Here is a 57,143-nt window from a genome sequence, read left to right as displayed (position 1 = left end):
AGAGTGGTGGGCGATACCGGGCTCGAACCAGTGACCCCCTCCTTGTAAGGGAGGTGCTCTCCCAACTGAGCTAATCGCCCTCCGATGTTTTACATCTTCAAAGGAGAAGATGGTGGGTCGTGCAGGATTCGAACCTGCGACCAATTGATTAAAAGTCAACTGCTCTACCAACTGAGCTAACGACCCATGGCGTCCCGTAGGGGAGTCGAACCCCTGTTACCGCCGTGAAAGGGCGGTGTCCTAGGCCTCTAGACGAACGGGACCAAGTGTTTCTTGCCAACGTTGTTGGGCAACGTTAGCGCTCTCTTACATTTTAACCAGGCAATCTGTGTGGACACTGCATCAAACAAGCAGTCTATCGTTAAGGAGGTGATCCAGCCCCAGGTTCCCCTAGGGCTACCTTGTTACGACTTCACCCCAGTCATGAACCACACCGTGGTAAACGCCCTCCCGAAGGTTAAGCTATCTACTTCTGGTGCAGCCCACTCCCATGGTGTGACGGGCGGTGTGTACAAGGCCCGGGAACGTATTCACCGTRGCATTCTGATCTACGATTACTAGCGATTCCGACTTCATGGAGTCGAGTTGCAGACTCCAATCCGGACTACGACGTACTTTGTGGGATTCGCTCACCATCGCTGGTTGGCAGCCCTCTGTATACGCCATTGTAGCACGTGTGTAGCCCTACTCGTAAGGGCCATGATGACTTGACGTCGTCCCCACCTTCCTCCGGTTTATCACCGGCAGTCTCCCTGGAGTTCCCRCCATKACGYGCTGGCAAACAAGGATAGGGGTTGCGCTCGTTGCGGGACTTAACCCAACATTTCACAACACGAGCTGACGACAGCCATGCAGCACCTGTCTCAGAGTTCCCGAAGGCACYMMTCYATCTCTAAAGGATTCTCTGGATGTCAAGAGTAGGTAAGGTTCTTCGCGTTGCATCGAATTAAACCACATGCTCCACCGCTTGTGCGGGCCCCCGTCAATTCATTTGAGTTTTAATCTTGCGACCGTACTCCCCAGGCGGTCTACTTAACGCGTTAGCTCCGAAAGCCACGGCTCAAGGCCACAACCTCCAAGTAGACATCGTTTACGGCGTGGACTACCAGGGTATCTAATCCTGTTTGCTCCCCACGCTTTCGCATCTGAGCGTCAGTCTTTGTCCAGGGGGCCGCCTTCGCCACCGGTATTCCTTCAGATCTCTACGCATTTCACCGCTACACCTGAAATTCTACCCCCCTCTACAAGACTCTAGTCTGCCAGTTCAAAATGCTGTTCCGAGGTTGAGCCCCGGGCTTTCACATCTTGCTTAACAGACCGCCTGCATGCGCTTTACGCCCAGTAATTCCGATTAACGCTCGCACCCTCCGTATTACCGCGGCTGCTGGCACGGAGTTAGCCGGTGCTTCTTCTGTCGCTAACGTCAAAATRKACAGCTATTAACTGCACACCCTTCCTCACGACTGAAAGTGCTTTACAACCCGAAGGCCTTCTTCACACACGCGGCATGGCTGCATCAGGGTTTCCCCCATTGTGCAATATTCCCCACTGCTGCCTCCCGTAGGAGTCTGGACCGTGTCTCAGTTCCAGTGTGGCTGATCATCCTCTCAGACCAGCTAGGGATCGTCGCCTTGGTGAGCCGTTACCCCACCAACTAGCTAATCCCACCTGGGCTAATCCTGACGCGAGAGGCCCGAAGGTCCCCCTCTTTGCTCCGAAGAGATTATGCGGTATTAGCCATCGTTTCCAATGGTTATCCCCCACATCAGGGCATATTCCCAGGCATTACTCACCCGTCCGCCGCTCGCCGCCCATAACGTCCCCCGAAGGTTCAGTCATGTCGCTGCCGCTCGACTTGCATGTGTTAGGCCTGCCGCCAGCGTTCAATCTGAGCCATGATCAAACTCTTCAATTTAAGATTTTGGTCGGCTCAATGAATACTGATTGAGTTTCCATTACTAGAAGCTAGTAACGAGAACTCGAATTGACTGTGCCAAAATAACCCTCTTTATAAAAAGAGAAGTATTTTGTATTGGTCACTCAGTTCATTGATGCCAAATTGCTTTCACTTTTAAAAAGTGAAGACAAAAGGTTTGACTAATCATTTCACGAGTGCCCACACAGATTGCATGGTCAAATTGTTAAAGAACGTTTCGCTAACACTTTGTGTTGGCTAGGCTGCGTATCTTACGCGCCTCTACTTTTAAGTCAAGCTGTTTTTTTGATTTTCTCAAAACCGCCTACTGACTCACTTCGATAATGCAAAAGCCTGTTTTTTAGCGCTTTCGACTTACTTACTAAAGAGGGTGGCAATTCTATGCAATTTAAAACCGGTGTCAAGCACCTTTTTTCAATTGTTTTCTTAGATATCCCACTTACCTACAAGTTATACACAGCTTGCAAATAGCTTACTAAGTATCGTTGTTCCTTGTCGGTGAGGCGGCATTATAGGGAGGGTGAAGAATATGACAACCAGTTTTTTGAACTTTTTCATCGATTGCTGATAATTCAAGCCATAACCTATAAAAATGACAACAAATAAAGCTATTCAACTCCCCCAATCAAAGCGTCAAAACTCATCGCAGTAGAATAAGCGTAGCCAATAACGGAGTAGAGTGGTCTTGTTTTAGAGAATTCGCAGAAAAAGGCAGCCAGTGGCTGCCTTAATATTGTCGAAAAACAGTGACTTTAAATAGCTACAACAAAATATGGGTTTAACAATTCTTCTCGATGGTAACTTAATGTATCACCGTTGAACTGCTTCACCGTTGCTCCTGCGCTTTCCGCTATGCATTGTCCGGCAGCGGTATCCCACATCATAGTGGGACCTAACCGAGGGTAAAATTGTGCTCGACCTTCGGCAACCAAGCAAAACTTCAGCGATGAACCAACTTCCGCCATTTTGTGCTCACCCAGTTTTTCGAGATAACTCGCCATGTCTGGACTAGGGTGAGAACGACTGCCCACCACAGTTGGTACAGTTGCAGGTCGAACCTTTATCTGATCTCGTCCTGCTTTTGTCTGAAGCCAAGCCTTTTCACTATCTCCTAACCAAGACTTGTCCAATGCCGGGGCATGGACAACCGCTATGGTTGGCTTGCCATTCTCAATCAGAGCAATGTTGACAGTAAACTCACCATTCTTGCGCAAAAACTCTTTAGTGCCATCAAGAGGATCCACCAGCCAAAAAGAAGACCAATGCTGCCTCTCAGGCCAAGGAGTATGAGCAGACTCTTCAGAAAGAATAGGAATGTCTGGCGTTAACGCTTTTAGCTGTTCAACAATAATGGTATTGGCTGCGAGATCTGCTTCGGTCACCGGGCTACTATCAGCCTTCTCAGAAACCTGAACATTGCCATGATAGCGCTCCATGATAGCTTCTCCGGCTTCAAGCGCTATGCCATATATCGATTCGAGTAGAGTACTCACTCGTAGCGACTCCTTTTATTAGCGGATGATCTGACGTTGTCTCAACGACTCCAAACACAGCTCTACCAACTCTGCGACCGATGCCTCACCAGCTTGTAAATGGATCTCTGGCAATTCCGGAGCCTGGTATTCAGAGTCGATCCCTGTGAACTGTTTAATTTCACCTGCTCGGGCTTTCTTATACAAGCCTTTCGGATCACGCTTCTCACATTCAGCCAGCGGCGTATCGACAAACACCTCAAGAAACTCACCTTCAGGTAGTAAGTCACGGACCAACTGACGTTCTTGACGATGTGGGGAAATAAAAGCACTTAATACAATAAGCCCAGCATCAGCCATCAACTTTGCGACTTCACCTATGCGTCGGATGTTTTCCCGACGATCTTCCGTCGAGAACCCAAGATCACGGCACAATCCATGTCGGACATTATCACCGTCAAGAAGATAGGTATGATGGCCCAACTCCGCTAGACGGGACTCCAGGGCACCAGCAACCGTTGATTTCCCGGCGCCACTCAACCCGGTGAACCACATTACACAAGGCTTTTGCTTTTTTTGCTTGGCACGAAAGGCCTTATCCGTCTGATGGCTGTGCCATACAACATTCTCATCATCATGAGGCTGAACCGCGGCTGTCATATTTAACTCCGTTTCATGACATACGATTAAAAATCATATTAAAAAGGAAATAGCTGAGGGATCAACGCAAGTACAACCACTGAATACACAATGGAGATCGGTAACCCTACCCGTAAGTAATCTATTAATTTGTAGTTTCCCACGCTATAGACCAATAAATTGGTCTGATAACCATAGGGAGATATAAAACTGGCGCTGGCACCGAATAAGATCGCCATAATAAAAGGCATAGGATCCGCGCCGTAACTCACCGCCAAACTGTAGGCAATAGGAAAAGAGAGTGCCGCTGCAGCATTGTTGGTCACCAGCTCCGTAAGGATTAGCGTCAGCAGGTATACCGCAACCAATGCTCCATAGATCCCCCAGCCATTAAATGCTGTCATCAGCATATTGCCCATGCGCTCTGACAAGCCACTGGATATCATTAGCTGAGCAAGCGATAGTGCCGAGCCGACAATCACAACGATGTCGACAGGAAAGCGCCGTCGAATTTCGGTGAAAGAAATAATGCCAGTGGCAACCAGTACCAGCAGGTAAGCGGCAAGCCCATTAATAATCGGTAAAATATCAAGCAACGCTGCGGCAATGACTCCCATAAACCCCGCCAGGACGCTGAAGCTCTTCCTGCTATCTAAACGCGCGCTGGAATCGAGCCCGTTGACCAACACAAACTCTCGGTTAAGCTGCTGCTTTTTCTCATTGAACGCTTTACCTGGCACAATGACCAATGTATCACCGGCATGCAATTCGATATTACCGAGGCCTCCCCCCAGACGTTCATGCCCCCGGCGGATGGCAACAACAACAGCATCAAAGCGCTCCCTAAAGCGAACGCTTTTCAGTGTTTTGCCTCGTATTCCCGCAGAGTGACTGACGATCACCTCCAGCATCGACTGACCATTAAGGTGGTGCTGGCCAAATAAATGCAAACCGTTTATTTCCTGCAACGTGGTTACACTTTCCACATCACCGCAAAACAGCAGGGTATCACCAGCCAGCAAGCGAGTATCCGGGCATACGGGAGCTATCTTTTTGCCATTACGTATCACTTCAGCCAAAAACAGCCGGCGTAACGCACGCAGACCATTCTCGGCAACCGTTTTGCCCGCCAGCGGCGAACCCCCTACGATTCGGGCTTCGAGAAAATACGGTAAGTCATCCTGGCTGTTGTCATCATAGACAGGTAACAGATAGCTGAGAGGAATAATAATAATCAGCCCGATCGCCAATACTGCCAGGCCAATAGAGGTAGGCGCAAAAAAGCCCAGGCTCGGTAGCCCTGCATCTTCAACGAAACTGTTTATGATTAGATTCGTTGAAGTGCCAATTAGGGTGAGTGTTCCCCCTAGTATGGCTGTATAAGAAAGGGGGATCAGCAATCTGGATGGTGCATGCCGCTGATTACGCTTAATAGCACCAATCAATGACACGACCACGGCCGTATTATTCGTAAATGAAGACAAAAACGCGGTCGACAAGCCAAGCTTTGCAACCACGCTAGACTGACCGCCTTGCGAAATCTGACGCCCGACCCAGCTGATCAGGCGTGTTTTCTCAAGGGCAACAGAAACAAGGATCAGCAATACCAAAGTTAACAACGATGAATTAGTAAAGTTGCCTGCCAAGGTCGGCAAATCAATCATGCCAACCTGGAATCCGACAAAGGCGGCTCCGGCAAATAAATAAGCCGGTTTGATCCGTGTTGTCAGCAGACAGGTTACTATCACCATTAACATGGCAAGAACCATTCCTTGTTCCCAGCCCATGCTATTATCCCAGTAGTTTACTGATATCTTTTGCATCCCAGTGAGGGAAATGCTTACGGATCAGCGCATTGAATTCAATCTCGAAGGCACTGAACGGGCTTTCTTGTTGACTTCCTGTTCCTGCCAACGCCTCACGCACCATCCCTGCCCCCACCGTTACGTTGGTCAAACGGTCGATAACAATAAAGCCACCGGTATCGACACTGTCCTTATAGGCATCAACGGCAATCTCTTCATTCAGTGTCACTTCACATAGGCCAATACCATTTAACGGTAGCGCATCGACTGAGAAAGTTTCCAGGTTATTGATATCGACCTGATGGCGAATGGCTTCCACTGAGCCAACAGTTTTCTTACCTGCAACCTTAATGTCGTACTGGCGACCAATCTCCAATGGGGCTTCAGCCATCCATACAATATCTGCCAACAAGTGATTGCTCTGTGGGACATCATCATTGGCAGCCACTATGGTATCACCACGGCTAATATCGATTTCGTCAGCCAGGGTTAATGTCACCGCCTGACCGGGGTGCGCTTCTGCCAAATCACCATCAAAGGTCACAATACGCTCGACCGTAGATATTTTCCCCGACGGCAGCGCTTTAATCTGATCACCTGCTTTTACAACTCCCGAGGCCACCGTGCCGGCAAAGCCACGAAAATCCAGATTAGGGCGATTAACATACTGCACCGGGAAACGAAAATCTCCCGTTTCACGTTCCTGGCCAATATCGACATTTTCAAGCAACGTCAGCAGCGAATCACCGTCATACCAAGGCGTTTTGTCACTCAGGCCAACAACATTGTCACCCTCCAATGCCGACAGCGGCACCAGTTTGATATCAAGATCGGCATTCAGTTTCTCGGCAAAGGCCAGGTACTCATCACGAATTGTATCGAAACGCTCTTCCTGGTAATCAACCAGGTCCATTTTGTTTATGGCAACCACAAAATGGCGGATACCCAGCAAGCTCGCTATATAGGAGTGGCGGCGAGTTTGATCCAAGACTCCTTTACGGGCATCAATCAAAATCACGGCGACATCACAGGTCGAGGCACCCGTAGCCATGTTACGCGTATACTGTTCATGGCCCGGGGTATCGGCAATGATGAACTTACGCTTCTTGGTCGAGAAATAACGGTAAGCGACATCAATAGTGATCCCCTGCTCCCGCTCAGCCTGAAGGCCATCGACCAGCAATGCCAGATCGGGCTTATCACCCGTTGTACCAACTTTCTGACTGTCGGTATGAATGGCCGCCAGCTGATCTTCATAAATCTGGTGCGAGTCATGAAGCAGACGACCGATTAGCGTACTTTTGCCGTCATCCACAGAACCACAGGTCAAGAAACGAAGTAGCGATTTATTCTGGTGCTGATCAAGGTAAGCTTCTATGCCTAGCTCAGCCACTTGTTGTTCAATAAGACTGTTCATGTATCTTTCCTTAGAAGTAACCTTGACGCTTTTTCAATTCCATCGAGCCAGACTGATCGTGGTCAATCGCCCGCCCCTGACGTTCACTCGATGTCGCCACCAGCATCTCTTCAATAATGCCCGGCAGGGTATTGGCCTCTGACTCAATCGCACCAGTCAGCGGATAGCAGCCCAAGGTACGGAAGCGTACGCTCTTATGTTCAATTCTCTCACCCGGTTGCAGCTCCATCCGATCGTCATCCACCATGATCAACATGCCGTCACGATCAACAACAGGACGTACCTCAGATAGGTACAACGGAACAATCTCAATGCCTTCCAGGTAGATGTACTGCCAGATATCCAGCTCGGTCCAGTTCGATAACGGGAAGACGCGGATACTCTCGCCTTTGTTGATCTGACCGTTGTAGGTTTTCCACAACTCGGGGCGCTGATTTTTCGGATCCCAGGTATGGTTTTTGTCACGGAACGAATAGACACGCTCTTTGGCCCGAGACTTCTCTTCGTCACGGCGTGCTCCGCCAAATGCGGCATCAAAGCCATATTTATTCAGAGCCTGCTTCAGCCCCTGGGTTTTCATAATATCGGTGTGCTTTGAAGAACCATGGGTAAAGGGGCCAACTCCCATCGCGAGCCCCTCAGGGTTCTTATGCACCAGTAAATCAAAACCATACTTCTTAGCAGTACGATCGCGAAACTCGATCATCTCGCGGAATTTCCAGTCGGTATCCACATGCAGAAGAGGGAATGGAATCTTGCCCGGGTAGAATGCCTTGCGGGCAAGATGCAACATAACCGATGAATCTTTCCCGATAGAGTACATCATTACCGGGTTATCGAACTCAGCAGCCACTTCGCGGATGATATGAATACTCTCCGCTTCTAGCTGCTTGAGGTGGGTTAAACGTTTAGGGTCCATCACTCTCTCCATACTATGCCAGCTTCACAACAGCAGACTGCTGTAATTGCTGTTCCTGCTTGCCGAACCAATGTAATTTTTCTGATAAATTCACCACTTCCCCGACCACTATCAATGAGGGTGAAGCGGCATGTTGAGCTAATGTCGCCAGCTCACCGAGCTGACCTTTCAAGACTTTCTGAGATTTCTGGGTACCACGTTCAATAATAGCAATAGGCGTATCCGCCGCCCGTCCGTGGCTCAGTAACTGTTGCTGAATATGGCTGGATTTCATCAGCCCCATATAAATCACCAGCGTTTGCTTACCGCGTGCCAGGGTTGACCAGTCCAGCTGATCGCCATCAGGCTTGAGGTGACCGGTAATAAACATGGCTGTTTGGGCATAATCACGGTGGGTCAGCGGAATACCGGCGTAAGCCGTCGCTCCCGCAGCAGCCGTTATACCCGGCACCACCTGGAACGGAATACCGGCATCGAACAAAACTTCCAGCTCTTCGCCCCCCCGGCCGAAGACAAACGGATCTCCACCTTTGAGACGAACCACGCGCTTGCCTTGTTTGGCATGGTAAACAATAAGCTCATTGGTATCTTCCTGCGGGACACTGTGAAACCCGGCTTTTTTTCCGACGCAGACCAACTCAGCATCACGACGAACAAGATCCATCACCTCATCAGACACCAAGTAGTCATAGAGCACAACATCAGCCTGCTGCATGAGCTGCAAGGCGCGCAGCGTCAATAAACCTGCATCACCGGGACCGGCACCAATCAAGGCAACCTGCCCCTGGGAAAGCACTTGTTGTTGCTGACTTTGAACTGAAAGATAAACCAGCTCCTGCTCGGCTTGCTTTTCCTGGCCGGAGGCAACCAGCTCAGAGAAGCGGCCGTTAAAAGCCTGCTCCCAGAAATTTCGACGCTGTGAGACAGAAGATACCGTCTGGGCCAGGCGGTTACGGAAACGTCCGGCAATCTCCGCCATCCGCCCCAGATGCCGAGGCAAGAGAGATTCTAGCTTTTCTCGAACTAAACGAGCAAGAACAGGGGCTTTGCCCGAAGAGGAAATGGCAACGATGATCGGCGAACGATCGACAATAGAAGGCACAATAAAGCTACAGCGCTGCGTATCATCAACCACGTTAACCATCACCTGACGCTGGTTGGCTGATTGGTATACAAGTGCATTAACGGCCTTGCGATCAGTGGCGGCGATAGCCAAAAAAATGCCATCAAGATCTGACGGGGCAAACTCTTCTGCCTGGTGCGCTATTTCTCCTGCCTGCAGGGCTTGCTGGAAATCGCCATTGAGCTCACGGGCAATCACTCTTACATCAGCACCCGCCTTCAATAGCATGCGGGTTTTACGCCATGCGACATCTCCACCCCCGACAACCAAACACGGTCGACGTCTTATGTCTGCAAAAATTGGCAAGTAATCCATTTACAGCGCCCTCTGTTCTATATCTAACAGCACTATAGTCGGGCTGGAATATTACCTGAAATTCTAAAATTTCATTTTTTATTCCAAAAAGTTTGGGGGACGCATAAATGAGGCCCATTGAAGAGAAATTATCGCCTCTGCTAATCAATCAATCTTAAAAAGGCAGTAATTACAGGTAAATATAGCTCAGGTTCATAATTGCTCCAGCCACATTGGGTTTAAGTTATGCCTTTTTTGTATTACTGAAAAACTCAGAACAGGTGAAATCATAAGCATAATGAGATTTGCACCGCCTTTTTGAGTAAAAAAACGAGATTCAGAACACAATAAGGTAACCAGCTCGCGTAATACCGACATAAATTTTGCTACCTTAAGCACGCTTTCCCGTTCTATATCCTGGAGAAAATCATGAAACTATCTGCCAAGCCGCTGTCAATTGCAGTACTTGGTGGCCTGCTGACTATGGCGGGTCCTGCCACGGCTGAAACGATCAAGTTACGTATTTTGGAAACAACCGATATCCACACCAACGTGATGGATTACGATTACTACAAAGATAAACCAACCAAAAAAACCGGCCTTGTTCGTACCGCCACGCTAGTTAAAAAAGCACGTGCCGAAGTCACTAACAGCGTTTTGGTCGACAACGGTGATTTACTGCAGGGTAGTCCTATGGGTGACTACATGGCTGCCAAGGGCATCAAGGCCGGCGAAGTTCACCCTGTTTACAAGGCGATGAACCAGCTAAATTATGATGTCGGTAACCTGGGTAACCACGAATTCAACTATGGGTTGGACTTCCTTAAAACCTCTCTTAAAGGTGCGACCTTCCCATACATCAACTCGAACGTGATTGACCTGAAGACAGGCAAAAACATGTTCACACCATACATCATCAAGCCGCACACCTTCAAAGACACTGACGGTGTCGAGCACGAAATCAAAGTTGGCTATATCGGCTTTGTTCCGCCGCAGATTCTTATCTGGGACAAGAAGAACCTGGAAGGCAAGGTAGAAGCACTCGATATCAAACAAGCCGCGGAGAAGTTTGTTCCGCAAATGAAAGCTGAGGGTGCGGATGTTATTGTTGCGATCCCTCACTCCGGCGTCTCTGCTGATCCGTATAAAGTGATGGCAGAAAACTCGGTTTACTACCTCACAGAGGTAGAGGGGATTGACGCTATTGCCTTCGGCCACTCGCATGCAGTGTTCCCAGGCAAAGGCTTTGCCAACCTGCCGAATACCGATATCAAGAAAGGTACCATCAACGGTGTTGCTGCTGTTATGCCGGGCCGCTGGGGCGACCACCTAGGCGTGATGGACCTTGTTCTTGAAAAAGAAGAAAACAAGTGGGTTGTCACTGATGCCCAAACCGAAGCTCGCCCTATCTATGACAAGTACAAGAAAGAAGCCCTTGTCGAAGCGGATGAAAAGCTGGTTGCATCTGTCAGCGAAGACCACAAAGCTACTCGTGATTTCGTCAATCAGCCAATCGGTAAAGCCAGCGATGTGATGTACAGCTTCCTGGCACTGGTTCAGGACGATCCAACGGTTCAGATTGTTAGCCTGGCCCAGAAAGACTATGTCGAGCGCTTCATCCAGGGCGATCCTGATCTGGACGGAATTCCGGTTCTGTCTGCAGCGGCACCATTCAAGGCAGGTGGCCGTGGTAACGATCCGGCGAACTTCACCGAAGTCGAGTCCGGCCAGCTGACGTTCCGTAACGCCGCCGATCTGTACCTGTACCCGAACACCCTGGTTGCCATGAAAGTCACCGGCAAAGAAGTCAAAGAATGGCTGGAATGCTCGGCAGGTCAGTTCAACCAGATCGACCTTAACAGCACCGAGCAGCAGGGGCTGATCAACTGGGACGGTTTCCGAACCTATAACTTCGATGTGATCGACGGCGTTAACTACACCATCGATATCTCGCAGCCTGCCCGTTATGACGGTAACTGCAAGCTAATCAATGACAAAGCCTCGCGAATCCAAGAATTGACGTTCAACGGCAAACCTGTCGAGCCAACGCAGGCCTTTATCATTGCGACCAATAACTACCGTGCATACAGCGGCAAATTTGCCGGTACGGGCGAGCAATATGTCGCCTTTGCCTCACCGGATGAAAACCGTACGGTCATTGCCGACTACATCTCCCGTATCAGCAAAGAAAAAGGCCTGGTTACCCCGAGTGCTGACAACAACTGGTCTTTTGCGCCGCTGAAGAGCGACAAGAAGCTAAATGTGACATTTGAAACCTCGCCAAGCGATAAGGCAACGCAGTTTATTAAAGACAAAGGTCAGTACCCGATGGAAAAAGTGGGTACGGACAAGGTTGGCTTTGCGGTCTATCGTATCGATCTGCAAAAATAACCCCTGAGTCTCCGGCACTCAAACATACCGCGGCTTAGCCCGCGGTATTTTTTGCTATGATGGCAGCATAGTTCCCAACCTGTAACCATTATTATGAACGACGTCCTGCAAGCCTTTCTCAGCCAGCTTGGTGCTTCAGCGGAAACCATCCAAGAAGCCGTCGCTGCCGCCGACCCCATGGAGCTGCCAACCCGGCACGTATTGCTCAACCAAGGGGAAAAGCCGGGCTATTGCTACTTTCTCCTCGACGGACTTTGTCATGCCTGCTATCTCACGCCCGAGGGAAAACAGTTCAGCAAAGAGTTCTATTGGGACCAGGATGTCCTGATTGGCTTTGAAAGCCTTATCAATGATGCGCCGTCACCCTTCTTGCTCGAGACCCTGTCTGCCAGCAAGCTGCTAGCCTTGCCTGTCGGTCTGCTAGTGCAGTGGCGAGCACAGGGCAATCCTCTCTACCTGCGCCTGCTTGAACGGCAGCTTAGCTATAAAGAACAGAAAGAACGCTTTATGCTGATGCATACGCCAGAGGAACGCTACCAGTTATTTACCACCAGCTTCCCGGAATTATTGAGCCGGATTGCCGACTATCAGATTGCCTCTTATCTGGGGATCACCCCGATAAGCCTCAGCCGGATCAAAAAACGTCTTGAGGAAGAATAATTAACAATCGTTAATGCCAGGCAGACATGTTGGCGGTACTCTGCTGCCAGACCCTGTATCCATCAAGGAGAATACGATGCAATGGCAATGCCTGCCTTTTGAACAGCTCACAACCCACCAACTGTATGACTTGCTCAAGCTCAGAGTCGATGTCTTCGTGGTCGAGCAAAACTGCCCCTATCCCGAGCTGGATAACTGTGACCGCCTAGCAGGTACCCACCATCTGCTGGGTTACCACAATGATGAGCTTGTGGCCTACCTCAGGCTGCTGCCACCGGGGACCACCTATGCCAACAGCAGCATCGGCCGCGTACTAACGGCAGCCAGTGCTCGGGGGACAGGGGCCGGTCACGTGCTGATCCAGCAAGGGCTGGAATACGCCGAACAACTTTGGCCAAATCAGACAATCGACATCGGTGCTCAGTCTCATCTTCAGCACTACTATCGCCGATATGGCTTTGAGGCAATTTCTGACGAATACCTGGAAGATGGCATTCCGCATGTAGACATGAGACTGCGCAAAGGGATTGTGAGTGAATAAACTCTCCCCGTTCGCCGCCGGAGCGCTGCTACTGCTGCTGGGCAACTTGTCCGCGTCCTTCTCTGATGTGGCGGTAAAACTACTTGAAGGGGGCATTAGCGCCTTTCAATACATGTTCATCCGCCAGTTGCTCAGTGTCTTATTACTGTTTCCGTTTTGGCTCAGATTGACACCCCGGCAACAGGCTGTCGGCAACTATGGTATTACCCTGGTACGCTCTCATCTGGTGTTGGCGGGAAGCGGCTTTGTCATGGTCGCCCTGACCTGGCTGCCGCTAGCGACTGCCAACGCTCTGTTTTACGCTGCGCCACTGCTGATGCTGCCGCTATCGGCCTGGTTACTAAAAGAAAAGCCAGAACGGCAGAAAGTACTGGCAACCCTCACCGGCTTTTGCGGCGTCCTGGTCGTACTACGGCCCGATCAGTTCCACTGGGCGGCACTGGCCGCTTTGGGGTGTGCTTTCACGCTGGCACTGTACAACGTGCTGGTCAGAAAGTTGCCTGAACAGCAACCCGTCGTCAGCACGCTATTTTGGACCGGCGTTTTCTCTCTGCCTCTGGCAGGCGTGCTTGCTGCATTGTTCTGGCAACCCATCACCACAGAAGAGCTGATGCTCATTGCAGCCAGCGCATTCTTTACCTTGGGGTATCACGGCTGCGCTGTAGCCGCCTACCGACGCGCAACGACCTGCCAGCTCGGGCTGATTGAGTACTCCGGACTGATTTTTGTCACCCTTTTGGGGATTATCGGATTTGATGAACGGCCTGATTTACTGACAACTATGGGGATTGTACTCATTGTGCTGCCGATGCTGCCTCTGCCTAAGTCACGTCGTTCAAAGCCCCTGTGCGATGACGCAGCTCAATAACAGTATTCAGTTGAAAACCCGTCAAATTGAAAAAAGGCCACTTTCGGCCTTTTTTCACAACTACCTTTTCACCACCATTCACTACTGGCTACGAACAAAACTGCCATCGGAGCGGCGGAAAAACATTACCGATTCTCCCTTGCGGCTTTCTATCTGCAACACATCCAACCCGCCTTTTGCCGTCTGCTTATAACGGAGCCATTGGCCAGCCTTGATCCGGCTAAGGGGTTTGTCTTTACCTTCAATGGCCGCGACCGCATAGAGGTCGGTTAATGGTAATGACTTGTCACGGAAAATATTGGCCAGCGTCTCACCCTGCTTAACCTGATATTTCTGCCACTCCACTTCAACCGGCGCTTTTTCCACAGGTGGCTGGCTAGCTGGAGAGGCCGGCTCCGGGGTTTTCACGGCAGTACGTACCGGCGACTGAGGCTCACTACGCTGACCAACCGGAGGAAGCGAGGTTTCATTATTACCGAGATCAAGCGCGAGTTCGCGTCGTTCGGTTTGACCAGGCGTTGAGGTTGATGTCGGCTCGCTCACCGGCAATAACATCAACCCCCCTACCACGGGAAGCAATACCGAAAGCCCCCGGCGGTGCAACAGTGGCAACGCTTGCCATTTAGCCTTTAAAGGCGCCAACTTGGCTTTCAGTCGGTCGCTGCTGACACTCAGACTTTCCTTGCTAAACGAAAGACGGGGAAGCTTAAATTCACTTTTTTTCTTTGAACGGCGTCTGGCCTGTCCCATATTCAACACTCCGGCGTTCTCAACTCACGCTATCAAACGACATCTTGTCACAAAAGTTTACCCCTTGGGGTCGAAACTGTTATCCTGCCTGCTTTAATTCACTCTACATTGAGAGAAGACACCATGTCTGACGTTAAACTAGATACAGTTGAAACTAAAGCAAGCTACGGTATCGGTCTACAAATGGGCCAACAGCTAGCACAAAGCGGTCTTGAAGGCCTGAACGTTGCTGCTATCGCTAAAGGTATCGCAACTTCCCTAACTGGTGAGATGCCAGAGATCGAAGTTGACGACATCAACAATGCACTGCGTGAAATCCACACTCGTGCAGAAGAAGCGCGTCAAGAGCAAGCTAAAGCTGCAGCAGCTGACGGTGAAGCTTTCCTAAAAGATAACGCACTACGCTCTGAAGTAACAGTGACTGAATCTGGTCTTCAGTACGAAGTTCTTGTTGAAGGTAACGGTGAGATCCCAACTTCAGACAAGCAAGTTCGTGTTCACTACCACGGCGAACTGACTGACGGTACTGTATTCGACAGCTCTGTATCTCGCGGTCAGCCTGCAGAGTTCCCAGTAACTGGCGTTATCGCTGGTTGGGTTGAAGCTCTTCAGATGATGCCTGTTGGTTCTAAGTGGAAACTATACATCCCACAAGACCTAGCATACGGCGAGCGTGGCGCAGGTGCTGCTATCCCTCCATACGCAGCGCTAGTATTCGAAGTTGAACTACTAGACATCCTGTAAGCTTCCCGAAGCCAGACAGAATTTCCAAACGGTGCCACGGCACCGTTTTTCATTTCCTTCCGACGCACTTCATCCCAGTAAATCATATTTTTTCATTTAAATTTGGTATTTACGCCGCATTCCCCACTACGCTTATAACGTTAATCAAAGGAGGATGCCATGGGATACAAACCATCAATTTTTAACCGACTACTTTTACTCACCACATTGTTTAGCTGCCTTGCTTTCTCTGCCGGCAGTCAGGCTTTCAGCCTGTCAGATCTATTTGGCGGCGGTGATGACGAACAAACAGAGGCCAGCGCAGCCAATCCCCTAACAGACATACTGACCAGCCAGCTCGGAGTCACCCAAGAACAAGCGGCAGGTGGTGCCGGCGCCCTGCTGTCACTGGCATCCAGCCAGCTCAGTGGCGTTCAGGCGAGCGAGCTCAGCAAGATGATCCCCGGCAGTGATGCCCTCAGCGCGGCAATTCCTCCAGGCCTTGGCGGTATGCTGACTAACATAGATACCATTAACCAGGTGTTCTCCGCTCTCGGTATGGACGCCAGCATGGTCAGCCAGTTTATTCCTGTCGTCATGCAGTTTCTTGGCAACCAGGGAGCCAGTGCCGGCTTAATGGATGCCCTCGGTAAAGTATGGACGCCAGCAGGCTAACAACACGGATTCAAAAAACGCGGCAACGAGGATACTGAAATTGCTGCGTTTCCTGTCAGAAGCAAGTAAAAATAGGTAATTAAAACAGCAAACTGACAATAAGCTCACAAATAAAAAAACCTTATCTGTCTGCGAGTCGCAGTATAAGATAAGGTTTTTTGTAACCTATGATTGTCAGAGTACTAATGCATCAAATGCCCGAACCATCATATTCAGCATCATCTTCATGCAAACCACACTCGCGTTTAAGGCCAAAGAAACGGGTTTCTTCCTCCTTCATGCCCGGCTCCCACTTACGGGTGGTATGGGTATCACCGACGGATAAATAGCCCTGCTCCCATAACGGATGGTAAGGCAGATCATGCAAAGTCAGGTACTGATGGATATCCTTATTCGTCCAGTCAATCAATGGCAAGAACTTAAACAGACCGTTTTGGATTGCCAGCACCGGCAAAGTCGCCCGGGTATCAGACTGCTCCCGTCGCAACCCCGAAAACCAGCAGCCGACATTGAGCTCGTCCAGCGCGCGGCGCATAGGCTCAACCTTGTTCAGCTGATTATACTGCTTGATCCCCTCAACGCCTTGTTCCCACAGTTGACCAAACCGGGCTTCCTGCCAGGCCGAACTCATTTCCGACTTGTAGACATACAGGTTCAGCGACAACCGTGCCGTCAGTTCATCAATAAACTGATAGGTCTCCGGAAACAGATAACCCGTGTCCGTCAAAATCACTGGCACATCCGGTTTTTCCTGGGTCACCAGATGCAGCATGACAGCCGACTGAATACCAAAACTTGACGCCAGCGCAAATTCACCGTCCAGATTTTCCAACGCCCAGCGCACTCTGTCTTGGGCCGTCAGAACTTCCAGCTCAGCATTAATTTCCGCTAGCTGCAGGATCTGCTCCACCTTATTTTTCTGAAGCAGTTCTGCTAACGCTAACTTAGGCATAAAAATCCCTCTTAGAGACTAACACCGGTTCAATGATCCCGGCACGGATAGTAAAGTCACCAAAGCCTTCACCGTCTTCACGCTCTTGCGACCAGCGTGCCACCAGCGAGTCAATCTCTTCCATGATCTGAGCCACTGTAATGTTTTCCCGGTACATTTTCGGTACCCGGGTGCCACTGCGGTTCCCACCGAGGTGGAGATTGTAGCGTCCCGGCGCCTTTCCGACCAAGCCAATTTCCGCCAGCATTGCCCGGCCACAGCCATTTGGACAACCGGTCACCCGCAAAATAATATTGTCGTCTTCCGCCAGGCCGTGCTTGGCCAGAATACCTTCGACATCGGTGACAAAGTCAGGCAGAAAGCGCTCAGCCTCGGCCATTGCCAGCGGACAGGTCGGCAAAGACACACAAGCCATAGAATTCTTGCGCTGCTCACTGACACCGTCGTCGATCAGGCCGTGATCACGGGCGATCTTTTCGATATTGTCTTTATCCTTCGCCGCCACGCCAGCCACAATCAGGTTCTGGTTGGCAGTCATGCGGAAATCACCTTTGTGGACCTTGGCAATTTCAGCCATCCCGGTTTTCAATGGTTTGCCCGGGTAGTCCAGCAAACGGCCGTTTTCGATAAACAGGGCCAAATGATGCTTGCCATCGATGCCTTCGACCCAGCCAATCCGGTCGCCGCGGTCGGTAAACTCATACGGACGGCTCTCGGCAAACGCAATACCAGCTCGTTTTTCCACCTCGGCCTTGAACACATCCGTGCCGACACGATCTAAGGTGTACTTGGTTTTGGCATTTTTACGGTTGGAACGGTTACCCCAGTCACGCTGGGTTGTTACCACAGCAGCTGCGACATCCAATGTTTTTTCCACAGGAATAAAGCCTAAGTCATCGGCGCGGCGCGGATAGGTAGACTTGTCGCCATGGGTCATTGCCAACCCGCCACCAACCAGGACATTAAAGCCAACCAGCTTGCCCTCTTCAGCAATCGCCACAAAGTTCAGGTCATTGGCATGCACATCGACGTCATTTTGCGGCGGGATCACCACTGTCGTCTTGAACTTACGCGGCAGGTAAGTACTGCCCAGAATCGGCTCTTCGTCCGTGGCCTCTACCTTCTCGCCATCCAGCCAGATTTCCGCATAGGCGCGTGTTTTCGGCAGCAGATGCTCACTGATCTTCTTCGCCCACTCGTACGCTTCCTGATGCAGCTCAGACTCAACCGGGTTGGTCGTGCACAGTACGTTACGGTTCACATCCCCCGCGGTGGCAATCGAGTCGATCCCGATTTTATTGAGCGTCTGGTGCATCAGCTTAATGTTTGGTTTCAGTACACCGTGGAACTGAAAGGTCTGGCGCGTTGTCAGGCGAATACTGCCATACAGGCTGTGTTCCTCGGCAAATTTGTCGATGGCCAGCCACTGCTTTGGTGTGATCACTCCACCTGGCATCCGGGCACGCAGCATCACGTTCTGCAACGGTTCAAGTTTCTGCTTGGCACGCTCAGCGCGGATATCGCGGTCATCCTGCTGGTACATGCCGTGAAAACGGATCAGCTGGAAGTTATCACCGTTAAAACCACCAGTGATGCGATCCTGCAAATCGTTCTCTATGGTGCCGCGCAAGAAGTTGCTTTCCCGCTTCAGGCGTTCGTTATCTGATAGTTTTTGCTCGCTCATTAGTACACATCCCTTTGATAACGCTTGTTCTTACGCAGCTCGTTTAAATACTGCTCCGCCTGTTCGCGGCTTTGCTGACCTTGTTGCTCGGCAATAGTCACCAGAGCTTCATGAACATCTTTGGCCATATAGTTTGCATCGCCACAAACATACACATGCGCCCCGTCCTGCAGCCACTGCCAAACCTGGACGGCATGCTCAAGAAGGCGGTGCTGAACATACACCTTTTCCACCTGATCGCGGCTAAAGGCGACATCAATCTGGCTCACTACGCCGGATTTCAAATACTTCTGCCATTCCACCTGATACAGGAAGTCTTCAGTGAAGGTACGGTCACCAAAGAACAGCCAATTTTTGCCTTTCGCTTCCCGGTTGTCTCTTTCCTGAACAAACGCTCGGAACGGTGCGATACCGGTTCCCGGACCAATCATGATCACCGGGGTATTATCGTCAGCCGGCAGCTTAAAGTTGTTGTTAGTCTCGACAAAGACCTTGACGTTATCACCTTCTTCCAGGCGGTATGACAGATGGCTCGATGCTCCTCCCTGCCGGGTTTCGTCGCCGTTTTCGTATTCAACAACTCCCACCGTCAGGTGCACTTCCTCGCCCACCTCTTCCTGGCTGGAAGCAATCGAATACAGGCGTGGTGTCAAACGGCGCAGCAGCCCGGTAAGTTGCTCGGCAGTCAACTTTGATTTCTTTTCAACTAAAACATCAATCACCTGCGTCTGGCCGGCATACTGACGCAACTTGTCTTTGTCAGCTACCAGCTTTTCCAGCTTTTTGCTGCCTGAGAGCTCTGCGTACTTCGTCACCAGCTGCGGATTAGCTGCGGTTATTTCATACTTGCTGATCAATGCCTGTTTCAGTGACAGCACCTCACCGTCAACCTCGACATTTTCGTTGCCGTCCAGGCCAACCCGTGCCGCCAAGGCTTCAGCCAAAACCGAGTCGTTCTCGTACCACACACCCAGCGCATCACCCGGTTGATATGTCAGCCCGGAATCTTCCAGATCAATTTCGATATGGCGGACATCTTTGCCCGAGCGACGCCCGGTGATCTTCTGGCTGGTTAGCAACGTTGCCTCGTAAGGCTTCTGCTTAGAGTATTGTGAAACCGCCTGCTGACTGTTGGCTACCGGTAGCTGAACCACTTCAGCCTCGCCAGTCGATAAGGTTTCTTTTACCTTTTCAAGGGCTTTTGCCCGCCATTCTGCGGCTGGCGTATCATAGTCAACGTCACAGTCAAGACGCTCAAGTATCGACTCTCCCCCCAGGCGGCTCAGATAGCTGTCAAAGTCTTTTGCTGTCTGGCAGAAGAACTCATAACTCGAGTCTCCCAGACCAATCACGGCATACTTTAGATTCGGTAGTTTCGGCGCTTTCTTCGACTGTAAGAACTCATGCAGTTCAATCGCATCATCCGGCGCCTCACCCTCACCGTGTGTAGAGGCGACAATGATCACATGGGTTTCTTTGGCTAGGTTTTTGCCTTTATAGTCACCGGCGGCAAATAGCTCGACAGCGATACCGGCAGCCGAAGCTTCTTCTTTGAGCGCTTCAGCCACCCCTTTTGCATTTCCCGTCTGGGAAGCATGAATAATCGTTAGCTTGCCGGCTGGCTGGGCAACTGCCGCAGCGGAAAGCTGTTGGGCAGGTTGCGGCTGGTCCGCAGACTGAGTTTGGCTCAGCCCCCAAAAGTACCCACTTATCCACGCCATTTGCTGTGGCGACAGTTCTGCAGCGGCCTGTTGCAGTTGACCTATTTGTTGATCATTGAGTGGGCTGGCTATGGCCGAGAGTTCCTTAAGTAACATGACACGACGATCCCTATACATTGCGTAGTGTTAGATTAGCTACTCAAAGAAATAACAAGAAAGAATAGATAAGAATGTTTTATAACTTTTAGTAAGGTTAGAAGACAGGAAAAAGCGGCTTAACCTGACATTAAGCCGGATAGCTACACACTAAATTCAAAAGGTATCGGCTATACGGACCTGGTGGAACCCAACTTCAAAAGCCCGCTCCGTGGCCGTATCAATATCCCGGTAACACTTTTCGCTGCCTGCACCATCGGTCAATGGCACAAAGCCGCCCCGGCGATGACGAAATTCCACAATCCAGCCGTTGGCCTGAATCGATGGCTCGATAACCGCTTCCACTATATCGCTATTGGCATACAGATGCTGTAGTTCAGTTAATGTCATTTGCCCACTTCCTGACTGATGTATCACTTTTAAAAATGGTACAAAAAAGCGAAAACAGGCAACAAAAAAGCCACGATAAATCGTGGCTTCGATATTCTTTGCTCTGCGAGTAGCGCTTAGAAGTCCAGCTCTACACCAGCAAACCAACCGTCTAGCTTCACTTTGCCTTCAGTTTGCTTGATGAAATCAAAGTCGTAGTCCATCACGCGGTAGCCAGCACGCAGGTTCAGATCTGCAGCAATCAGTGGTAGTGACCACTTAACACCAGCCTGGCCATCAACCGTGTTTGTGCCGTCATAGTTTCCGAAGTTCAGATCGCCAAATACTGATACCGGCGTCATTGGAATACCTGCCTCTACGTTACCGTACAGGTTCGGCTGCCACTCGCTGAAATCTTCACCCAGGAATTTACCCGCATTGAACTTGGACAGGGTGACACCCACATCGAACGCAATCGCGTCGTTGTCCAAGATTTCATAGTAAGCCGTGTAGTCAGTCTGACCAAATGATACTGCGCCTGCATCAATATCAGCGTAACGTAGACGGAAATTAGGCACCAATGGAATAAAGTGCTCAAAGGCCAGGTGATACGACAGGTGGGTATCATCACCGCTGGTGCTGGCATCGTTCACTTTTGCATCTGCAAACCATGCGTCTGCACCTGCTTTTACTCCAAGAAGCATTGCCGCCTGAGCTGGCACTGCCGCTGCTAATGCTACTGCAGCCGCCACTGCAGAAATAGCCAATTTATTCATCCGAGTCTCCGCTCTTTATTAGAATTTAAAAACGGCCAAACTATACCAGATGCCGTACAAGAAAACCGCACTTCCTTCGCAGAACCACCACTTTCAGTTCAATTGCTAGGCAAGCTTTTGTAAGAAAAAGCAATTTATCTGGCATCGTCATCAGCGGCGGTGATAGCGACCTCTATGCTGGCAGTCACCCTTCTTTCCGCGGTACAGCCAAACAGCAACACCGATTAAAATTAACCAAGGCAGAAGCTTGAGCATCACACCAATCATCCCCGCCAGCGCCATCACCACAAAGCCTGCCAGCACTGCGAAAGCCATACCGACCAAACTCACGCCAGTGAAAATCAATACCATCGCAAATACCAGTAAAAACAGAAACTCAATCATCTTTTGACCCCTTTAGTTTTTATCCTATCTTGTTTTGTTAATAGCACAATTCAGGCCAACAGCATGACTTTCAAAATAATCATTTACTTTCAATCACATAAAAAAAGGACGCTGACCTTATATGATCAACGCCCTATCTAACTTGGCTTTTTTCACCATGATATATGGCGAAAAAAACCACATAGATGATTGGTTACCGCTTAGACATCCAGGTGTGCCGGTATTTTTTCCAGTGCCTGCTGGAGCACTTCAATACCCGCTCCCGGTTTATGCGCATTCTCACTAATGTGGCGGCGCCACTGACGCGCCCCCGGCATATTCTGAAACAGCCCCAGCATATGGCGAGAAATATGGTTAAGGTAAGACCCATTGGCGATCTGACGCTCGATATACGGATACATCGCCTCTACAACCTCACGACGCTTCTTCACCGGCTTATTGCTGCCAAACAGGCGCTGATCCAGTTCAGCCATCATATACGGGTTCTGGTACGCCTCACGGCCAACCATTACCCCGTCAAGATGCTCGAGGTGAGCTTCAATTTCGGCCAGTGTTTTTACTCCACCGTTAACCGCCATGGTCAGGTGGGGGAAATCGCGCCTAAGCTGGTATACACGCGGATAGTCCAGCGGTGGGATCTCACGGTTTTCTTTCGGGCTCAGGCCACTTAGCCAGGCCTTGCGGGCATGGATAGTAAAATCATCACATCCGCCTTTTTCGCTGACGGTACCGATGAAGTCAGTCAGGAACTGGTAAGAGTCCTGATCATCGATGCCGATTCGGGTTTTTACCGTCACAGGAATATCAACCACTTCGCGCATAGCCGACACGCACTGCGCCACCAGCTCGGCTTCGCCCATCAAGCAGGCACCGAAGCGACCGTTTTGGACTCGATCTGACGGACACCCGACATTTAGGTTCACTTCATCGTAACCACGCTCCTGAGCCAATTTGGCGCAATGAGCCAGATCTGCCGGGTTCGAGCCACCTAGCTGAAGCGACAGTGGGTGCTCTTCTTCGTTATAGGCCAGATAGTCTGCCTTACCATGAATAATTGCGCCGGTTGTCACCATTTCGGTATACAGCAGCGCATGCTCGCTCAACTGACGATGGAAATAACGGCAGTGACGATCTGTCCAATCCAACATCGGGGCAACGGAAAAGCGGCCTGATGGATAATCAGCACTCCGGGTGGATTCAGTTTGTAAATTGTCGCGGTTGGCAACAACATTATCTAGCATCGAAAAGCCTCATTTTGACCCGTGTACCCGTCTTTGAACGGCAGTTTACTTTAAAGAGAGCGGATTCTACCCCATAACGGCCGTTTGCCCAACAGGGCCGGCTATGAGAGAAAATAATAATTCCTGCTTAGCTCTGCTGTATAGAAAGTCTAGCCGACTCGAAAACACACAGTGAAAAGAACATAGCAGGCAAAACAAATCCAACAGTAAGCAATTGATAACAAACCGATAAACCAAACCACCAACCACGATGTACAGCAATTATAGCTTTTGGACACCAATAAACCCAAAAAAGCTGTACATGTTGAATATACACCTAGCTATCAGCAGGTTACAGATCATTACCAGCCAACCTATAAAGGTCGTTCACCTTTTTGCCACCCTTCACACAAAAAGCTGCACAACGCTTATTCCACCTAGTCGTAGGCTAACCGGCGACTAGTAGCCCAGTAACTGACGGTAGGATCGAGACTCAATGTCAGAACGTTCCAATCCCAGCTTCTCTCCCAGCTCGAGACAGCCCGCTTTTAAGTCGTCAAGCCGATGTTTGTCATCCGTCATGACGGCAATCTCAGCAAAGTCTCCTAACTCACTCACCCTATCCAGGGTAATGTGAAATTGCCCGAGGAAATAAATACTCCGGGTCTTTGTAATGCAAAATGCTGCCTGATAGCCCAAGGTTTTCAACATGCTGTGTGTTTTATCAACCGATTCTATCTTGACGGCCTCACAACGATCATTTCCCGGGCCTTTCACGATCCATAGCTTAATGCCGGAAGGCTCCATGCTACGTACACTCATACTGATATCCCGGTGCACCAGAGGACTATCCACTCTATCGAAGTAGGTATCTGTCTCTTGGTTATGCGCTACAAATTCGGTGGCACCGAGGGAGCGCAAGCGCTTTAGGATCGCCTCATGCCCTTGGATCCGGAATTTGTATTCCACTTCATATTTACCAATAAAGTGCTCTGCCATTTAGCTCTCTTCCATTTGCCTGTCGCTCCCCGTAAAAGGGTTTCGCACCAGATATGCTCAAAGTGATAACCATTCTACCAACACTTTAGCCCTCGCTTACAGGCCGGAAGCAATTACTTCGCACTCCAGTATTTGGCCTATCATAGGCTAAAAGGATTAACTAAAAGTAACATGATATTCTTTTTAATGCATTTGATAACTCATTGAGTTAAAAAGCATATCTTTGTTTGCATTCTTCTTCCGTACAGCTTTATGAGCTTTTGAGTTATAATGCCGAAAAAGCTGCACAAGCTGTACAAGCTGTACACTGGATACAAATCAATGACTTAAAGGAATTCATTTCATTGAGGGCATCAGATGTACAGCTTTTGGGTGTACTTTCATGGCAAAGCAGGACGCAACGGGTGAAGAGTCGAAGGATTGATGTGATGAAAACTGTTGCTTCCTCCCCCTGGCATTATTTGTTCTTCACCGCAATTGCCGGATAAGCTGACGTGATCAGGCACACGAATTTTCTGACCTATTTCGCCGGAATTAAGCGAAGTAAGGTACCTTTTCCAAATGCTATGATAAACTACTGGACTTATCGCTGTTTTTTGAGGTTATATGGCAAATCAAACGCAACTGCTGACAAAGGCACAACAGATTTGCGAGCAACGAGGAGTAAGGCTGACACCTCAAAGGCTGAAGGTTCTCGAGATTATCGTTGAGCATCATAGTTCGATTAGCGCCTATGAGCTGCTGGATCTTCTCAGAGAAACCGAACCACAAGCGAAGCCACCGACGGTATACCGAGCCCTTGATTTTCTATTGGCTCAGGGCTTTGTACATAAGGTCGAATCCACCAACAGCTATATAGCCTGTTGTGTGCTCGGACATGCTGACCACTGCTCTCAGCTGCTAATATGTGATGAGTGTGGTACTGTCGAAGAATGCCATGATGATGAACTGGCTAAACTACTGCGCCAGAAAGCAGAAAAGCACGGCTTCCAGATATCGAATCATGTAGTGGAAAGCCACGGCATTTGTCATGAATGTCAGAACAGCAAGCAGTAACTCTTACTTTTACTAATACAGTCATTATCAGATTATGCGCGCAGAATTTGTAAACCCTTTTCTAGCTTCACTTCTGAATGTTTTGAAGACCATGGCGTCGATGGAGCTAGCACCACAAAAGCCTCGAGTAAAGAAAGACGAAGTTGCTCGCGGTGATGTATCAGGCCTGATCGGCATGATTGGGCCTAAAACCAAAGGCTCGATGTCAATCACCTTTGACGAGCCGCTGGCTCTTGAAATCATGCAACGTATGTTGGGCGAGCGCCCGAACGGTATCAATGAAGAAGTCACTGATATGGTTGGTGAAATCACCAACATGGTGACCGGTGGCGCGAAGCGTATCCTGGCTGACAGAGGCTATGATTTTGAAATGGCCACACCTGCCGTAGTCTCTGGCCGCGGCCATACCATCACTCACAAGTGTGATGGCGCCATCATCATTATGCCGTTTGACTCTGAGTACGGTAAGGCATTTATTGAAATCTGCTTTGACGGCTAGTCAGCACTACCATACCTGTTAATCGCCCCAGTCAGAGCTCTCTGGCTGGCGATTCTTCCTGCCTGAAATAATGATAACTATCACTTTGAAATTTCTGTGAAGTTGCCACAAATCCCAGATAAAAAACTACCACCTTCCACGTATTCGGTCTAGACTGGATATGCTGAATAAGCATCTACACACTTATAGTGTCAGCCTTCAGCTCGTAATTTTGCTGACTGCTATCGGTCAAGCAAGGAACTACCCTCATTCAAAGGAAAGATCGTAACATGAACAAACTGACTGGAACCGTAAAATGGTTTAACGATGAAAAAGGCTTTGGCTTCATTTCTGGTGCTGATGGCAAAGATGTATTCGTTCACTTTAGTGCTATCCAGGCTCAGGGCCGCCGCACACTTCAAGAAGGCCAAAGTGTTGAATTTATCGTGACAGATGGTCAGAAAGGTCCACAAGCAAGCGAAGTTGTCGCGCTTTCTTAATGCTGCTGAGCGTTGTTAACCTCAGAATGAAAAAAACGCCGCTAAGCGGCGTTTTTTATCGATATTAAAGCGGCAGCTTAGCTACGCCACTGCTTAAACGCATTAATCAGGCCATTAGTCGAGCTATCGTGACTAGCGATCTCTTCGGCATTGTTCAGCTCTGGCAGGATGTTGTTTGCTAGCTGTTTGCCCAGCTCGACACCCCACTGGTCAAAACTAAAGATGTTCCAAATCACACCCTGAGTGAAGATCTTCTGCTCGTACAGTGCAATCAGCGAGCCCAGTACCGAAGGCGTTACCTGCTTAACCAGGATAGAGTTAGTCGGACGGTTACCTTCAAAGACCTTGAATGGCACCAGCTCTTTTACCTCTTCCAGAGTTTTACCGGCAGCCACAAACTCAGCTTCAACCTGCTCTTTAGTCTTACCAAATGCCAGTGCTTCCGTCTGGGCGAAGAAGTTTGCCATCAGTTTAGGATGGTGATCGCTCAATGGATTGTGGCTAAGTGCAGGCGCAATAAAGTCACATGGGATAAGCTTGGTACCCTGGTGGATCAGCTGGTAGAACGCATGCTGGCCATTGGTGCCTGGTTCACCCCAGATAATTGGACCTGTCTGGTAGTCAATCGGGTTACCGCCACGATCAACGCACTTACCGTTAGATTCCATGTTGCCCTGCTGGAAGTAAGCCGCAAAGCGGTGCAGGTACTGGTCGTACGGCAGAATAGCTTCAGACTCGGCACCGTGGAAGTTGTTGTACCAAATTCCGATTAGCGCCAGAATAACCGGCAGGTTCTCTTCCAGTGGCGCTTCTGCGAAGTGCTTGTCCATTGCATGGGCACCGTCCAGCAGCTCAACAAAGTTATCGAAGCCGATAGCCAGGCTGATTGACAGACCAATCGCCGAGCACAGTGAGTAGCGACCGCCAACCCAGTCCCAGAACTCAAACATGTTGTCTGTGTCGATACCGAACTCTGATACCGCACCCGCGTTGGTAGACAACGCAGCAAAGTGCTTGGCAACGTGGGCCTGATCCTGTGCTGTTGCCAGGAACCAGTCACGCGCAGAGTGTGCGTTGGTCATAGTTTCCTGAGTAGTAAACGTCTTAGACGCAATCAGGAACAGGGTAGTTTCCGGGTTAAGCGCTTTTAGCGTCTCGGCAATGTGCGTACCGTCAACGTTCGATACAAAGTGCATGTTCAGGCGCGTTTTGTATGGTGCCAGTGCTTCAGTGACCATGTATGGGCCAAGATCAGAACCACCGATACCGATATTAACGACATCCGTAATCTCTTTGCCGGTGTAGCCTTTCCAGTCACCGTCAACGATGCGCGCAGTGAAGCCTTTCATCTTCTCCAGCACGGCATTCACTTTCGGCATCACATCTTCACCGTCAACCATCACAGGCGTATTACTGCGGTTACGCAATGCAGAGTGCAGTACCGCACGACCTTCAGTCTGGTTGATTTTCTCGCCGCTGAACAGATCAGCAATCGCTGCTTTCAGTTCAGTTTGTTCAGCCAGAGCAAATAGCTTGCTCATGGTTTCTTCGGTAATAAGGTTCTTGGAGTAATCAAGCAGAATGTCTGAGCCAAAGTTCGCCGAAAACTTGGCAAAACGCTCGCTATCCTGTGCAAACAGTTCGCTCATCTGAAGATCCTGTGCATCTTCGAAATGGGCTGTCAGCGCTTTCCACGCCTGAGTGTGCGTTGGATTGATGTTTTTCAACATGGTGAAGTTCCTGATATTGTAATTCTTAATCCATTGATCCAGTCAGTATCATCCAGACCATGGATCCCCGATATTTCTGAATGTTGTCAATTTTAGCGCAACCAGCAAAGTAGGCTATTTTTTTGTAATTTTACGACTTATGTCAGATTATGACTCGAAGCCGCCTCTACCTTCATTGAGTCAGGTCACGAAAACAGAGAGTAAATAATAGACGGAAAATTCCCTGATGAGTACAGTAATCATCTAATATGACAGCAATATGGTAATAAAAAGGTATACGCTATGTGGTTCCAGAAAACAATTCAACTCAAGCCGAGGCGCCGAGGCTTTCATCTCATAACCGATGAAATTGAACAACAAATCCCGGAACTCCATCAGTATAGTATCGGCCTGGTACACTTGTTTATCCAACATACCTCCGCCAGCCTGACCCTCAATGAGAATGCCGATCCGACCGTGCGTAGTGATATGGAATCCCACTTTAATCAATCCGTTCCGGAACGCGCGCCCTACTACCAGCATACCTATGAGGGTGACGACGATATGCCGGCCCACATCAAGGCATCCACCCTGGGCAGCAGTATCACCCTGCCCGTGTCACAGGGACGTCTGGCGCTCGGGACCTGGCAAGGGATCTATCTGGGCGAGCACCGAGATCACGGGGGAAGCCGACGGGTCGTGGTAACAATACAGGGAGAGTAACGCTGGCAGGCGAAAGGTGAGTATCGGGTAGGAAATACCGAAACCCGATACCCAACATCGTTTAGAACGGCTGGTTAATCATCACGCGGAACAGACTGTCCTCACTGCCCCAGGCCATTTCGGTGCGGACAACAATCCCCTCGACCTGAAAACGGATTGCCCCACCGGCGCTCCATTTCATGTCCTGGTGCAGCGTTTTCAAATCATATTCACCGGCCACCCGCCCGATATCAAGAAAGGCCACCCACTGCCACCAAGGTACGTCATACCAGTTAAACACCGGCCAATCGCTGAGTGGCTGCCAGTCGGGCAATACCCGGTATTCCATGCTATAGCTCAGGGCCGCACGATCGACAAACCGGCCGCTCTGAAAGCTCCGGAGCCGGTACAGGCCACCGAGACGGGTACCAGCATAAGCCGGTGGACGGCGCAGCGTGTCAACACCACTGACTGTTTCCGTACTGTTCCAGCTCGGGGTATCCCCAGTATAGACATTCAGGGCCATCACCTGTTGATCGAAAATCTCTCCCAGCGCGCCGATATCCCAGAACCAGCTCTGGCTCAATTCCCATTTCCACCAGCTGGCATGATCAGAACTGCCCGGATCATAAGTCACCCCGAACTGGCTCCGGCTACCCGTGGTGGGATTACGACTGTTATTGCGGTTATCCCAATCCAGCCGGGTTTCCAGCCCCCAGACACTTTCCGCCTCGTTAAACGACGGATCATCGGTGGCCAGGTCGAAAAACTCACGGCTCTGATAAAACGGCCTGAACTCTAACGAGGTCACACCGCTCGTCCACGGCGTATAGCCAGACAACGGCCGTTCCGGTCTCAGCGCCGCTTTTATTCCCTGAGTTTCCGCCGCACCGAGCGGCAATATATAGCGGGCAGAAATGCGATACTGACTTTCTGCCGCATCGGCAATCGTGGCGTCATCTGCTACCGAGTCATTACGGGTCGCCTCGCCAAGATAGTAGTCAAACTGCTTGAACTCGGCCGAATACAGCTCAGCACCAAATAACCAGCGGCTATCGGTATCAATGATATAGTTACTGGCGCCAAGGTAGGCAAGCCAGGTTTCTTTGTCCGTTACCAGCCCGGCGCCCAGCAGTGCTGCCTGCGGCTGCCCGGCACCTTTCAGCACCCCGGCCATACCAACTGCCAGGCCCATCGAGTCACTGGTAAAGACAAACGGCACCGCTGCGGTTTCTGGCTCCCAGCTCGGCCAGCCATCAGCATGCGTCACGAATGAATATGATAAAGCCGCAGCAACTGCTGCGGCTTTGAAACAATAAGACTTAATCAAAACTGTCCGAATCTTTACGGGTTATAAATAGGCCATGGCCACTCGCGAAGTCAGCTTTGTCACCAGTTCGTAGGCGATCGTGCCAATATGCTCGGCAACCACCTCGGCTGGCAAGCCTTCTCCCCACAATATCGCTTCGTCACCCACTTTGTCAGCAGCGTCCGGGCCAAGATCGACCGTCAGCATGTCCATCGAGACCCTGCCGGCCATCGGCACGATACGGCCATTGACCAACACCGGCGTGCCGTTCGGGGCCGCGCGCGGGTAGCCATCGCCATAACCGATCGCAATAACCCCTACTTTGGTGTCCCGCTCGCTGGTCCAGATCCCGCCGTAGCCCACCGCCTCGCCTTTTTTTACATCCCTGACGGCAATCAGGCTGGACGTCAGCGTCATCACCGGCTTCATGCCGAATGACGACGACGAGCGCTCGGGCTCCATAAACGGTGACACACCGTACATAATGATCCCCGGACGGATCCATTCCAGTTGGCTGTCAGGCCAAGCCAGGATACCTGCCGAGGCAGCCAGAGAACGCTCGCCACGGCAACCGTCAGTCAGGCTAAGAAAGGTATCAATTTGTTGATGGGTAACCGAGCTGTTCAGCTCATCGGCGCAACCGAAGTGGCTCATATAACGCAGCGGCTTAGCCACATTCGGGCATGCATGCAGGCGATCAATAAATTCAGTGAGCTGCTCGGGGCGAACACCGAGGCGGTGCATACCGGTATCAATTTTCAGCCACACCACAACCGGACTATCGAGTCGGGCCTGTTCCAGGGCCTCTAGCTGCTCGAAAGAATGCACCACGGTGTGGATATTGTTGGTTACCAGTACCGGCAGATCAGTGGCGGCATAGAAGCCTTCCAGCAAAAGGACAGGTTTTACTATTCCACCCGCCCGCAGCGTCAGGGCTTCTTCAATACGTGCGACGCCAAAACCATCCACATCTGGCAAACTTTGCGCCACGTGAGCCAAACCGTGGCCATACGCATTGGCCTTTACCACTGCCAGTATTTTGCTGTTCGGTGCCTGCAACCGGAGTTGGCTGATATTATGGGTCAGTGCTGCTGTGTTGATATAAGCTGTCGCCGCTTTCATTAAAAATCCTACATCAATGAATCCGGCCTGGGCCGGCAAGCCGGCACCAAGTCATCAAGAAAATCCGTCCGCTTACTCTTCGTCGAAAGCCGGGCCGGCATAGTTATCAAATCGGGAGAACTGTCCCTGGAAGGTCAGACGCACCGAGCCAATAGGACCGTTACGCTGCTTACCGATAATGATCTCGGCAATTCCTTTTAGGGCACTGTCTTCGTGGTAAACCTCATCACGGTAGATAAACATGATCAAGTCGGCATCCTGCTCGATGGCTCCCGATTCACGCAAGTCCGAGTTTACCGGGCGTTTGTCAGCACGTTGCTCCAACGAGCGGTTCAGCTGCGATAGCGCCACGACAGGAACATTCAGCTCTTTCGCCAATGCTTTGAGGGAGCGTGAAATCTCGGCGATCTCCAGGGTACGGTTATCCTGCAGGGCAGGTACTCGCATCAACTGAAGGTAGTCAATCATGATCATGCTCAAGCCACCGCTGTCACGAGCAATACGGCGGGCACGGGAACGTACCTCCGTCGGGGTCAGGCCCGAGCTATCATCGATGAACATATTCTTCTTTTCCATCAGAATACCCATCGTCGATGAAATCCGCGCCCAGTCCTCGTCATCCAGCTGGCCGGTACGGATCTTGGTCTGATCGACCCGGGACAGAGAGGCCAGCATACGCATCATGATTTGTTCGGCGGGCATCTCCAGCGAGAAAATCAGTACCGGCTTTTCCTGCTCCATGGCTGCATTTTCACACAGGTTCATCGCAAAGGTGGTTTTACCCATCGACGGACGTGCCGCCACGATGATCAAATCAGAGCCCTGCAGACCGGCTGTTTTCTTGTTCAGATCGCTAAAGCCGGTCGAGACACCGGTCACACCGTCCTGAGGAGTCTGGTACAGCAGCTCGATACGCTCCAGGGTTTTCTCCAGAATCGTATCGACATTCTGCGGGCCTTCATTTTCGTTGGTTCGCTGCTCGGCAATCGCAAATACTTTACTCTCTGCCATATCGAGCAGGTCTTCACTGGTTCGTCCCTGCGGATCATAACCGGCATCGGCAATCTCATTGGCCACCCCGATCATATCGCGAACCAGCGCCCGCTCACGCACAATCTCCGCGTAAGCCGAGATGTTTGCCGCTGACGGGGTATTTTTGGCCAGCTCCGCCAGGTAGGCAAAGCCGCCGACATCCTCCAGCTGATCGGAACGCTCGAGCTGCTCAGAGAGAGTGATCAGATCCAGAGGCTGACCACCTTCAAGTAAAACCGAGACACCTTCAAAAATAATCCGATGAGGGCGGCTGTAAAAGTCTTTGGGGACCACTTTCTCAGCCACGGTATCCCACTTCTCGTTGTCCAGCATCAAGCCACCCAGGACGGATTGCTCGGCTTCCAGAGAGTGAGGAGGCATTTTGATAGCGTCCATCTGGGAATCTTTGGGTTTATACGGTTTACTTTTCTCTGCCATAGGAACTGCGTGCTTACCGGAAACTAGGCCGGGGATTATACCTTATTCATGCGAGGTCTATGTATCAATATAGTGGGGAAAAACACATTAACTGACAAGCTTGCTTCTCCCTGGAAGATTATGCCGCTTATTTCAGCTCGATATCGAGAATTGCCATGATTCTTGACCAAAAGCTGACATAGTTCAGGTAAACTTTGTAGCCCGGTTCCATTTTTCGCTTATTCATGTCCCTAAGGAGGACACACTTGGCAAGATATTTACTGGCCTTATTACTGCTTGCCAATACCCCCGCCTTTGCCGACGACGACAAGCCAACTCAGCTCCCGCCCCCCTGGTCCAGCGAGCTTGAACTCGGCTACCAGTCCCTTGGGGGAAACTCTGACTCAGAGTCGCTCAACACCCGGGTCGAACTGACCTATGTGAAAAACCAGTATCGCCAAACGGCCGAAGCCAAGTACCTGCTGGCGGAAAAAGACGGCGAGGAAGACAAGCGCAAGGGCCAGATTGAGCTACAGAGTGACGTGAAGATTAACGAGCGTACCTATGTGCTGGGAAACGCCAACTATGTTGACGACAGGTACGGCCCGTACTTTACCGATTTTACCCTGGCCACCGGTCTCGGTTATCAATTGCTGCGGCTGGAAACCTTCCAGATGGAAGTCGAAGCCGGCCCGGGCTATCGCCACCAGGAACCGAATATTGATGAAATTGACGATGATGACATCATCGTGCCGGAAACAGTCGATGAGCTGATCCTGCGGGGAAGCACCAAATTTACCTGGAAACCGTCGAAGACCATTGAGTTCAATGCCCGCTTTACCGGTGTGGCCGGTAACAGTAACAGCACCCTGGAAACCGAAATTGACCTGACCAGCTCTATCACCGACCACATCGCAATCAAGTTCAGCAACACCCAGAAGATCAACAGCTGGGTACCGGACGGGCTGGAGAAACGAGACTCAACGATGACAATCAACCTACTGTTCAAGATCTAGCAATGCCATCCTGCCGGTAACACTGCATTTTGTCAGGCTCCAGATACAAAAAAACCAGCCCGAAGGCTGGTTTTTTCTAACAACACTAAAAGCTATTACTCTGCAGCAACAACGTTTAGGTTGATAGTTGCGAATACATCAGAGTGCAGCTGGATGCTGATCTCGAATTCGCCAGTAGTACGTAGTGCGCCTTCAGGTAGACGAACTTCGCTCTTCACTACTTCAACGCCAGCTGCAGTTACAGCATCAGCGATGTCACGAGTACCGATAGAACCGAATAGTTTACCTTCGTCACCCGCTTTAGAAGCGATTTCTACAGCTTCTAGAGCGTTCAGTTTTTCAGCACGCGCTTCAGCAGCAGATAGTTGCTCAGCAACTTTTGCTTCTAGCTCAGCACGACGAGCTTCAAACATTTCAACGTTAGCTTTAGTTGCCATAACAGCTTTACCCTGTGGGATAAGGAAGTTACGAGCAAAACCCGCTTTAACGTTAACCTGATCGCCAAGGCCACCTAGGTTACCGATTTTATCAAGTAGAATAACTTGCATTATCTTGTCCTCTTAAACTTAATTAAACCGCTACCGATTACTGATGCTTGTCAGTGTATGGTAGAAGTGCTAGGTAACGAGAACGCTTGATAGCGCGAGCTAGCTGACGCTGGTATTTAGCGCGAGTACCAGTGATACGGCTTGGTACGATTTTACCAGCTTCAGTGATGTAGTTTTTTAGAGTTGCTACGTCTTTGTAGTCAATCTCTTGTACGCCTTCTGCAGTGAAACGGCAGAATTTACGACGACGGAAGAAACGTGCCATGGGCTTATCTCCTGAACTAAATTTTTTCAATGTGATCGGCATGTAACACTAATTTACCAATGCCATTTCGGCCGGTTTGATAAGAGACAAAGCCCCCTACCTTAATGTGACTGCCGACAGCTAAATCTTGAGTGAGTGTTTGCTGACCTTGCCCGCTGACGACCACGTTAATGTAACAGTACACTTGACGGGGTAAATCAGCTTCCCGCTGGTAGGAACGATGCTCAAGCACAAAGTGACAATGAGGAATTCCCGCCAGGGACTTGCTTCGTTTGGGGTCTTTGGCGATAACGCCAGATAACTCCAGACGATTGGTCATTTACAAATTACTCAGCTGCTGCTTCGCCTTCAGACTGTGCTGGAGCTGGCTGCTCTGCACGCTCTTCACGACGTGGGGCACGCTCTTCTTTAGCCTTCATCATTGGAGATGGCTCAGTGATAGCGCCTTTAGTACGCATGATCATGTTACGGATCACTGCATCGTTGAAGCGGAAAGTTGATTCCAGCTCGTCAATAACAGACTGCTCAGCTTCAACGTTCATTAGAACGTAGTGTGCTTTGTGCAGCTTGTTGATTGGGTAAGCCATCTGACGACGACCCCAATCTTCTAGACGGTGGATCTGACCGCCAGAATCTTTGATAGCAGCAGTGTAACGCTCGATCATGCCAGCAACCTGCTCGCTTTGATCAGGGTGCACCATGAATACGATTTCGTAATGACGCATTGGTTGCTCCTTACGGATTAATCAGCTTCTCTATTTGGCTCGGTTATCCAGGAGAAGCAAGGAACTAAAAAAAGAACCGAGAATTTGGAGGCAGAATAGTATAGAGAATGGACAATTTAAGCAAGCAAATTTTATGGTTTGGCGGGAATAAAAAAGCAGGAACACAGCCATTGCTCCGTTCCTGCTCTCCTTAGCCCCTAGGTTCTGCGTTCCCTGTATCGGCTTTTAAGCGTCCTGGCGCTGGCGAACCGCTTCAAACAGGCAGATACCGGTAGCCACCGAGACATTCAGGCTCGACACCGAGCCCGCCATCGGAATTTTTATCAGGTCGTCACAAGTCTCGCGGGTCAGACGACGCATACCCTCACCCTCGGCCCCCATGACAATCGCCAGCGGGCCGGTCAGCTTGCTATGATAGATATCGTGCGTTGCCTCTCCTGCCGTACCGACCACCCAGACTCCTTTCTCCTGCAATGCGCGCAGCGAGCGAGCCAGGTTGGTTACGCGGACCAATGGCATCACTTCAGCGGCCCCACAGGCCACCTTGCTGGCCGTTGCGTTCAGTTGGGCTGAGCGGTCTTTAGGGACAACTACAGCCACGGCACCGGCCGCATCAGCATTGCGCAGACAGGCGCCCAGGTTGTGCGGGTCCGTCACACCGTCCAATACCAACAACAATGGATTCTCTTTGCCAGCCAACAGGTCATCGAGATCATTCTCGTTGTACTGCTTGCCCGGTTTGACACGCGCAATGATGCCCTGATGGGAGGCCCCTTTCACTTTATCGTCCATCGCCTTGCGGCCAGCCTGCTGCATGGTAATACCCAGCATCTGCAGCTCATTCAATACTGGCATCAGACGATCGTCCTGGCGCCCTTTCAGCACAAACACTTCGATAAAGCGTGACGGATCGGAAGCCAATACGGCTTTCACGGCATGAATGCCGAAAATTACTTGATTACTCATTACTTAGTTCTTCTTCGCTGCGCGTTCTTTTTTTCCAGCTCGTTGCTTTCGTTTCTTGGTCGACTTCTTCTTGGCTTTCTTCTTATCGTCAGCCTTGCCTTTAGGGGCTTTGTCGTCCTCAAGACGCGGGATCGCCCCCGCCTTCAGTTTCTGGCGAACCGAGCTACGCTCTTTTTTCGACTTGCTGCGGTGCTCCTGCTGCGCCTCACCGTCTTCAACCCGGTACACTTTCATGCTCTGGCGCTGCAGCCCTTCAGCCTTGCGCATCCGCTGTTGTTTCTCGCGGTTCTTGGCCGTTTTACCGGCGCCGCGCTGTTTGCGGGTACTGCCGACAATGTCGAAGTCAATCTGGCGATCATTAAGGTTAATCGAGGCAACCTTCACTTTCACCGTATCACCCAGGCGATAGACCTGGCCGGAGCTGTCGCCAATCAGGCGCTGGCCGATCGCATCATACTGGTAGTAGTCATTGGCCAGGTTGGAGATATGCACCAAGCCGTCAATGTTCAGCTCATTGAGGCGAACAAAGAAACCGAAGCCCGTCACGTTCGCTATCACACCGTCAAACTCGTCGCCGACATGATCCTGCATGTATTCACACTTCAGCCAGTCAGCCACATCGCGGGTTGCGTCATCGGCCCGGCGCTCGGTCATCGAGCACTGCTCGCCCAGCACGTCCATATCATCAAACGAATAATGGTAGCCGCCAGTCGGTGTCCAGCGATCGGTATTCTTGCCTTCCTGCTTCGCAATCAGGTATTTGATTGCACGGTGCAAGGTAAGGTCCGGATAACGGCGGATTGGCGAGGTAAAGTGCGCGTACTGCTTCAGGGCCAGACCAAAGTGGCCAATGTTATCAGCCTGATATACCGCCTGCTTCATCGATCGCAACAGCATGGTCTGGATAAGCTCCTTGTCCGGACGATTCTGGATCAGCGAAGCCAGCTCGGCATAGTCACGTGGCGACGGTTCCAGCCCTCCCGACAGGTTCAGGCTCAGCTCGCCGAGGAAATCACGGAACCCCATCAGGCGCTCCTCGCCCGGCGCATCATGCACCCGGTACAGAGCCGGCTCTTTGGCTTTCTCGACAAAACGGGCCGAGGCGATGTTAGCCAGGATCATACACTCTTCGATGATCTTGTGCGCATCATTACGCTCTGCCGGTACAATGCGGTCAATCTTGCGATCCGCATTGAAAATGAACTTGGTTTCCACCGTTTCAAATTCAATCGCGCCGCGCGATTCACGCTCGGTCTTCAGCACTTTGTACATGCTGTACAGCTCTTCAAGGTGCGGAACCAACGGTGCATAGCGCTCACGCAGCTCCTCGTCCCCTTCAAGCATTTGACTCACCTTGGTATAGGTCAGACGGGCGTGGGAGTTCATCACCGCTTCATAATGCTTGTACCCTGACAGCTTGCCACTGGCCGAAATAGTCATTTCGCAGACCATACACAGACGGTCAACCTGCGGGTTCAGCGAACACAGGCCGTTCGACAGCACTTCCGGCAACATCGGGATCACCTGGGACGGGAAATACACCGAATTGCCGCGCTTGACCGCCTCGTTGTCCAGTGCCGAGCCCTGGCGAACATAATGGCTGACATCGGCAATTGCGACCCACAGACGCCAACCGCCAGACTTCTTGCGCTCACAGTAAACGGCATCATCAAAGTCACGGGCATCTTCGCCATCAATCGTCACCAACGGCAGATCACGCAGATCAACCCGGCCTTTTTTGGCCTCTTCAGGTACTTCTTCCGATAGTCCCTGGATCTGTTTTTCAACTTCACCCGGCCACTCATTAGGAATATCGTGGGTACGCAGGGCGATCTCAATCTCCATCCCCGGCGCCATGTTCTCACCCAGCACTTCCACGACCTTACCGACAGCATTGTACTGACGGGTTGCCCGCTGGTTGATCTCGACCACCACGACATTCCCCATGCGGGCACCCATCCGGTGCTCATTCGGGATCACAATATCCTGGGAGATCCGGGAGTCATCCGGCACCACATAGCCCATGCCGTCTTCGATAAAGAAACGACCGACGATCTGACCGGAGTACTCCTGAAGTACACGAACTACACGGCCTTCGCGGCGACCGCGCTTATCAGTGCCTGCCACCTGGGCAAGAATATAATCACCGTGGATCACCCCGCGCATCTGGTGATGCGGCAGCAGCAGATCTTCTTCTTTGGCATTGGTGCCTTCAGGGCGCAAAAAGCCGAAGCCGTCGCGATGGCCAATAACGTGGCCTTTGATCAAATCTAGGCGCTCTGGCAGGGCATAACACTGACGGCGGGTAAAAATAAGCTGACCATCACGCTCCATCGCCCGCAAACGGCGACGCAGGCCTTCATACTGATCATCCCCTTCCAGCTTTAACTCAGCAAACAGCTGGTCACGGCTAACAGGAGCAGTAAAGCCGCGGATCACTTCAAGGAGCATCTCACGGCTTGGAATTGGGTTTTCATAATTTGATGCTTCGCGATCGCGAAAAGGGTCGACCGGTAAATCGGTAGTACCTTTGGACATAAGCAGATCCATATTGGCGAAGATATAACCATAGTATATCCGGGCCATAGGTGAACAGACGGGAGCAAAGTTCAATTTCTTTGCTCCACTGAAAAAATTTAGAAGTTATTGATTGGCTGTACGATTATGCGACAGGGCGATCCAACAATACACGCAGTGGCGGGTTATCCGAAATCAGGCTTGCCAGCGTATGTCTGTCAAGCTCGGCCAAAAATGCCAGCCTCGCGGAATCGAGGATCCCTTTCAGGCGACATGCCGGTGTAATGTGGCAAAAGTCTTCACTACAATTGACGATCTGCAACGGTTCAATCGCACGCACCACATCGCCGAGAACTATCTTGTCCGCAGGCATACCCAGGCGAATACCGCCATTCTTGCCCCGCACGGTTTCAACATAGCCCAGTTGGCCCAATCTATTAATGATTTTGACCATATGGTTGCGTGACACGCTATATATTTCGGTCACTTTAGAGATACTGGCCAGCTCACCTTCCGGTAACGTTGCCAAGTATATCAGGGCCCGCAGGCCGTAATCGGTAAAACTTGTTAACTGCACAATAACTCCTCCTGCCGCCATTTTAGTCTGGTTATTGACTAAAAGATACAGATCAGATACAACTTATAAGATGCATTATAAATATAACTTTAATGTGAGAAAGTAAAATAAGTCATGATAAGTCAAAAAACCATCGATACAGTTAAAGCAACTGCTCCGTTGCTTGCCCAAACCGGTCCGTCGCTCACGGCCCATTTCTACCAGCGAATGTTCAGCCATAACCCTGAGCTGAAAGATATTTTCAACATGAGTAACCAGCGAAACGGCGATCAGCGCGAAGCCCTGTTCAACGCTATCTGCGGTTACGCTAACAACATCGACAATCTGGCTGCTTTGTTGCCGGCCGTCGAGAAAATTGCCCACAAGCACACCAGCTTTATGATCACTGCCGAGCAATACGCGATTGTCGGCGGCCACTTGCTGGCGACCATCGACGAGCTATTCTCGCCGGGCCAGGAGGTTCTCGATGCCTGGGGCGAAGCTTACGGCGTGCTGGCAGATATCTTCATCAAGCGAGAAGAAGAAATCTATCAGGAGAACGAAAGCAAAAACGGAGGCTGGCGCGGTACCCGTCAGTTTGAAGTTGTCGAGAGACGCCAAGAAAGTGATGTGATCACCAGCTTCACCTTTAAACCGGTCGATGGCGGCCCTGTTGCCCCCTTCAAACCGGGACAATATCTGGGGGTTTACCTCAAACCTGACGACTTCGAGCACCAGGAGATCCGCCAGTACAGCCTGTCGAGTGCACCACGCCAAGACAGCTACCGTATCTCCGTCAAGCACGAAGACGGCGGCAAGGTCTCTGGCTACCTGCACGATACCCTTTCGGAAGGCGACAAAGTTGCACTTGCCGCCCCCGCCGGAGACTTTTTCCTGGAAGTTGAACCGACAACGCCTGTCGTCCTGATTTCAGCCGGTGTCGGCCTGACGCCGACGCTGTCAATGCTAGAAACCCTCACCGGCCATCAGGCCGAGGTGCACTGGCTGCACGCGGCCGAAAACGGTGCTCAGCATGCCTTCAAAGAGCAGGTGCGTACCATCGCCGATCAGCACGAGCATATTACTGCCACCACCTGGTATCGCGAACCACTTACGTCTGACCGTCCAACAGAAGACTACCAGCACCAGGGTCTGATGGATCTGAGTCGCCTTAAAGACAGCCTGACGACACCGGGGATGCATTACTATTTCTGCGGACCGGTCGGCTTTATGCAGCATATCGGCAAGCAGTTGATCAACATGGGGATCAGCGAAGATCGTATTCACTACGAATGCTTCGGCCCTCATAAAGTGCTGTAAGGTAAGCCAGAACAAGCGCGGATACGAAAAGAGAGGCCCAAGGGCCTCTCTTTCATATGTTCATCATACTAACGCTGCTCTACCAGAAGGTATCGCGACGCTTCGCCCGGGCAATCACATTGCCCGGCATGCGGTTTTCCAGGCTGCGGCGTAAACTGGTGATTTTGCTGTGGGTCTTGCGACTAGCCGTCACCGTGTTATACAGCCAGCGATAGGCATCCTCGAAATCCAGCGGACTGCCGTAATTGCTGAGCAGCAGTTCGGCCAACTGGATACGGGCATCGACATTGCCCATGGATGCCGCTTCACGTAAGTAGGGAATCGCTCGCTCCCGATCTTGCTGAACCAGCGTTCCCGTCGCGTAGTAGCGACCCAACTGCTCCAGCGCTGCCGGTGATCCCTGGTGGGCCGCAGACTGCATGTAATAAACACCCGTCTCGACATCACGATCAACGCAAACCCCCCATGCCAGCATGTCACCATATAAGAACTGGTAAGCCGGAGACTCAACCCGGACCGCACGGGCTTCAATATCCTGAAGCAACTGACAATCATCGGCTTTTACCTGTTGAAGGTGGCTGTTGGCGTCAAACATACGGATCAGATCTGACTCGGTATACACAGGCACTGCCTCACCTACATCTTCTAATGCATAGGCGGGTGTCGCTGTCAGCAATGTGGAAAGAAGCAGGGCTTGCAGTTTCATTTACTAGTCTCTGTTGAACCGTAGATACCTTATCGGCAAGAGTCAGTCAGACTTTAACCTCTTTATCAGAAAAACGGCAATTTTTTGCCGCTTGAATTCTTTACACAGTAGGAAAATTGACGCAACCGGCAGCGGCGAATATTGGGAGCAAGATCCATAGTCGGCGAGTATCGCCGTTCCCCCAACCCGCAGGTATAAAAAAACCAACCCCTCAGGGTTGGCTTTTATCCATCTGTTCATCAGAAGCGATGATTATTCACCGTATGGGTGAACCTTGATGATAGTCTCGTTACGGTCAGGACCAGTCGAGATAATGTCGATTGGCACACCCGTTAGCTCTTCGATACGCGCGATGTAATCAAGAGCCGCCTGTGGAAGCGCATCCAGTGACTTAGCACCAAATGTGTTTTCAGACCAACCAGGCATAGTTTCGTAGATTAGCTCTAGATCTTCGTAAGCGTCAGCCGCCATTGGAGATACTTCCAGAAGCTCGCCATCTTTAGTCTTGTAACCAGTACAGATCTTGATTTCTTTCAGGCCATCCAATACGTCTAGCTTGGTTAGGCAGAAACCTGAGATTGAGTTGATCTGAATAGCACGACGCATAGCCACCGCATCAAACCAACCAGTACGACGTAGACGACCTGTCGTTGCGCCAAACTCGTTACCGACTTCACCTAGGTGCTTACCAACTGGGTCTTGCTTATCCTGACCGTCGTATAGCTCAGTCGGGAATGGACCTGCACCAACACGTGTACAATATGCTTTCGCAATACCCAGGATATAACCCAGGTGACGCGGACCAAAACCAGAACCTGCAGCAACACCACCAGCAGTTGTGTTAGAAGAGGTTACATACGGGTAAGTACCGTGGTCGATGTCCAGCAGCGTACCTTGAGCACCTTCGAACATGATTTTGTCGCCACGCAGACGCGCATCGTCAAGCTCTTTAGTCACATCGATAACCATCGCAGTCAGTACGTCAGCCTGACCCATGATAGTTTCAAGTACTTCTTCGTAGCTTACTGGCTCGGCATTGTAGTAATGCTCAAGCTGGAAGTTGTGGTAAGCCATAACTTCTTTAAGCTTCTCAGCAAAAGCTTCTTTATCGAACAAATCGCCAACACGTAGGCCGCGACGAGCAACTTTATCTTCGTAAGCTGGACCGATACCACGACCCGTCGTACCAATCGCTTTTTTACCGCGAGCGATTTCACGAGCCTGGTCAAGTGCGATGTGGTAAGGAAGGATTAGCGGACAAGCTTCTGACAGGAACAGACGTTCACGAACAGGAATACCACGCTCTTCTAGCGGGCCCATTTCTTTCATCAGTGCATCTGGAGAAAGTACAACACCGTTACCGATGATGCATTTAACGTTGTCACGCAGGATACCTGATGGGATCAGGTGAAGGACAGTTTTTTCACCGTCAATGACAAGAGTGTGACCTGCATTGTGGCCACCTTGGTAGCGGACTACATACTTTGCATCTTCGGTCAAAAGATCAACGATCTTACCCTTACCTTCGTCACCCCATTGGGTGCCAAGAACGACTACATTATTTGCCATCTTTCTTCGTCTATCAGTAGTTAAAAAGGGATTCTAGCACCTTAAAGAGCGCCTTGCAGTCATTTTTTAACCGTAGCGGCTATTTCTGCAAGAACACTGTCACGGTTGCATGCTAGGGCGATTTACATACTAGTGTACATCATGTAGGCAATCACACTGCCGGCGACGACCAGGCAGCCGCCGATCCGACGCAGGGTATTGTCATTTTGCTGGCTCAGCTGACTTACCATCTCTCGCCACCCTCTTGGTGCCAATAACGGCCCAAGCCCTTCAAAAACCAACACTAACCCCAAAGCCAACCAAATTGCTTTACTCATGATCACGACCTTAATATTGCATTCTGTTCCAACGGCAAAAAAAAAGACAAGGCCGAGGCCTTGTCTTTCTGCTTATCAGTTTCGGCTTAGTTAGTGCCGCTTGACTCTTTCATGTACTTGAAGAAGTCAGTACTTGGATCAACCACCAAGATATCGTTCTTCGAGTTGAAGCTGTTCTCATACGCTTTCAAAGAACGCAGGAAGTTATAGAACTCCGGATCCTTGTTAAACGCTGAAGAGTAAATCTCAGCCGTTTTCGCATCAGCCGTACCGCGCACTACACGTGCCTGACGGTCAGCATCAGCCAGGATTTTCGCCACTTCCAGCTCAGACTGGGCGCGGATAACTTCTGCTTTCTCACGACCTTGAGAGCGGTGCTTACGCGCGACAGACTCACGCTCGGCTCGCATACGACGGTAGATAGACTCACTGATTTCATCAGGCAGGTTGATTTTCTTCATACGGAAGTCAACCACTTCAACACCCAAGTCTTTCATTGCGCTTATCTTGATGTCAGCCAGTACATTAGCCATGATTTGATCACGCTGGCCTTCCACCTCTTTGCGAGGAGCCACTTCCGCGACGATGTCCGTTGCTGGCGCATCATCTTCGGCTGTCGGTGCATTCTCATCGCTCAGCTTGCCGCGATCCGGACCGGAAACGATTTGCTTGATCTCGCGCGAACCAATTTCAGAACGCAGGCTATCAACCACTTTACGTTTCAGTAGCGCTTCTGCCGTTGAAGCATCACCGCCACCGGTTGTCAGGTAGTACTGACCGAAATCTTCGATACGCCATTTAACATAGGTATCGATGATCACGTCTTTTTTCTCTGACGTGACGAAACGGTCGGCCTGGTCATCCATAGTCTGGATACGGGCATCAAGCATACGGACACGATCGAATACCGGCACCTTGAAGTGCAGACCCGGTTCATAAATACGTGCAATTTCAGTATTGTTGTCTTTCAGGATCCGGCCAAACCGAACCACAATACCGCGCTCGCCTTCCTGTACGATGAACATCGACATCAGCAGCGCAGCAATAAAGATGACAATCACTGGGATCATTAACTTACGCATAATTAATATCTCCCTTGACGGCCAGTATCGCCACGCGGAGTCGTGGATACAGGAGCTGTTGTTTCAACTTTCTCAAGCTCAATACCGTAGGAGCCGCTTGATGTGCTGCTCTTAGGCTTGCTGCCCTGCGCAGACGGGTTGATTAGTTTGTCTAGCGGCAGGTACAACAAGTTGCCACTGGAGTTGGAATCAACCATGACCTTGCTGGTGTTGCCGTATACGCGTTCCATCGTTTCCAGATACAGACGGTTACGGGTAACTTCCTGGGCAGCCTGGTACTCTGGAAGTAGCTTCTCAAACTGTGCTACTTCACCGAGCGCACCATTGATGGCCTTCTCAGAATAACCTTCAGCTTCCTTCTTCAGACGCTCCGCACGACCGGTTGCTTTCGGCAAGATATCATTGCTGTAAGCCTCGGCTTCACGAACGAAACGCTCTTCATCTTCTCGTGCAGCGATAGCATCATCAAACGCATCTTTTACCGCTTCCGGTGGACGCGCTGACTGGAAGTTCACATCGACAACGAAGATACCCATATCATAGGTTTGGATAATCTTGTCGATCGCTTCCTGGGTGTTGGCACGAATAGTCTGACGGCCCGTCGTCAATGCCTCATCCATCGCCGAGTCACCAATTACCGCACGCAGTGCTGAATCGGTAGCCTGACGCAGACTGTCATCGGCGTTGGTCACGCTAAACAGATACTTGTTGGCATCTGAAACACGGTACTGAACATCCATTTCAACTTTCAGTACGTTTTCGTCTTTGGTCAGCATAAGGCCGGAGCTACGCAGAGAGCGGATAGCCTGAACGTTGACCGGTGTCACTTCGTCAATAAACGTCGGCTTCCAGTTCAGACCCGGATCAACCATCTCGTAAAACTTACCAAAGCGCAGTACTACGCCTCGTTCCGCTTCACCAATGGTATAGAAACCCGAGAATCCCCATACTGCAGTCGCAAGTACTGCAATCGCCCCTAGACCGGCAGCACTGCCACCAGCCGAAGGCCCTTTCTTATTCCCCAAAATGCCACCGAACTTACGACTTAGTTTTGAAAAAACTTCATCGAGATCCGGTGGACCTTGATCACGCCCGCCGCGATTATTATTCCCCCAAGGGTCTTTATCACGGCCGCCGTTGTTACCAGGCTCATTCCACGCCATTATAGAACTCCATCAATATGATATGACGACAGTTTTTCTTATTACTCTAGCAGTCCATTAAGCAACGATAAAGTCATCTAACGAAGTACTTTCTCTTTTTTGTAACCGAGACCACTCAGCCAACGGTAATCGAATATCAATCGTCAGGCTGCCATCAGACTCATATTCTTCGTGCAAAATACACCCAAGCTGGTAAAACTTACTGCGGTAGCGGCCAATCAGATATGGCGGCAGACACAGCGTATGTTTCACCATAGTGCCAGACAAACGTTCAGTCAGCGCCTCGAACAACAGGTCAATGCCCTGTCCTTCAATCGCCGAAACCCAAACCCGACGGGGACTCCCGTCTTCGTCTCGCTCAATACGCGGTTCGGCACCTTCCAGATTGTCGATCTTATTCATGACAATCAGGACAGGGACTTCGCCGGCATCGATTTCATCGAGCACATTGTTCACCGCATCAATGTTTTCGCGAAAACGCTCGTCACTGGCATCCACCACATGCAACAGCAAACTTGCATCCTGAGTTTCTTTCAATGTTGCCTTAAACGCAGCCACCAGGTCATGGGGCAAGTGGCGAATAAACCCAACTGTATCGGCCAGAATCGATGTGCCGACATCGGCAACGTCAATCTTTCGCAAGGTTGGATCCAAGGTCGCAAACAGCTGGTCGGCCGCATAAACCCCGGCATCTGTAACTCGGTTAAACAACGTCGATTTTCCCGCGTTGGTATAACCCACCAGCGAGATGGTCGGTATTTCAGCCCGATTTCTGGCTCTGCGCCCCTGATCGCGTTGTTTCGATACCTTTTCCAATCTACGTAAAATAGTTTTGATACGGTCTCGTAGTAAACGGCGATCCGTTTCCAGCTGGGTTTCACCCGGACCACGCAAACCGATACCACCTTTCTGTCGTTCAAGGTGGGTCCAACCGCGGATCAATCGAGTGGAGATATGACGTAACTGAGCAAGCTCAACCTGCAATTTACCCTCATGGGTACGTGCACGCTGGGCAAAAATATCCAGGATCAGGCCAGTACGGTCTAATACTCTGCATTTACAAATCTGCTCCAGATTACGCTCTTGCGCTGGAGAGAGGGAGTGGTTGAATATCACGATCTCGGCTTCTTCAGCCCGAACCGCTTCGGCAATTTCCTGTGCTTTACCTTCTCCCACGTAATACTTAGGGTGGGGAGTTTTACGACTACCTGTGACTACACGTAGCGTATTAACTCCCGCAGAGGAGACCAGCATTTCGCATTCGCTTAAGTCTTCCCATTCCCCTTCTTGCGTGAAGTTGATATGAACAAGAATAGCCTGCTCACCGGCTTCATAACGGTCAAACAAGCAATCAACTCCTTATCGAAGAATACTCTTATTCTTCAGTTTTTTCTTGAGAACGCTCAGCAGGAGCCGGACGGTCACCTGCATGATGGTGATTCACTGGACGAGCCGGAACCACTGTAGAGATCGCATGCTTATACACCATCTGGTTAACAGTGTTTTTAAGAAGGATCACGAACTGATCGAATGATTCAATCTGGCCCTGAAGTTTGATGCCGTTCACCAGGTAGATAGAGACCGGTATTCTTTCACGACGCAGCGCATTCAAAAACGGGTCTTGCAAAGATTGCCCCTTAGCCATTATTTCTTTTCCTTATTTGTTTGTAGTTGTATTTAGCAACGAACAAAATTAAAAATACGCAAAACAGTGAGAGTATACACGTTAATCAAACATCACATCTAACTGAGTTTGTGACTGTTTGTAACGCTTTATCCACATCACTGCTATCCAACCACGTCAAATCTTTCCAGCTGCGAAGCCAGGTAATTTGACGCTTCGCCAATTGACGGGTGGCGCAGATTCCACGGAAAACCGCTTCGTCCAAATCACACTTCCCGTCCAAGTATTCCCACATCTGTCGGTAACCCACGCAACGTATCGATGGAAGATCTGGATGCAGATCACCTCGCTCATACAAAGCACGAACTTCCTGTTCAAAACCTGCTTCGATCATTTTGTCAAAACGTTGCTCAATCCTCTGATGTAGGACAGCCCTATCCTTGGGTGTTATTGCAAATTGGTGAACCTTGTATGGTAAAGATTCACCTTGGGTTTTCGTCAGCTCTGTTAAAGTTTTACCCGAAATACGGAAAACTTCCAATGCCCGAGAGAGCCGCTGCGGATCATTAGGGTGGATCCTGGCTCCCGACACCGGATCAATCCGCACTAGCTCCTCGTGCAATGCCTGCCAGCCTTTCTCTTCGGCCTCTCGCTCAATCTCAGCCCGGATCTCCGGATCCGCCGCCGGCAAAGGCGACAAGCCTTCCAATAATGCCTTGTAGTACAACATAGTACCACCAACCAACAGAGGAATTCTCCCTGCTGCAACTATATCAGCCATTTCTTTCAGTGCATCAGCGCGAAAGTCTGCAGCTGAATAACTTTGCGCTGGATCACGAATATCGATAAGACGGTGAGGCGCAAGAGAAAGTTCCCGCGCATCTGGCTTGGCTGTGCCGATATCCATTTCTTTATAGATAAGGGCTGAATCAACACTTATCAACTCCACCGGCAACTGCTGGCGCAATCGAATGGCCAAATCTGTTTTTCCCGATGCGGTCGGGCCCATTAAAAAAATGGCCTGAGGTAGTGGCTTGCTCATAAATCAAATGCTTCTATTGCCGCGCCGACGTCAACCGGACGCAGCAAGTTTGGATAATAGTGTTCAAGTGAATCTCCCCATAGCTGTTCCAGATCCGTCACCAGCTGTATAGCCTGCGACAAGCTGAAGCCTTCGGTCGGAATCACGAGCTGCGATGCTAACCAGTCCAGCAACTTATCCCAACCCTGCGCTTCAGGGTCATCGGCTACCGAAGCCAGATACCCCAACAGGGCCGGGATCAGCTGCTGCAGGTTTTGCTGCCTAAGCGGCATACAAACTGACATGATGATCAGCCCGTTTTTGCCCTTGGCTTTAAGATGAATGCCCAGTTGCTTGAGCAACTTAGCATGCTGTTCTGCACATTCTATCATGCCTGGCTCAACCGGTACGGAATGTGGGATCAACAATGGCTGCGGTTTCAACCCTTCTGTTTGGGCCAACTGCAGTTGGCCTTTGCAGCGCAGACGCTGTGCCTTGTCCAACGAGAGAACAAATACCCCGTTATCTCGACTCAGCAGCAAGTAGCGCTGCTGCGTCAAACACAGAGCCTTGCCCAGACCAATCCCATTTTGTGCATCAATGGCCGTTTGGCGAACTGGCGATGGCGTTATCGGAGCACGGGTCGTTGGTTCAGGGCGGGGGGCGGCAGGTTCCCGCGAAGAAGAAGCTGTCGGTACCGATGTAGACACCGGAGAAAGAGGCTCAAAATCCGCCTGTTTCGGTGTTTGCATCAATTGTTGGTAAGCACTAACCTCGCGTTTAGACGGTGCATCGTGGCCAAACTGGCGCTGCTGCCCCTGGCCTCTCGGCATCCCCGAGGCACCTGTTGTCCCCGATGCCCTGGAGGCACCCGCCTCACGGTAGCTGCCACCATGCTCATGATGATTTGAGGTTGGCAACCACTCACTTGCATGGGCCTTATTGGGGTAATCAGGCGTACGCGCCACCGCTGACATGACTGCCGACGGTTCGGCAATCCCATCATCTGGCGGTGTGACAGCCTGGCTGGCTTCGGCACTGCCCCGCCGAGGCGGCTGATACAGTGCTTCGCTGCTCTCTTCTAGGCTATGTTCCAGACCTTGTTGCAGGGCGCTCTGCAGCCCCTGGCAGATAAAGTCATGAACCAGCCTCGCCTGATGGAAACGCACTTCATGCTTCGCCGGGTGGACGTTGACATCCACCTGGTGCGGATCAACCTCGATAAACAGCACATAGGCCGCATACTGATCAGCCGCCAGGCTGGTTTCGTACGCCTGGCGGATAGCGTGATTGATGAGCTTGTCCTTCATCATCCGGCCATTGACGTAGCAGTACTGAATATCGTTCTGGGCTCTGGCTCCCTGCGGGCTGCAAATCCAGCCCGACAGTTTCAGGTCACCATGTTCCAGCTCGACAGCCAGTGCATGGTTAAGAAAATTAGAGCCGCACACCGCTGCTAGACGGCGCTCTTTTTGTACCTGGGTTTGGGAGGCTCGATATTGGCGGATCATTTTGCCGTTATGGCGCAGATTGATCGTGACATCCAGCCGGCTGAGTGCGATGCGCTTGAGCAGTTCGTCAATATGGCCAAATTCGGTTTTCTCGGTCCGCAGGAACTTGCGTCGGGCTGGGGTATTGAAGAACAGATCCAGCACTTCCAGCGAGGTCCCCACCGGGTGGGCAGCCGGTTTGAGCTGTACCTCCATGTCCCGCCCTTCAGCATAGGCAGACCATGCCTCTTCCTGATCCGCCGTCTTGGAGGTCAGGGTCAGACGGGAAACCGAGCTGATACTGGCCAGCGCCTCACCACGAAAGCCCAGGCTTACAATGGCTTCAAGATCGTCTAATGAGGTAATTTTCGACGTAGCGTGGCGGCTTAAAGCCAGGCTGAGTTCCTCTTTCGGGATCCCCTTGCCGTTATCGCGGATACGGATAGTCCGGCTGCCGCCCTTGTCTATATCGATATCAATACGGGTGGCACCGGCATCCAAACTGTTTTCTACCAGCTCTTTTACCACCGAGGCAGGACGTTCGACAACTTCGCCTGCAGCAATCTGGTTTGCCAGCCGGGCGGGCAAGATCTGAATAGGCATAATTCACTTCTAGGTATGGTTAACTACTCGGGATGGTTAGCTGTTGGCCTACCGCTAATGTATCTGAGCTTAGCTTATTTGCCTGGCGGAGACTATTTACACTGATCCCATAACGGGAAGCAATCTTGCCCAGAAACTCGCCGCGCTTCACCGTATGCTTCATCGCCTTGCGATTACTGGTGTCAATTTTTAGCTTCTGGCCAATCGCCAGCTCATCGGAGCGTAACTTATTCAGGCTGCGGATACTGGCGACCGTTACACCATAATTGGTCGCAATTTTGCCAAGAAACTCGCCACGCTTCACCGTATGGGTCGTCACTCTAACCGTCCGTTGTGCAGGCTTCGTCGAGGCCGATGACGCCGTTCTGCTCGCCGCAGCAACGGTGCTTCCCGGGATCACCAGTATCTGGCCGACTTTCAGGGTATTACTGCTGAGCTTATTGACCTTCTTCAGTGACGCTACCGACGTGCCGTACTTGCTGGCAATCACACTGAGGGACTGGCCAGAGGTAACCTTGTGCTTCACCCCGCCTTTTCTCGCCGCAAACAAAGTACCTTCCGGCGGTTTGGCATTAAAGTAAGCCAGCACCCCTTTGTAGACGGCATTCGCCAGCTTAGTCTGATGCGAGCGTGAATTGAGCAACCGCTCTTCCTTCGGATTGGTAATGAATCCGGTTTCGACCAGCAACGACGGAATATCCGGCGATTTCAACACCGCCAGACTGGCGTGCTCCGGCTTGCTTTTATGCAGGGTAGTCACCCGGCTCAGCTCTTTCAGTACCCGAGTCGCCACATCATATCCCTCTTTCTGGGAGTGGCTGAACTGCAAGTCCAAGACGGCCATGCTCAAGTACTGATCATCATTTCCCCCGGACAACACGTCACCGCCGCCAAGCAATTCGGACTGCTTCTCATGCTGTTCGAGCCAACGACCAATTTCACTGTTAGCACGACGAGTATTGAGTACCCATACCGACGCCCCGCGAGGCTGTGGTTTGTGGAATCCATCAGCATGGATTGATACCAGCAGGTGAGCCTTATTGCGACGGGCAATGTCCGAGCGCTTGTTGAGGTTAACAAAATAATCAGCCTGACGGGTCAATACCGCTTTCATGCCCGGGGTGGCATTGATTTTGGCCGCCACTTTTTTCGAAATGTCCAAGGTGACATTTTTCTCGTACTTACGTGTCGGACCGATAGAGCCTGGGTCTTCCCCGCCGTGACCGGCATCAATTGCGACGATAATGTCATCATTGCCATAGGGCAGCAGAGCTTTCTGGTTTTCCGTCACCGTTTTTTTCGGTGCCGCAGGTTTGGCCTTCACCGCCTTTTTCTTGTGCGGCAGGTCCAGCACCAGACGGTGGCTATAATGGCCATCCGGCGTTGGCGCCAACTTGAAAATAGTTGGGTTAACGCCAGTCTTGGTTTCAAACACCAAACGGTAGGTGCCTTTCTCCGGTGCGCTGCTATTGCGAATTTTCGTCAACACCGCACTGTTTTTGACCGTCACCGGCAACTTGGTTTTTAAGGTGGTTTTTTTAAGGTCGACAACCAAGCGCTCTGGCTTGGTCAGGGTGAAGTAGGAAAACGTCACCTCATCTTGCAGATCCAGCACCACGCGGGTTTCATCTGGCGCGGGCCAGACGCGAATGCTCTTCAGCTCGTTGGCCATCGCCACCGAGCCGAACATCCCTACCCCAAAAAATAATAAGTACAAAAAAGCCCGTAAAGACATCCTGATCAACACAACTCCAAACGCTTGATCAACTCTAGACCATATTCATTTCTTGCGGTAACAGCCACATTTCGCTGCTCACCGGCATAGCGCATTTCGATTTCCAGATCCGGCTCAGGCAACAAGCCCTCGCCCTTATCTGGCCACTCCACCAAACAGATAGCGTCATTGCTGAAATAATCACGGATCCCCATAAACTCCAGCTCTTCAGGATCCGCCAGGCGGTACAAGTCGAAATGGTACACCTGCCAGGGTGGCAGTTCATACGGTTCCACCAAGGTATAGGTCGGGCTCTTCACATTGCCCTGATGGCCAAGGGCTCGAATAAAGCCCCGGCTAAATGTGGTCTTGCCTGCACCCAAGTCGCCATACAAATAAATGGTTGTCTGGCGCTTACATGCCTGTGCCAATTTAAGGCCTAAATCTACGGTTGCCTGTTCATCGGCAAGCAGTGTTTCAAATGTTTGCATTGTTATCTTTATCTTGGGTTTACTAATTGTCGAATATAAGGAAACAGATCACTGGCCAATACACCACGTTCCCCCTCCCGGGCACAAAGATCAGCGGCGGTACTGTGGATCCAGACGCCAGTCCGGGCGGCTTCCGATAATGAAAGCCCCTGCCCTGCCAACGCCCCGATAATGCCAGAAAGCACATCACCCATGCCACCTGTCGCCATTCCAGGGTTACCGGCAGTACATACCCAGCACTGCCGACCGTCATTGATCAGAGTACCGGCTCCTTTCAGAACAACGACACCGCCAAACTTTTGCTGCAGCGACTGCGCGGCAGCAAACCGGTCAGCCTCTACTGCGGCGACCGTGGTATTTAGCAACCGGGCCGCTTCTCCCGGGTGCGGCGTCATTATACGATTATTTTTATAGTCTGGTGAGAGGGCCAATAAGTTCAATCCATCGGCATCAACGACCATTGTTTTCTCGGTGGCGTCAAAGTGGAACAACAGTGCCTTGCTCCAGTCACTCTGCCCCAGGCCAGGCCCTATCACAATAACATCAGCCCACTCCAGCCTCTGGCTGATTTCATGGGCTTTGTCTTGCCACCCCTGCACCATTATCTCAGGTCTGGCGGTAACAATTGACAGCACATTGTCAGGCTGGGTGATCACCGCGGTCAGCCCGGCCCCGCTTCTTGCACAAGCTTCGGCAGCCAGCCGAATGGCACCGGCCATCCCTACATCACCACCGGCACATAATACCCGACCATGATCCCCCTTGTGTGCTGTACGACCGCGGCGGGGCAAACACTGCTTCACCGCATCCTGACAGATCCGGTAAGCCGACGGCTGCACCTGCTGGCGAAAAGCATCGTCGACACCCAAGCCGGCAAAAAGAACCTCTCCGCAGTACTGAGCCGCCTGGCCGGTACACAGTCCTTGCTTCAAACCGATAAAGGTCACTGTCGATAGTGCCTGAATAACCGTGCCAAGGATATTGCCCGTATCAGCGCACAGCCCAGATGGCACGTCGACTGCGACAACCGGCCGTCCAGCCTGATTAATTAGGCTAATCAGCCCGGCACTGTCTTCCCGGACGCTGCCTTTCAGGCCGGTTCCCAACAAGGCATCAACGATCACCTCGGCAGAGTCCGGAACCTTAGACTGCGGCAGCGTAATTTTCCCACCGCAGGCAAGCCAGGCATCCCGGGCTCGGGCAGCATCCCCCGACAAACGTTCGGGCTGTCCCAACTGCCACAGCGTTACCGCCAGCCCCGATTCCCGGGCCAGCCGGGCCACAACATAGCCGTCCCCGCCGTTATTACCACCACCACAGCATACCAGCAGTGAAGCAGCCTCCGGGTACTGTTGGCGAAAATGTGAAAATACCGCCTGCCCGGCTCTTTCCATTAACTGGTACATCTCAAGCTGCATTGCTCTGGCCGCCAACTGCTCGCCGTGGCGAACCTGTTCAGCGCGGTATAAGTGTGTCGGTAGTTGCGAAGTCACCATGGTATTGCCTTACCTCTGAGCCGCTAACGTTCTTCACGGTTGCCAAGATCAGCGCAGGCAGGGCAACCAAACCACATAATGAATAAATAGTGCCCAAAACTACCGCCCGGTACAATGTCAAAAAAGTATTTCTGCTCCCATTCTTGCTGAGTTTTCTATTATCAGTAAAAGCAATGATGATTGTGTTACACTTCGGCCCCCAAGAATTCAGCCACACTGTGAATCAGAGCATGAACATCGACTACAGCGAACTGACCCAGAAAATCAAACAATGGGGCAAGGAACTCGGCTTCCAGCAAGTGGGGATCAGCGATATAGATCTTCACCAGCACGAGGCTCAGCTTCAGCGCTGGATTGATGCCGGCTACCACGGTGACATGGACTGGATGGCCCGCCACGGTATGATGCGAGCCCGTCCCGCCGAACTGCATCCCGGTACGGTTCGGGTTATCAGTGTACGGATGAACTACTTACCTCCTGAGGCTGGGTTTGCCCAGAGCCTCAAACAGCCCGATACGGCCTACATCAGCCGCTATTCGCTGGGACGGGATTACCACAAGCTGATTCGTAATCGTCTCAAGCGTCTTGGCCAATTGATCGAACAAGAAGTTGGCGAGTTCGGCTACCGTCCTTTTGTCGACTCGGCCCCTATTCTTGAACGCCCTTTGGCAGAAAAAGCCGGCCTGGGCTGGACAGGGAAACACTCGCTAATCCTTAGTCCGGAAGCCGGCTCTTGGTTTTTTCTTGGCGAACTGTTCATTGATCTCCCTCTCCCAGTCGATACTCCCATCGACAACCAATGCGGCAAGTGTGTTGCCTGTATGACCAGCTGCCCCACCGGAGCCATCGTTGAGGAAGGCGTCGTTGATGCCAGGCGCTGCATCTCCTACCTCACCATTGAGTTTGACGGCATTATTCCTGAAGAGCTGCGAGAGCCCATTGGCAACCGGATTTACGGCTGTGACGATTGTCAGCTGGTCTGCCCGTTTAACCGTTTTTCGGATCTTACCGAAGAAGTTGACTATCATTGTCGTGATAGCCTGTATCAGCAGCCACTGCATGTGCTGTACCAATGGACAGAAAAACAGTTTTTAAAAAATACGGAAGGTTCGGCAATCCGGCGTATCGGTCATATTCAATGGTTGCGTAACTTAACGATTGCTATGGGTAACGCACCCTATAGCGCAGATATCTTTGAGGCTTTGGAACAGCGCCTTGGGGAAAACAAATTGCTTGATATTCATATTCACTGGGCGATGGAAAAACAAACGGAGAGGCGCCAGGAACATGCCGTTGAGATATTACCGGGCAAAACCAAGAGGCTGATCCGGATTGTCGAAAAAGGCCTGCCGCGAGATGCATAGCCCTGGGGGTCTTTAAGCGCCTGCACACTATTGGATACACAAACTGGGAGCGAAATCAGGCTTCTGCATGAATGTGGAAAACAATTTCATCCCCACGATTTTATCCCTAATCGTAAAATATTAAACACAGGCCTGAATGCAGGGAATCAAAACAGTTATCCCAAGACAAAACATATTGATCATGCTGTATATAAATATTGAATAAAGATATTAAAACTCAGCAATATCAACACTTTATCTTGTTGATAATTTTTCTGGGATAACATTTTTTCGAGGTAGATTTATTGGGAGAAAGGAGTTATTCACACGGAGTCGGCACACGTAATCAACTGACTTACCCACAGTTTGACTCATGTGGATAAGTCTGTGCACTAACTAATGATTTGTTCCAAAGATCAAGACAGCAGCCCAGAATATATCAGCATTCAGGCAATTATTGATTCTGGATAAAGAGAGCAGATACGATTCACAAGTCCTCATCAGCAGCGTATAAGCCAACTACTGGTATCAGCTAAATCAAAGAGCATGTGTCGTCATTTGGCACCAATACCTCACGGCATTGGCTTACAGAGCATCGTATTTACCTAAGATACAAAATCAGTCACTAAAGACTGTCTCGGTAAAATTCTGATGATGTCGTCGAAGCTGATTGCTTCTTATGGTTCCTTGTAGCCGAAGCTACGGAACTTGGAGCAACACACAAGGCTATCGGTGGTCGAGTAACCCAGGAATGTTGCATTTGGACTAATACTTCACAGTAGTAGTTTTGCCGTTTCACTATCAGATATAACGATAATGACAGCAGAAATTGGAGCGACACACGAGGTTCGAACTCGTGACCTCAACCTTGGCAAGGTTGCGCTCTACCAGCTGAGCTAGTGTCGCATATTCTCATAAGAGAATTGGTTGCGGGGGCCGGATTTGAACCGACGACCTTCGGGTTATGAGCCCGACGAGCTACCAAGCTGCTCCACCCCGCGTCCGTATTTTTCACCGTTCAAAGTACCGTGAGAACTTATCAATTTGGAGCGTCGCGGCCGGCTAGGTACACGAGGTTCCTCGTGAGTCAGCCATGACTCTCTTAAATTTGGAGCGACACACGAGGTTCGAACTCGTGACCTCAACCTTGGCAAGGTTGCGCTCTACCAGCTGAGCTAGTGTCGCATATTCTCATAAGAGAATTGGTTGCGGGGGCCGGATTTGAACCAACGACCTTCGGGTTATGAGCCCGACGAGCTACCAAGCTGCTCCACCCCGCGTCCGTATTTTCACCGTTTAAAGTACCGTGAGAACTTATTTAATTGGAGCGACACACGAGGTTCGAACTCGTGACCTCAACCTTGGCAAGGTTGCGCTCTACCAGCTGAGCTAGTGTCGCATCACATCTCATCATTCAAAGCATGATGAAGGCTTATCAAATTGGAGCGACACACGAGGTTCGAACTCGTGACCTCAACCTTGGCAAGGTTGCGCTCTACCAGCTGAGCTAGTGTCGCATCACATCTCATCATTCAAAGCATAATGAAAGCTTATCAAATTGGAGCGACACACGAGGTTCGAACTCGTGACCTCAACCTTGGCAAGGTTGCGCTCTACCAGCTGAGCTAGTGTCGCATCACATCTCACCATTCAAAGCATGATGAAGGCTTATCAAATTGGAGCGACACACGAGGTTCGAACTCGTGACCTCAACCTTGGCAAGGTTGCGCTCTACCAGCTGAGCTAGTGTCGCATATTCTCATAAGAGAATTGGTTGCGGGGGCCGGATTTGAACCGACGACCTTCGGGTTATGAGCCCGACGAGCTACCAAGCTGCTCCACCCCGCGTCCGTATTTTTCACCGTTCAAAGT

Annotated in this window: 52 protein-coding genes, 12 tRNA genes and 1 rRNA gene; 14 read left to right on the top strand and 51 right to left on the bottom strand. The window is 50.9% G+C overall.

What is annotated here, in order from left to right; all coding sequences use genetic code 11:
• Positions 1-4: 4 nt before the first annotated feature.
• From L4D19_RS28375 to cysG, 10 genes are all read right to left on the bottom strand, one after another.
• A tRNA-Val gene (locus tag L4D19_RS28375) sits at positions 5-80 on the bottom strand.
• Between the two features lie 30 nt (positions 81-110).
• Positions 111-186, bottom strand: a tRNA-Lys gene (locus tag L4D19_RS28370).
• A 1-nt stretch (position 187) separates the two neighbouring features.
• Positions 188-263: transfer RNA gene (locus L4D19_RS28365), tRNA-Glu, on the bottom strand.
• A gap of 99 nt (positions 264-362) precedes the next feature.
• Positions 363-1,915: ribosomal RNA gene (locus L4D19_RS28360) — 16S ribosomal RNA — on the bottom strand.
• A gap of 773 nt (positions 1,916-2,688) precedes the next feature.
• On the bottom strand, positions 2,689-3,429 hold the full coding sequence (gene cysQ / locus L4D19_RS28355) for a 3'(2'),5'-bisphosphate nucleotidase CysQ (RefSeq protein ID WP_239410229.1): 741 nt from the start codon (positions 3,427-3,429) through the stop codon (positions 2,689-2,691).
• An 18-nt stretch (positions 3,430-3,447) separates the two neighbouring features.
• Complete coding sequence (cysC, locus tag L4D19_RS28350) at positions 3,448-4,068, bottom strand: adenylyl-sulfate kinase (RefSeq protein ID WP_160657833.1); 621 nt, start codon at positions 4,066-4,068, stop codon at positions 3,448-3,450.
• Positions 4,069-4,106: 38 nt separating this feature from the next.
• Positions 4,107-5,834, bottom strand: a complete 1,728-nt coding sequence (locus L4D19_RS28345; RefSeq protein WP_428455146.1) for an SLC13 family permease — start codon at positions 5,832-5,834, stop codon at positions 4,107-4,109.
• Between the two features lie 4 nt (positions 5,835-5,838).
• Positions 5,839-7,269, bottom strand: a complete 1,431-nt coding sequence (gene cysN / locus L4D19_RS28340; RefSeq protein WP_428455145.1) for a sulfate adenylyltransferase subunit CysN — start codon at positions 7,267-7,269, stop codon at positions 5,839-5,841.
• A 10-nt stretch (positions 7,270-7,279) separates the two neighbouring features.
• Positions 7,280-8,188 carry a sulfate adenylyltransferase subunit CysD gene (cysD, locus tag L4D19_RS28335; RefSeq protein ID WP_428455144.1) on the bottom strand — a complete coding sequence of 303 codons (909 nt, stop codon included), beginning with the start codon at positions 8,186-8,188 and terminating at the stop codon, positions 7,280-7,282.
• Positions 8,189-8,201: 13 nt separating this feature from the next.
• Positions 8,202-9,626 (bottom strand): siroheme synthase CysG, encoded by a 1,425-nt coding sequence (gene cysG / locus L4D19_RS28330; RefSeq protein WP_428455143.1) that lies wholly within the window; start codon positions 9,624-9,626, stop codon positions 8,202-8,204.
• A 408-nt stretch (positions 9,627-10,034) separates the two neighbouring features.
• Between cysG and L4D19_RS28325 the strand changes: the two genes are divergently transcribed.
• The 4 genes from L4D19_RS28325 (at position 10,035) to L4D19_RS28310 (ending at position 14,065) form a co-directional block, all read left to right on the top strand.
• The gene (locus tag L4D19_RS28325) at positions 10,035-11,996 is read left to right on the top strand and encodes a bifunctional 2',3'-cyclic-nucleotide 2'-phosphodiesterase/3'-nucleotidase (RefSeq protein ID WP_428455142.1); all 1,962 of its coding nucleotides are present in this window, start codon (positions 10,035-10,037) and stop codon (positions 11,994-11,996) included.
• A gap of 93 nt (positions 11,997-12,089) precedes the next feature.
• A complete protein-coding gene (locus L4D19_RS28320; protein WP_160657821.1) occupies positions 12,090-12,656 on the top strand; it encodes a Crp/Fnr family transcriptional regulator in 567 nt (188 codons plus the stop codon).
• Between the two features lie 76 nt (positions 12,657-12,732).
• Positions 12,733-13,197: a GNAT family N-acetyltransferase gene (locus tag L4D19_RS28315; RefSeq protein ID WP_428455150.1), complete on the top strand. Its 465-nt coding sequence runs from the start codon at positions 12,733-12,735 to the stop codon at positions 13,195-13,197.
• Positions 13,190-14,065: a DMT family transporter gene (locus L4D19_RS28310; RefSeq protein WP_428455141.1), complete on the top strand. Its 876-nt coding sequence runs from the start codon at positions 13,190-13,192 to the stop codon at positions 14,063-14,065. Before L4D19_RS28315 ends, L4D19_RS28310 begins: the two co-directional genes overlap by 8 nt.
• A gap of 81 nt (positions 14,066-14,146) precedes the next feature.
• Here L4D19_RS28310 and L4D19_RS28305 read toward each other — a convergent pair whose 3' ends face one another.
• Complete coding sequence (locus L4D19_RS28305; protein WP_428455140.1) at positions 14,147-14,815, bottom strand: LysM-like peptidoglycan-binding domain-containing protein; 669 nt, start codon at positions 14,813-14,815, stop codon at positions 14,147-14,149.
• A gap of 123 nt (positions 14,816-14,938) precedes the next feature.
• Between L4D19_RS28305 and bamJ the strand changes: the two genes are divergently transcribed.
• Both bamJ and L4D19_RS28295 read left to right on the top strand, forming a co-directional pair.
• Entirely contained in the window at positions 14,939-15,559 is a 621-nt protein-coding gene (gene bamJ, locus L4D19_RS28300) for a BamJ family beta-barrel-assembly machinery protein (RefSeq protein WP_239410237.1), read from the top strand.
• 159 nt (positions 15,560-15,718) lie between these two features.
• Positions 15,719-16,213, top strand: a complete 495-nt coding sequence (locus L4D19_RS28295) for a DUF2780 domain-containing protein (RefSeq protein ID WP_428455139.1) — start codon at positions 15,719-15,721, stop codon at positions 16,211-16,213.
• Positions 16,214-16,403: 190 nt separating this feature from the next.
• Here the strand turns inward: L4D19_RS28295 and L4D19_RS28290 are convergent, their stop codons facing one another.
• The 8 genes from L4D19_RS28290 to cyaB form a co-directional block, all read right to left on the bottom strand.
• Entirely contained in the window at positions 16,404-17,165 is a 762-nt protein-coding gene (locus tag L4D19_RS28290) for a phosphoadenylyl-sulfate reductase (RefSeq protein WP_428455138.1), read from the bottom strand.
• Positions 17,158-18,849 (bottom strand): assimilatory sulfite reductase (NADPH) hemoprotein subunit, encoded by a 1,692-nt coding sequence (gene cysI, locus L4D19_RS28285; RefSeq protein ID WP_428455137.1) that lies wholly within the window; start codon positions 18,847-18,849, stop codon positions 17,158-17,160. Before cysI ends, L4D19_RS28290 begins: the two co-directional genes overlap by 8 nt.
• A complete protein-coding gene (locus tag L4D19_RS28280; RefSeq protein WP_428455136.1) occupies positions 18,849-20,666 on the bottom strand; it encodes an assimilatory sulfite reductase (NADPH) flavoprotein subunit in 1,818 nt (605 codons plus the stop codon). The genes cysI and L4D19_RS28280 overlap by 1 nt, the downstream gene beginning before the upstream one ends.
• Positions 20,667-20,822: 156 nt before the next feature.
• Positions 20,823-21,056, bottom strand: coding sequence for a thymidylate kinase (locus tag L4D19_RS28275; RefSeq protein ID WP_239410396.1), 234 nt, complete (start codon positions 21,054-21,056; stop codon positions 20,823-20,825).
• A gap of 116 nt (positions 21,057-21,172) precedes the next feature.
• Entirely contained in the window at positions 21,173-21,811 is a 639-nt protein-coding gene (locus L4D19_RS28270; RefSeq protein WP_160657800.1) for a TIGR04219 family outer membrane beta-barrel protein, read from the bottom strand.
• Positions 21,812-21,961: 150 nt separating this feature from the next.
• Positions 21,962-22,195, bottom strand: a complete 234-nt coding sequence (gene pspG, locus L4D19_RS28265) for an envelope stress response protein PspG (RefSeq protein ID WP_160657798.1) — start codon at positions 22,193-22,195, stop codon at positions 21,962-21,964.
• A gap of 200 nt (positions 22,196-22,395) precedes the next feature.
• Entirely contained in the window at positions 22,396-23,436 is a 1,041-nt protein-coding gene (dusA, locus tag L4D19_RS28260) for a tRNA dihydrouridine(20/20a) synthase DusA (protein WP_428455135.1), read from the bottom strand.
• A gap of 438 nt (positions 23,437-23,874) precedes the next feature.
• On the bottom strand, positions 23,875-24,414 hold the full coding sequence (gene cyaB, locus L4D19_RS28255) for a class IV adenylate cyclase (protein ID WP_428455134.1): 540 nt from the start codon (positions 24,412-24,414) through the stop codon (positions 23,875-23,877).
• 227 nt (positions 24,415-24,641) lie between these two features.
• Between cyaB and L4D19_RS28250 the strand changes: the two genes are divergently transcribed.
• From L4D19_RS28250 to L4D19_RS28235, 4 genes are all read left to right on the top strand, one after another.
• On the top strand, positions 24,642-24,902 hold the full coding sequence (locus L4D19_RS28250; RefSeq protein WP_428455133.1) for a hypothetical protein: 261 nt from the start codon (positions 24,642-24,644) through the stop codon (positions 24,900-24,902).
• Positions 24,903-25,020: 118 nt separating this feature from the next.
• A complete protein-coding gene (gene zur / locus L4D19_RS28245; protein WP_075767876.1) occupies positions 25,021-25,470 on the top strand; it encodes a zinc uptake transcriptional repressor Zur in 450 nt (149 codons plus the stop codon).
• A gap of 34 nt (positions 25,471-25,504) precedes the next feature.
• The gene (locus L4D19_RS28240) at positions 25,505-25,969 is read left to right on the top strand and encodes a chemotaxis protein CheX (protein ID WP_075767875.1); all 465 of its coding nucleotides are present in this window, start codon (positions 25,505-25,507) and stop codon (positions 25,967-25,969) included.
• A gap of 269 nt (positions 25,970-26,238) precedes the next feature.
• Positions 26,239-26,448, top strand: a complete 210-nt coding sequence (locus L4D19_RS28235; RefSeq protein ID WP_047875438.1) for a cold-shock protein — start codon at positions 26,239-26,241, stop codon at positions 26,446-26,448.
• A gap of 77 nt (positions 26,449-26,525) precedes the next feature.
• On the opposite strand, the gene pgi is transcribed toward L4D19_RS28235, so the two are convergent.
• Entirely contained in the window at positions 26,526-28,178 is a 1,653-nt protein-coding gene (gene pgi / locus L4D19_RS28230; protein ID WP_428455132.1) for a glucose-6-phosphate isomerase, read from the bottom strand.
• 282 nt (positions 28,179-28,460) lie between these two features.
• Here pgi and L4D19_RS28225 point away from each other — a divergent pair, with 282 nt between their 5' ends.
• Positions 28,461-28,880 carry a secondary thiamine-phosphate synthase enzyme YjbQ gene (locus tag L4D19_RS28225; RefSeq protein WP_428455131.1) on the top strand — a complete coding sequence of 140 codons (420 nt, stop codon included), beginning with the start codon at positions 28,461-28,463 and terminating at the stop codon, positions 28,878-28,880.
• A 61-nt stretch (positions 28,881-28,941) separates the two neighbouring features.
• Here L4D19_RS28225 and L4D19_RS28220 read toward each other — a convergent pair whose 3' ends face one another.
• The 3 genes from L4D19_RS28220 to L4D19_RS28210 all read right to left on the bottom strand — a co-directional run bounded on the left by L4D19_RS28220 (position 28,942) and on the right by L4D19_RS28210 (position 32,760).
• Positions 28,942-30,186: a BamA/TamA family outer membrane protein gene (locus tag L4D19_RS28220; protein ID WP_428455149.1), complete on the bottom strand. Its 1,245-nt coding sequence runs from the start codon at positions 30,184-30,186 to the stop codon at positions 28,942-28,944.
• Positions 30,187-30,210: 24 nt separating this feature from the next.
• Complete coding sequence (gene alr / locus L4D19_RS28215; protein ID WP_075767872.1) at positions 30,211-31,290, bottom strand: alanine racemase; 1,080 nt, start codon at positions 31,288-31,290, stop codon at positions 30,211-30,213.
• 72 nt (positions 31,291-31,362) lie between these two features.
• Positions 31,363-32,760 carry a replicative DNA helicase gene (locus L4D19_RS28210; protein WP_160657786.1) on the bottom strand — a complete coding sequence of 466 codons (1,398 nt, stop codon included), beginning with the start codon at positions 32,758-32,760 and terminating at the stop codon, positions 31,363-31,365.
• Between the two features lie 245 nt (positions 32,761-33,005).
• Between L4D19_RS28210 and L4D19_RS28205 the strand changes: the two genes are divergently transcribed.
• Positions 33,006-33,755 (top strand): DUF481 domain-containing protein, encoded by a 750-nt coding sequence (locus L4D19_RS28205; RefSeq protein ID WP_428455130.1) that lies wholly within the window; start codon positions 33,006-33,008, stop codon positions 33,753-33,755.
• 95 nt (positions 33,756-33,850) lie between these two features.
• Here L4D19_RS28205 and rplI read toward each other — a convergent pair whose 3' ends face one another.
• The 7 genes from rplI to nsrR all read right to left on the bottom strand — a co-directional run bounded on the left by rplI (position 33,851) and on the right by nsrR (position 39,353).
• Positions 33,851-34,303, bottom strand: a complete 453-nt coding sequence (gene rplI, locus L4D19_RS28200; protein ID WP_075767869.1) for a 50S ribosomal protein L9 — start codon at positions 34,301-34,303, stop codon at positions 33,851-33,853.
• A gap of 37 nt (positions 34,304-34,340) precedes the next feature.
• Positions 34,341-34,568: a 30S ribosomal protein S18 gene (gene rpsR / locus L4D19_RS28195; protein ID WP_002539422.1), complete on the bottom strand. Its 228-nt coding sequence runs from the start codon at positions 34,566-34,568 to the stop codon at positions 34,341-34,343.
• A gap of 16 nt (positions 34,569-34,584) precedes the next feature.
• Entirely contained in the window at positions 34,585-34,887 is a 303-nt protein-coding gene (priB, locus tag L4D19_RS28190; protein WP_160657782.1) for a primosomal replication protein N, read from the bottom strand.
• A 7-nt stretch (positions 34,888-34,894) separates the two neighbouring features.
• Positions 34,895-35,293, bottom strand: a complete 399-nt coding sequence (rpsF, locus tag L4D19_RS28185) for a 30S ribosomal protein S6 (protein WP_075767867.1) — start codon at positions 35,291-35,293, stop codon at positions 34,895-34,897.
• 225 nt (positions 35,294-35,518) lie between these two features.
• Positions 35,519-36,259: a 23S rRNA (guanosine(2251)-2'-O)-methyltransferase RlmB gene (gene rlmB, locus L4D19_RS28180; protein ID WP_428455129.1), complete on the bottom strand. Its 741-nt coding sequence runs from the start codon at positions 36,257-36,259 to the stop codon at positions 35,519-35,521.
• Positions 36,260-36,262: 3 nt separating this feature from the next.
• Complete coding sequence (gene rnr, locus L4D19_RS28175) at positions 36,263-38,797, bottom strand: ribonuclease R (protein ID WP_428455128.1); 2,535 nt, start codon at positions 38,795-38,797, stop codon at positions 36,263-36,265.
• Between the two features lie 124 nt (positions 38,798-38,921).
• Positions 38,922-39,353: a nitric oxide-sensing transcriptional repressor NsrR gene (nsrR, locus tag L4D19_RS28170; RefSeq protein WP_160657774.1), complete on the bottom strand. Its 432-nt coding sequence runs from the start codon at positions 39,351-39,353 to the stop codon at positions 38,922-38,924.
• Between the two features lie 114 nt (positions 39,354-39,467).
• Between nsrR and hmpA the strand changes: the two genes are divergently transcribed.
• A complete protein-coding gene (hmpA, locus tag L4D19_RS28165; RefSeq protein WP_428455127.1) occupies positions 39,468-40,652 on the top strand; it encodes an NO-inducible flavohemoprotein in 1,185 nt (394 codons plus the stop codon).
• Positions 40,653-40,731: 79 nt separating this feature from the next.
• On the opposite strand, the gene motX is transcribed toward hmpA, so the two are convergent.
• From motX to L4D19_RS28105, 12 genes are all read right to left on the bottom strand, one after another.
• Positions 40,732-41,358, bottom strand: a complete 627-nt coding sequence (motX, locus tag L4D19_RS28160) for a flagellar protein MotX (protein ID WP_428455126.1) — start codon at positions 41,356-41,358, stop codon at positions 40,732-40,734.
• Positions 41,359-41,610: 252 nt separating this feature from the next.
• Positions 41,611-42,927 (bottom strand): adenylosuccinate synthase, encoded by a 1,317-nt coding sequence (locus tag L4D19_RS28155; protein ID WP_075767862.1) that lies wholly within the window; start codon positions 42,925-42,927, stop codon positions 41,611-41,613.
• Between the two features lie 122 nt (positions 42,928-43,049).
• Positions 43,050-43,244, bottom strand: coding sequence for a DUF2065 domain-containing protein (locus tag L4D19_RS28150; RefSeq protein ID WP_075767861.1), 195 nt, complete (start codon positions 43,242-43,244; stop codon positions 43,050-43,052).
• Positions 43,245-43,330: 86 nt separating this feature from the next.
• A complete protein-coding gene (hflC, locus tag L4D19_RS28145) occupies positions 43,331-44,326 on the bottom strand; it encodes a protease modulator HflC (protein ID WP_160657769.1) in 996 nt (331 codons plus the stop codon).
• 2 nt (positions 44,327-44,328) lie between these two features.
• Positions 44,329-45,489, bottom strand: a complete 1,161-nt coding sequence (gene hflK, locus L4D19_RS28140; RefSeq protein ID WP_428455125.1) for an FtsH protease activity modulator HflK — start codon at positions 45,487-45,489, stop codon at positions 44,329-44,331.
• A gap of 57 nt (positions 45,490-45,546) precedes the next feature.
• Positions 45,547-46,836, bottom strand: coding sequence for a ribosome rescue GTPase HflX (gene hflX / locus L4D19_RS28135; RefSeq protein WP_075767858.1), 1,290 nt, complete (start codon positions 46,834-46,836; stop codon positions 45,547-45,549).
• Positions 46,837-46,864: 28 nt separating this feature from the next.
• Complete coding sequence (hfq, locus tag L4D19_RS28130; protein WP_075767857.1) at positions 46,865-47,134, bottom strand: RNA chaperone Hfq; 270 nt, start codon at positions 47,132-47,134, stop codon at positions 46,865-46,867.
• A gap of 85 nt (positions 47,135-47,219) precedes the next feature.
• Complete coding sequence (gene miaA, locus L4D19_RS28125) at positions 47,220-48,155, bottom strand: tRNA (adenosine(37)-N6)-dimethylallyltransferase MiaA (protein WP_160657758.1); 936 nt, start codon at positions 48,153-48,155, stop codon at positions 47,220-47,222.
• Positions 48,152-50,227: a DNA mismatch repair endonuclease MutL gene (gene mutL, locus L4D19_RS28120; protein WP_428455124.1), complete on the bottom strand. Its 2,076-nt coding sequence runs from the start codon at positions 50,225-50,227 to the stop codon at positions 48,152-48,154. Before mutL ends, miaA begins: the two co-directional genes overlap by 4 nt.
• 19 nt (positions 50,228-50,246) lie before the next feature.
• On the bottom strand, positions 50,247-51,962 hold the full coding sequence (locus tag L4D19_RS28115; RefSeq protein WP_428455148.1) for an N-acetylmuramoyl-L-alanine amidase: 1,716 nt from the start codon (positions 51,960-51,962) through the stop codon (positions 50,247-50,249).
• Positions 51,963-51,967: 5 nt separating this feature from the next.
• Complete coding sequence (gene tsaE, locus L4D19_RS28110; protein WP_428455123.1) at positions 51,968-52,432, bottom strand: tRNA (adenosine(37)-N6)-threonylcarbamoyltransferase complex ATPase subunit type 1 TsaE; 465 nt, start codon at positions 52,430-52,432, stop codon at positions 51,968-51,970.
• Between the two features lie 8 nt (positions 52,433-52,440).
• Entirely contained in the window at positions 52,441-53,928 is a 1,488-nt protein-coding gene (locus L4D19_RS28105) for an NAD(P)H-hydrate dehydratase (protein ID WP_428455122.1), read from the bottom strand.
• 230 nt (positions 53,929-54,158) lie between these two features.
• On the opposite strand from L4D19_RS28105, the gene queG reads away from it, so the two are divergent.
• The gene (gene queG / locus L4D19_RS28100; protein ID WP_428455147.1) at positions 54,159-55,292 is read left to right on the top strand and encodes a tRNA epoxyqueuosine(34) reductase QueG; all 1,134 of its coding nucleotides are present in this window, start codon (positions 54,159-54,161) and stop codon (positions 55,290-55,292) included.
• 809 nt (positions 55,293-56,101) lie between these two features.
• Here queG and L4D19_RS28095 read toward each other — a convergent pair.
• The 9 genes from L4D19_RS28095 to L4D19_RS28055 all read right to left on the bottom strand — a co-directional run bounded on the left by L4D19_RS28095 (position 56,102) and on the right by L4D19_RS28055 (position 57,119).
• A tRNA-Gly gene (locus tag L4D19_RS28095) sits at positions 56,102-56,177 on the bottom strand.
• 18 nt (positions 56,178-56,195) lie between these two features.
• Positions 56,196-56,272, bottom strand: a tRNA-Met gene (locus L4D19_RS28090).
• 108 nt (positions 56,273-56,380) lie between these two features.
• A tRNA-Gly gene (locus L4D19_RS28085) sits at positions 56,381-56,456 on the bottom strand.
• A gap of 18 nt (positions 56,457-56,474) precedes the next feature.
• Positions 56,475-56,551: transfer RNA gene (locus tag L4D19_RS28080), tRNA-Met, on the bottom strand.
• Positions 56,552-56,594: 43 nt separating this feature from the next.
• A tRNA-Gly gene (locus L4D19_RS28075) sits at positions 56,595-56,670 on the bottom strand.
• 42 nt (positions 56,671-56,712) lie between these two features.
• Positions 56,713-56,788, bottom strand: a tRNA-Gly gene (locus tag L4D19_RS28070).
• 42 nt (positions 56,789-56,830) lie between these two features.
• Positions 56,831-56,906: transfer RNA gene (locus tag L4D19_RS28065), tRNA-Gly, on the bottom strand.
• A 42-nt stretch (positions 56,907-56,948) separates the two neighbouring features.
• A tRNA-Gly gene (locus L4D19_RS28060) sits at positions 56,949-57,024 on the bottom strand.
• A gap of 18 nt (positions 57,025-57,042) precedes the next feature.
• Positions 57,043-57,119 (bottom strand) — tRNA-Met (locus tag L4D19_RS28055).
• Between the last annotated feature and the right edge of the window lie 24 nt (positions 57,120-57,143).

Source organism: Photobacterium kasasachensis (genome assembly GCF_050336885.1).
Classification (GTDB): Bacteria; Pseudomonadota; Gammaproteobacteria; order Enterobacterales; family Vibrionaceae; genus Photobacterium; species Photobacterium kasasachensis.
The sequence above is the reverse complement of the archived record's forward strand: the minus strand, read 5'-3'. Positions and strand labels throughout refer to the sequence as shown.

What these genes read in the sequence shown, in the direction of transcription:
- cysC (WP_160657833.1), bottom strand. Translation starts at nt 4,068, where the DNA reads ATGACAGCCGCGGTTCAGCCTCATGATGATGAGAATGTTGTATGGCAC.
- L4D19_RS28345 (WP_428455146.1), bottom strand. Translation starts at nt 5,834, where the DNA reads ATGGGCTGGGAACAAGGAATGGTTCTTGCCATGTTAATGGTGATAGTA.
- cysN (WP_428455145.1), bottom strand. Translation starts at nt 7,269, where the DNA reads ATGAACAGTCTTATTGAACAACAAGTGGCTGAGCTAGGCATAGAAGCT.
- cysD (WP_428455144.1), bottom strand. Translation starts at nt 8,188, where the DNA reads ATGGACCCTAAACGTTTAACCCACCTCAAGCAGCTAGAAGCGGAGAGT.
- cysG (WP_428455143.1), bottom strand. Translation starts at nt 9,626, where the DNA reads ATGGATTACTTGCCAATTTTTGCAGACATAAGACGTCGACCGTGTTTG.
- L4D19_RS28325 (WP_428455142.1), top strand. Translation starts at nt 10,035, where the DNA reads ATGAAACTATCTGCCAAGCCGCTGTCAATTGCAGTACTTGGTGGCCTG.
- L4D19_RS28320 (WP_160657821.1), top strand. Translation starts at nt 12,090, where the DNA reads ATGAACGACGTCCTGCAAGCCTTTCTCAGCCAGCTTGGTGCTTCAGCG.
- L4D19_RS28315 (WP_428455150.1), top strand. Translation starts at nt 12,733, where the DNA reads ATGCAATGGCAATGCCTGCCTTTTGAACAGCTCACAACCCACCAACTG.
- L4D19_RS28305 (WP_428455140.1), bottom strand. Translation starts at nt 14,815, where the DNA reads ATGGGACAGGCCAGACGCCGTTCAAAGAAAAAAAGTGAATTTAAGCTT.
- bamJ (WP_239410237.1), top strand. Translation starts at nt 14,939, where the DNA reads ATGTCTGACGTTAAACTAGATACAGTTGAAACTAAAGCAAGCTACGGT.
- L4D19_RS28295 (WP_428455139.1), top strand. Translation starts at nt 15,719, where the DNA reads ATGGGATACAAACCATCAATTTTTAACCGACTACTTTTACTCACCACA.
- L4D19_RS28290 (WP_428455138.1), bottom strand. Translation starts at nt 17,165, where the DNA reads ATGCCTAAGTTAGCGTTAGCAGAACTGCTTCAGAAAAATAAGGTGGAG.
- cysI (WP_428455137.1), bottom strand. Translation starts at nt 18,849, where the DNA reads ATGAGCGAGCAAAAACTATCAGATAACGAACGCCTGAAGCGGGAAAGC.
- L4D19_RS28280 (WP_428455136.1), bottom strand. Translation starts at nt 20,666, where the DNA reads ATGTTACTTAAGGAACTCTCGGCCATAGCCAGCCCACTCAATGATCAA.
- L4D19_RS28275 (WP_239410396.1), bottom strand. Translation starts at nt 21,056, where the DNA reads ATGACATTAACTGAACTACAGCATCTGTATGCCAATAGCGATATAGTG.
- L4D19_RS28270 (WP_160657800.1), bottom strand. Translation starts at nt 21,811, where the DNA reads ATGAATAAATTGGCTATTTCTGCAGTGGCGGCTGCAGTAGCATTAGCA.
- pspG (WP_160657798.1), bottom strand. Translation starts at nt 22,195, where the DNA reads ATGATTGAGTTTCTGTTTTTACTGGTATTTGCGATGGTATTGATTTTC.
- dusA (WP_428455135.1), bottom strand. Translation starts at nt 23,436, where the DNA reads ATGCTAGATAATGTTGTTGCCAACCGCGACAATTTACAAACTGAATCC.
- cyaB (WP_428455134.1), bottom strand. Translation starts at nt 24,414, where the DNA reads ATGGCAGAGCACTTTATTGGTAAATATGAAGTGGAATACAAATTCCGG.
- zur (WP_075767876.1), top strand. Translation starts at nt 25,021, where the DNA reads ATGGCAAATCAAACGCAACTGCTGACAAAGGCACAACAGATTTGCGAG.
- L4D19_RS28240 (WP_075767875.1), top strand. Translation starts at nt 25,505, where the DNA reads ATGCGCGCAGAATTTGTAAACCCTTTTCTAGCTTCACTTCTGAATGTT.
- L4D19_RS28235 (WP_047875438.1), top strand. Translation starts at nt 26,239, where the DNA reads ATGAACAAACTGACTGGAACCGTAAAATGGTTTAACGATGAAAAAGGC.
- pgi (WP_428455132.1), bottom strand. Translation starts at nt 28,178, where the DNA reads ATGTTGAAAAACATCAATCCAACGCACACTCAGGCGTGGAAAGCGCTG.
- L4D19_RS28225 (WP_428455131.1), top strand. Translation starts at nt 28,461, where the DNA reads ATGTGGTTCCAGAAAACAATTCAACTCAAGCCGAGGCGCCGAGGCTTT.
- alr (WP_075767872.1), bottom strand. Translation starts at nt 31,290, where the DNA reads ATGAAAGCGGCGACAGCTTATATCAACACAGCAGCACTGACCCATAAT.
- L4D19_RS28210 (WP_160657786.1), bottom strand. Translation starts at nt 32,760, where the DNA reads ATGGCAGAGAAAAGTAAACCGTATAAACCCAAAGATTCCCAGATGGAC.
- rplI (WP_075767869.1), bottom strand. Translation starts at nt 34,303, where the DNA reads ATGCAAGTTATTCTACTTGATAAAATCGGTAACCTAGGTGGCCTTGGC.
- rpsR (WP_002539422.1), bottom strand. Translation starts at nt 34,568, where the DNA reads ATGGCACGTTTCTTCCGTCGTCGTAAATTCTGCCGTTTCACTGCAGAA.
- priB (WP_160657782.1), bottom strand. Translation starts at nt 34,887, where the DNA reads ATGACCAATCGTCTGGAGTTATCTGGCGTTATCGCCAAAGACCCCAAA.
- rpsF (WP_075767867.1), bottom strand. Translation starts at nt 35,293, where the DNA reads ATGCGTCATTACGAAATCGTATTCATGGTGCACCCTGATCAAAGCGAG.
- rlmB (WP_428455129.1), bottom strand. Translation starts at nt 36,259, where the DNA reads ATGAGTAATCAAGTAATTTTCGGCATTCATGCCGTGAAAGCCGTATTG.
- rnr (WP_428455128.1), bottom strand. Translation starts at nt 38,797, where the DNA reads ATGTCCAAAGGTACTACCGATTTACCGGTCGACCCTTTTCGCGATCGC.
- hmpA (WP_428455127.1), top strand. Translation starts at nt 39,468, where the DNA reads ATGATAAGTCAAAAAACCATCGATACAGTTAAAGCAACTGCTCCGTTG.
- motX (WP_428455126.1), bottom strand. Translation starts at nt 41,358, where the DNA reads ATGAAACTGCAAGCCCTGCTTCTTTCCACATTGCTGACAGCGACACCC.
- L4D19_RS28155 (WP_075767862.1), bottom strand. Translation starts at nt 42,927, where the DNA reads ATGGCAAATAATGTAGTCGTTCTTGGCACCCAATGGGGTGACGAAGGT.
- L4D19_RS28150 (WP_075767861.1), bottom strand. Translation starts at nt 43,244, where the DNA reads ATGAGTAAAGCAATTTGGTTGGCTTTGGGGTTAGTGTTGGTTTTTGAA.
- hflC (WP_160657769.1), bottom strand. Translation starts at nt 44,326, where the DNA reads ATGCGTAAGTTAATGATCCCAGTGATTGTCATCTTTATTGCTGCGCTG.
- hflK (WP_428455125.1), bottom strand. Translation starts at nt 45,489, where the DNA reads ATGGCGTGGAATGAGCCTGGTAACAACGGCGGCCGTGATAAAGACCCT.
- hfq (WP_075767857.1), bottom strand. Translation starts at nt 47,134, where the DNA reads ATGGCTAAGGGGCAATCTTTGCAAGACCCGTTTTTGAATGCGCTGCGT.
- miaA (WP_160657758.1), bottom strand. Translation starts at nt 48,155, where the DNA reads ATGAGCAAGCCACTACCTCAGGCCATTTTTTTAATGGGCCCGACCGCA.
- mutL (WP_428455124.1), bottom strand. Translation starts at nt 50,227, where the DNA reads ATGCCTATTCAGATCTTGCCCGCCCGGCTGGCAAACCAGATTGCTGCA.
- L4D19_RS28115 (WP_428455148.1), bottom strand. Translation starts at nt 51,962, where the DNA reads ATGTCTTTACGGGCTTTTTTGTACTTATTATTTTTTGGGGTAGGGATG.
- tsaE (WP_428455123.1), bottom strand. Translation starts at nt 52,432, where the DNA reads ATGCAAACATTTGAAACACTGCTTGCCGATGAACAGGCAACCGTAGAT.
- L4D19_RS28105 (WP_428455122.1), bottom strand. Translation starts at nt 53,928, where the DNA reads ATGGTGACTTCGCAACTACCGACACACTTATACCGCGCTGAACAGGTT.
- queG (WP_428455147.1), top strand. Translation starts at nt 54,159, where the DNA reads ATGAACATCGACTACAGCGAACTGACCCAGAAAATCAAACAATGGGGC.